The sequence below is a fragment of the Flavobacterium palustre genome (assembly GCF_014639535.1).
Lineage (GTDB): Bacteria > Bacteroidota > Bacteroidia > Flavobacteriales > Flavobacteriaceae > Flavobacterium > Flavobacterium palustre.
This window is the reverse complement of the sequence record NZ_BMGA01000006.1, coordinates 1-57,671: the sequence shown is the minus strand read 5'-3', so window position 1 is coordinate 57,671 and position 57,671 is coordinate 1. Positions and strand designations below refer to the sequence as shown.

Genomic DNA, 57,671 nt, shown 5'->3' with positions numbered 1-57,671 from the left:
GCCATTATCAAAAGAGTTTTTGAGCGTGGTAATGAGATGGAAAAAAATGAAATTATTCGTTTTTATGGTGCTAAAATAGTTGATACAATATTAAATAATCTATTCCTAAATAATAAATAGTACCTGTTGGGCGAAATTATTTGAAGTAAATTAAATTGATTAGATATCGGTCAAGACGCTGAAAATCAGTGTATTGAAGTCGATAAACAACCAATATCGATATCAAATATAGTTAAAAATTATTTTAAGGTTTTAAAAGTTATAAGTTCTTTGAATCATGATTCAGCATTTAAGATAAGAGTAGGACGAAGTGGCAAAATGTCTGATTTAGAGATTGTAGCACTTAGTTTGACAGCTGAATTTATGTCTATTGATAGTGAAAATTCACTTTTTAAACAAATTAGTCCAAGTATGATTTCTAATTTAATCCAGGAGGAAAATAACCTTTTTGATAAATATGGCAGAACTTTAGGTTATTTGATATTACCCAATGGAGATATGTTAAACGAAACGATGATAAAGGAAGGTTATGCAAAGCCATACAGCGACGTTTTTTGCGAAAAGCTTCCAATATATCAACAATGGAATTTAGAGGCTAAAACAGCTAAAAAAGGATTGTATTCTATTGTAAATAAGTTTTAAAGTGTTGTTGGGAAAATGTCGGGAAAATAGATAAAAAAAATCCGTAATCACTTGTTTTTTTAGTGTTTTACGGATTTTTTAAGTGGAGTCGCCGGGAATCGAACCCGGGTCCAAACAAGCAACTAAAGAGCTTTCTACACGCTTATTTCCTGATTGAATTTTCGATGTTAAGCAAGGCCAGAAACAGCCACTTAACACTTATCTTCTTAATTTTCGAAAATCACCCGAAGCTCATGATAATCTAGGTCTATTTTTACGGTTCCCCTGAACTGAACGCCACAAACCAAGGCTTTCAAGGAGAATCCAGCTTCCCTACCTTGTAGGGACGTGGCGCAATCGTACTATAATTCGGATTATGCAGCTAAAGCGTAGTTATTTTCGCCGTGTAAAAGTTTGAGATCTTATATTTACGAGCAAGGTCTCAATGCTCGACGTGCTTACTGTTCAATTCGACTTGCTGTCAAAACCAGTCGACCCCAGTTTTATACTCAAAAATTTGAGAGTGCAAATGTACAATTTTATCTTTTACTATTAGTATTCGAAAAAAATGTTATAGCAAAAATTATTCCTCTTTATCCTCTTTTCCTAATTTGAACGGATAATCACCAAACAAAGGAGCTATTTTTTTTACCTGATAGGTTTTTGTTGTAAACTTATTAGATAGTGCAATGATAGTGAGTTTTTCTTTTGGCAATGAAATATAGGATGAGGTGTTTCCGTGCCACCATCCGTTGTGAAAATAGAAATTTTGTCCGGTTTCCCAGTTAATCATTCGGATTCCAAGACCATAGTTTTTCTCTCCTTTACGTTCTTGACTAAAAGGCGTATAGACCAGTTTTAGTAATTTTGGACTTAAAAAATCTGGTGAATTTCTAGCCATATCAAACTTTAGTAAATCTCTGGGAGTAGAATAGATGTTTTTATCTCCGTAAATTTTATCAAGATAATCTTTCCCTATTTCTACTTTATTCCCTTTATAAGAGGTAACAGCTGAGTCTTTATCTTTTTCGTAATCAAAAACAAAAGTATGATTCATTCCTAATGGTTTAAAAATCATACGCTCCATTGCTTTTTTATAACTAAGTCCTGTTGCTTTTTCGATAATAAGAGCTAAAACGGCATAGTTTGTATTACAATAAGCAAAACGGGTTCCTGTTCTGGATTCAAGACCAATGTTTTTTGTGGCCATTAAATGCACAATGTCTTTGTTAGACAAGATGTCATGACGATCCCAAACTCCATCTTTTTTATCTGTGAAATAAGCATAATTGCGCATACCGCTGCGGTGATTTAAAAGCATTTTTACCGTTACTTCAGGAAAAGGGAAAGTTGGTAAAATGGTATTTACCTTTTGGTCTAAACCAATTTTTTTAGCATCAATTAATTTTAAAACAGCGGATGCCGTTAAAACTTTGGTTACTGATGCCAGATGAAGCGGAGTAGTGGCTGTAATAGGTCTTTCGTCTCTAAAATTAGCCATTCCTTCGTATTTTTCAAATATAATCTGACCGTTTTTTGCCACCAAAAAACTACCGTTCATACTGTTGTTAGGCCAGTTTTTATTATAAAAATGCTCTATTGCATTTTTTTTAGAATTGATGTATTGTGCGGTTAATTTAGGAAGTTTTGTTTTGGGAGGCTCCATGTGAGGGAGTGTATCCTTAGGTAACTCGTTGTCTGAAAGTATTCCTTCTTTATTCTTTTGGTTACACGAACTAAAAACTAAAATAAGCGTGAGTAATTGTAGTATATTTGTTTTTTTTATCAAAATCATTGTCATAGGGCTATAATGGCAAATATATAGAATCAAACGCTTTTGTTTTCTGTTTTTTTTAATGTTAACAGAATTTTTTGAAAGTTTTTGAAGAACTTTTTTCTATCTTTTTGGCTTTCAGCTTTTCATGTTTTTTGTCTAAAAAGGAAATAATTTAACAACTAAAAATCTTGTTTTTGTATGTAGTAAAATACTGTTTGAAAATGAGAAATTATAAGGAATATCGATATATGAAATTTGGAATAATAAAAGAACGAAAAACTCCGGCCGACAAAAGAGTGGTTTTTTCGCCAAGTGCATTAGTAAAATTAAAAACACTTTATCCGGAAGTGAGTATTAAAGTTGAAAGTTCATCTGTTAGAACATTTACTGATGAAGAATATCAAAATTTAGGTATTGAAGTGACGAATGATATCAGCGATTGTGATGTGTTGTTTGGCGTAAAAGAAGTTCCTGTTGAAGATTTGATTCCTAAAAAGTCTTATTTCTTTTTTTCGCATACTATAAAAAAACAACCGCATAACAGAGCTTTGTTACAGGCTTTATTGGCAAAAAATATTGATTTTTATGATCATGAAACGATTGTAGATGCTCATAATCATCGTCTGATTGGTTTTGGATATTATGCAGGAATGGTGGGAACTTATAATAGTATCCGTGCATTCGGAATAAAATTTGAATTGTTTAAATTACCAAAAGCCGAAACACTTTCCGGTAAAGAAGATTTGATTCGTCATTTAAAAAGAATCACATTGCCTCCCATTAAATTTGTGGTGACGGGAACGGGAAAAGTAGGAAGTGGGGTAAAAGAAATTTTAAATGCCATTAAAGTCAAATCTGTTACGGTGGAGAATTATTTGACTAAAAACTACACGCAGCCGGTTTATACTCAAATTGATGTTTTAGAATACAATAAAAGAAAAGACGGAACAGTTTTAGAAATAGCCGATTTTTTCAAAAATTCTCAGGATTACGAAAGCAATTTTGAGCGTTTTACTAAAGTTTCCGATATCCTGATTACGGCACACTTTCATGCTAATGAAGCACCTCAAATTCTCAGCAGAGCAATGCTTCAGTCTAACGATTGCAAGATAAAAGTAGTTGCCGATATCTCCTGTGATATTAATGGACCAATTGTCTGCACACTACGTTCTTCAACTATCGAAGAGCCTTTGTATGGCTATTTGCCAATAGAAAATAAAGAAGTGGATCTTTTTCATCCGGCAGCGATTGTGGTGATGGCGGTTGATAATTTACCTTGTGAATTGCCAAAGGATTCCAGTGAAGGTTTTGGCGAAATGTTTTTAGAACACGTAATTCCCGCTTTTTTCAATGGGGATAAAGACGGGATTTTACAACGAGCAAAAATCACCGAAAAAGGCAAATTGACTCCAAGATTTAGTTATTTACAAGATTTTGCAGATTATAAATTGGTCTGATTTTTACCGCAAAATACGCTAAGAAATTACTTAGGAAAGTTTAAATAAAAACGCAAAGTCCGCAAAGATTTGTGAACTTTGCGTTTTTCAAAACAATAAGAAGAAAGAGCCTTACGGACTTTGCGGTTAAAAATCACACCATCTCCTCCGGTTTTACCCAGTCATCAAAATCTTCCGGAGTTACGTAGCCTAAACGAACCGCTTCTTCTTTAAGAGTAGTTCCGTTTTTATGAGCAGTTTGGGCAATTTCTGCGGCTTTGTAATAGCCTATTTTAGTGTTTAGGGCAGTTACCAGCATTAACGAGTTGTCAACCAGTTCTTTGATGCGTTTGTAATTAGGTTCAATTCCCTGAGCGCAATGTTCGTCAAAAGAAACGCAGGCATCACCCAGTAATCGTGCCGATTGCAGAAAGTTAGCCGCCATCAAGGGTTTGAAAACATTCAATTCATAATGTCCCTGCATTCCGCCAACACTAATGGTAACATCATTGCCCATAATCTGGGCACAAACCATAGTCAGGGCTTCGCATTGGGTAGGATTGACTTTTCCGGGCATGATGGATGAACCAGGTTCGTTTTCAGGAATCAGGATTTCTCCAATTCCCGAGCGTGGCCCTGAAGCCAGCATTCGAATATCATTGGCAATTTTATTCAGGGAAACTGCCAATTGTTTCAATGCTCCATGCGATTCTACAATGGCATCATGAGCAGCTAAGGCTTCAAATTTATTTTGGGCCGTAACAAAAGGTAGTCCTGTAAATTGAGCAATATATTGAGCCACTTTTATATCATAATCTTTGGGAGTGTTTAATCCGGTTCCTACTGCGGTTCCGCCCAGAGCAATTTCGGATAAATGAGGTAAGGTATTTTTCAGTGCTTTTAGACCAAATGACAATTGAGCGGCATATCCTGAAAGTTCCTGTCCTAATGTTAAAGGTGTGGCATCCATTAAATGCGTACGACCTATTTTTACTACAGCTGCATATTCGGTTGCTTTTGCTGCTAGGGTTGCCTGTAATTTTTCTACTCCGGGAATGGTAATTTCCATAATCGCTTTGTAAGCCGCAATGTGCATGGCGGTAGGGAAGGTGTCATTAGAGGATTGTGATTTATTCACATCGTCATTGGCTTTGATAAAAGGTTCGCCTTCGCTAATATTAAATCCTTTTAAAACTTGTGCCCGATTGGCTATAACTTCGTTAAGGTTCATGTTGCTTTGTGTGCCTGAACCGGTTTGCCAGATTACTAATGGAAATTGATCGTCTAATTTTCCTGCAAGGATTTCATCGCAAACGGCAGCAATAGCATCTCTTTTTTCAGAACTTAAAACACCCAAATCACAATTGGCAAAAGCAGCCGCTTTTTTAAGATAAGCAAAACCATAGATGATTTCCATAGGCATAGAAGCTGAAGAGCCTATTTTGAAATTATTTTTAGAACGTTCCGTTTGAGCACCCCAGTATTTATCGGCAGGAACCTGCACTTCGCCCATGGTGTCTTTTTCTATTCGATAGTTCATGATTTTCTTTGTTTAGAGTTCGATTTGTCTTGAAAAATCTCTGTAAAACTTTTTTAATTAACAAAAAGCTGTTTAAATGTACGCATAAATGTATTTTTATGAAAATTGACTGTTGTTTTTATTGCTAACAAAAAAATTAACTGCTACATTTGTGGCTACATTCAAAATTCCGGAAAACATGTTTGAATTTTCACAGTATTTAGGCTTTTTACTTTTCTTAACCATCCTTACAATGGGGTTTTGGTTGATGTTTTTCTTGGTTAGCTTCGTATCTTACTGGGTAGGAGGAGCAGCTTGGGAGCGTTTCAAAGAAAAGAGAGCAAAAAAACAAGAATCTCTATAATTGAGATTTAATAAAAAAGGATTCGTGAAAACGAATCCTTTTTTTATTCCCAAAAAGTACTTTCTGTCAAAAAAAAATCCAAATTCCAACTGTTATATTTGGAATTTGGAATTTAAAATTTTGGAAGTTATTAGCTATTATCCGGGAAATTCTCCGCCGCCTTCACCGCCGCCATCTCCATTGTTTTTCGGCATGTTTTTGTCTTTGTCTGTTTTTTTCATGTTCAGACGGTACGTGAATGACAGGTTGATTTGTCTTCTTCTCCATTGGAACTCATTGTATGAAGAAAGATTATCCAAATTAGTTTCTGACATCATTTTTCTCGAATTAAAAAGATCACTTACATTCAATGCAATCGTAGCCTTGTCTTTTAAGATGTCTTTACTGAAAGCCATATTGATAACATAATTGCCTAAACTTTTTCCCTGGGCTGTATTTCGTGGACTAAAATACATTCCTGTTAATTGCCAATCTACTTTGGCAGGAAGTGTTAAACGGGAACTTAATCTTGAAAACCATGAAAAAGCTTCGTTGTTCAGTGATTCAGTAATAGGGTTTTCATTTATATCGTAATAGGTGTGTTCACCGGTTGTTTTCGCACTGGATAGGTTGAAACTACTGTTTATTTTCCAAATTTTAAACGGAGTGTAATTCAAAGTAAATTCGAAACCAATTTTTTGTTCTCTCCCTAAATTGATTGGAGTACTCAAAATTACAGGAGTTTGTGTTACTGTAGGATTATCAATATCGTCATCGGTATTGTCAATCATTTCTTCTACAACATCACCGGTTGGGAAACGTACAAAAGAGAATACATTTTTAGTGTTTTCATAATACAAAGAGGTGTTGAATGTTAGTTTTTCCCAACGTTTCAAATAACCTAAATCAAATTTATCTGTAAAAGAAGGATTCAAATCCGGATTTCCTCTAAACAAATTGATGTTACTTGAAAAGTTTGTAGCAGGGTTTAAGAAACGTCCTCTTGGTCTTGACAGACGTTTACTGTAGCTTAAAGAGATACTGCTCTCGTCGGATATTTCATAGTTGATAAAGGCACTAGGAAATAAATTGTTGTATTTTTTAGTGTTGAAACTAGTAGGTTCATCTAATAAATTAACGTTGATTTTAGTGTCTTCCCAGCGCATACCAAACAAGTAAGAGAATTTATTAACCTTAAAACCATATTGTGCATAAAAGGCATTAATTTGTTCTTTGTACTCTAAGGTATTCGAAAGATAACTGTTTTCGTTACTGTCACTTGTGATGTTGTATTTGCTGTCCAGATTGTTGAAATTTCCTTTGTATCCTGCTTCAAACTGACTTCCTTCTTTAAGAGGTAACACATAATCTACCTGCAATTGCAGTTGATTTTGTTCTTCATTATTTTTAGTAATATCATATTTAGGGGCAGCAGTGCTTCCTAATATTTGATCGGTAATAGTTGAGTTTTCGTTATCGGTATTAGTAGCATAAGAGAAGTCCATTGTTAACTTGTGACCTTCATCATTGAAGTTTTTCAGGAAATTAGAAGCAAATTCTAAATCTCTTCCGTTGTCATCTCCTTCACTTAAACGAGAACGTGTGGATGTGAAATTTTTATTAGCATCAAATGAATTGAAATAAACCAAATCATTGTTTGAACCTCTGTTATCGCGGTAACTAACAGAATTTGTCCAAAAAGTATTAGGAGCAACAGTCCATTCTACACCTGTTTTTGAAGAAATTCCTTTTCTGAGACGTTCGGTATTTCTGCTTTCATCGATGTATTTGCTAATGGCATCGTTAGCATCAAAATAGACTGAATTCGTTTTTCCGGATCCTTCACTGGTTCTGTAATCGTATCCTGTGGAGGTGAAAAAGTTCAATTTTTCGGTTTTGTAATTTAAGTTAGCACTTAATCCATAGGTTTCAGGAATCCCCGTAGAGGCGATAAAACTTCCGTTAAAGCCCAGGTTTTTCCCTTTTTTCAAAATAATGTTCAGAATTCCGGCGCCACCTTCGGCATCATAACGGGCTGACGGATTGGTAATCACTTCGACTTTGTCAATGGCATCGGCAGGAATTTGGCGTAAAGCGTCGGCCATATTCAAGGCATTCGATGGGCGACCGTCAATAAAAATACGCACATTTTCGTTGCCACGTAAGCTTACGTTTCCTTCCACATCTACCGTAACCGAAGGCACGTTTTCCAGTACATCGCTGACTGTTCCTCCTTTTACAATCATATCCTGTCCTACATTATAGACTTTTTTGTCTAATTTAATTTCGACAGTCGATTTTTCAGCACGTACCACTACTTCGTTCAGTTGTGCAACATCTTCAGCCAGAGCAATTGTCCCTAAATCAGTGTTTTTTTCGATGTTTCGTTGATTAAAAAGAATCGATTTAAAAGAGATAAATTCAATTTTGATATTGTAAATTCCTTTAGCGACTTCAATGGAAAAATTACCTTTAGTATTTGTTATTCCACCCGCAATAGGTTTTAAACTTTTAGTATCAGTAATGGTTACTGTAGCATATTCCAAAGGCTGTTTTGTAGTTTTTTCAATTACTGTCCCTGAGATTTTTACTTTTTCTTTGGCAGGATCGACTATAGGATCTCCTATTTTAGCAAAACTGCTCAGGCAAGTAAAAAGTAAGCTGAGACTTAAAATGAATCTTAATGATTGTCGCATTTTGTATTGTTTTATTGTTTGTGTTTGGAATCGATAAACTCAAATTGGTTTAACGGCACTATGTTAAATAAATATTAAATTGATTAGGACTCCTGAAAGAAAGCTTCGATTTTATCGGCTTCACGGGCTATAATGGCTTTATTTCCTTTGATAACGATAGGTCTTTCTATTAAAATTGGGTTTTCGGCCATTGCTTTGATTATGGTTTCATCGGTCATTTGCTGATTTTTAAACTGTTCAATCCAAATTTTTTCTTTCTGACGAACCAATTCAATGGGTTTGAGTTGTAGTTTTTCGAGTAAACTCTTAATTTCTTCATCACTGGGAGTTTCTTCTAAATATTTGATAATTTTATATTCCTGATTTGAATTGTCTAAAAAAGCCAGACAATTTCTTGATTTTCCGCAACGTGGATTATGATATACTTCAATCATTGGTCTATTTGTTAAGTTTGAAATCAATTTAAAATAAAATAAGTATTTTCGAAGAGGCAAAAATAGCTTTTGAAAGTGAAATAGTACCAAATAAAATCATAAAATAGATGTTTATAGCACAAGGGAATCATTCGGGCAATAGATTTTGGAAGTATCTGTTGGGCTCACTTTTTATTATTTCAGCTTCTTTTATAGGACAGCTTCCTTTATTATTGGCAGTTATTGGAAAATCAATAATTACAGGAGCAAGTTATCCGGCAACGAATGAAGGAGTAATGCATTTTCTGGATTCGAATTTGACTTTTTTGTTATTACTACTTTCTTTTGTGTTTGCTTTTGCCGGAATCTATTTTGTTGTTCGATATTTACATCAGCAAACATTACTTTCGGTAACCACTTCCAGAAACAAAGTCGATTGGAAAAGAATTGGATTTTCATTTGGATTATGGTCGGCATTTACCATAGGATCAACTTTGGTAATCTATTTCAACAATCCGGGTTTGTATGCGTTTAATTTCAAACTGATTCCGTTTGCTGTTTTGTTTGCTATTGCAGTGGTATTCGTTCCCTTTCAAACCAGTACGGAAGAATATGTTTTCAGAGGTTATTTAATGCAGGGTTTTGGGAATTTAGCTCGAAATAAGTGGTTTCCTTTGTTGATGACTTCTTTAATTTTTGGAGGTATGCACTTTTTTAATCCCGAAGTTGCCAAAGTAGGAAACATCATTTTTGTCTATTATATAGGTACGGGATTGTTTTTAGGAATCATTACTTTGATGGACGAAGGAATGGAATTGGCTTTGGGATTTCATGCTGCCAATAATCTTATCGGAGCTTTGTTAATCACTTCAGACTGGTCGGCTTTTCAAACGCATTCTATTTTTAAAGATTTGTCAGAACCTCATGCCGGAGTTGATGTTATTTTGCCGGTAGTGCTGGTTTACCCTCTGCTTTTGTTTATCTTTAGTAGAAAATACCAATGGAATAATTGGAAAGAAAAGCTCACAGGTAGAATTGATGTAAAAAATTAATATATGAGAAAAGTTACTTATAGAAATATTCACAATTTTTTTAAGTTCAATGGTGTTCATTTTGACAGTAATGGATTGCGGGTTGCTGCTTATTATTTGATAAAAGAAGGCAATGAGTATGAAAAAGCCATAGGCAATTTTTTGCTCGATTGGTTTGACGAGAATCCTTATATCGATTTAAAAACTTCAGGTACTACAGGTGTGCCGAAAATTATTAGAAAAAACAAACAGGCCTTGGTTAACTCAGCTTTGGCAACGGGAGATTTTTTCGGATTAAAACCGGGAGATACCGCTTTGTGTTGTTTGCCTGTTCAGTTTATAGCTGGGAAAATGATGCTGGTAAGAAGTTTTATTCTGGGTTTGCAAATTGATTTTGTAGCTCCAAGTTCGAATCCTTTAGAAAATTTGAATAAAGAATACGATTTTGTAGCCATGGTTCCTTTACAGGTTCAAAATTCATTGAACGAATTGCATAAAGTGAAAAAACTCATTATTGGTGGAGCTAAAATGGATAGCAGTTTAGAACAAAAGCTTCAGGGAATTAAAACAAAAGTATATGAAACCTACGGAATGACCGAAACCATTACACATATTGCAGCTAAGAAAATAGGGGAGCTGGCTTTTTCTGTTTTGCCTAATGTACGTATTGCTCAGGACGAAAAAGAATGTTTGGTTATCGATGCGCCACAAGTCAGTGAGGAACGTTTGTTTACCAATGATTTAGTTGAAATTATCAACGACCAACAATTTATTCTTTTAGGGCGTATCGATAATGTGGTGAACAGTGGCGGAGTAAAGCTCATTCCTGAAAAAATTGAGGAAAAATTGAGTGACAGTATTCCTTCCCGTTTTTTTGTTGGCGGAATTCCGGATGCGGTTTTAGGCGAAAAATTGGTTTTAGTTGTCGAAGGTGAAAAACAGCCATTGGACGATGCTATTTTTTCCGTTTTAGACAAATACGAAAAACCAAAAGCATTCTTTTTTGTTTCGGAATTTCAATCCACCGAAAGCGGAAAAATCAAACGAAAAGCGATTTTGAAGACTTTAGAATAGTATTTATTGGTCTCAAATAGAATTTAACTATGTACTTTTTCAGTGCATTTCTCTTTAGTTTCTAAAAAATGTTCACACTGCAAATTCGCAAATTTTAAAATTTTAGATATTGAAATAATTTGCGAATTTGCGGTAAATATTTACTGTAAAATAGTTGTTATTTATGTTCTATAATTTCAGCATTTAATTTGTCTGCTTGCAGTAAACCAATTCTTTTATTGACTATTTTGATGAGTCCTTCTTTCTTTAAACTCGAAAGAATACGGGTTACCTGTTCATCAGTAGTGCCGGCAAAATCGGCAATTTCTTTTCGGGAAAGATTGATGTTGAGCAGGTTGTTAGTATGACCGAATTTTTTCAGCAAATACAACAGGATATCGATGACTCTTTCGCGGACATTCATCTGAGCGATTTTTTTAACCCTGTTCTCGCTTTTATTCAATTCTTCAGCATAAAAAAGCATCATATCATAAGTAAATTCAGGAATCGATTTCAGAATTGAGTGCATAATATCATTACTGAAATTGCATAAAACAGTGTCTTCAATTGCCGAAGCAGCAATCAGATAACGGTTGCTGGTTCCAAAACCCCTGAAACCCAGTGTGTCTCCATCGGTTGTCAAACGAACAATTTGCTCTTTTCCGTAAATTCCGGTTTTTAAAACCTTGACTTTTCCTTTGTAGATAAAATACAGTCCTTGAATAGGAGCACCTTCAATCATGAATTGCTGTCCTTTTTTGCAGGTATAATTGGTTTTTTCCATAATATAATCCTGCATTTTTTCCAGATGCAAATGTTTTTTGATAAAACAATTTGCATTGATACAGCTCGTACAATCGGTAGTAATTCCTCTCATTTGTATCTTTTTTTATGAGTAAACTCAGGTTTTTACAGAACAAATGTAACTAAAAAATAAGTATTAATACGTATTTACAAATGCGATTTACTTAGTTTTTTGATTTTTTATGGAATTGGAAATTGAAGTGCCGCTTTTTGGCAGAATGCTAATTTTTAGATGAAAAAATAAGCAGATTCTTATTGGAGGTTTAAGGTGATCACTTTTTAAAAAAAAGTTGGACACAAATTACTATCTGCTTTTGGCAGATTCGTGTAATTAAAACGGGTGTAATTTGTGTTTATTTGTGTAATTTGTGGTGAAAATTTTTAAATGCGAACTCCTGATTGCAGTTTATTCTGATTCCAATTCTTCATACATTTTTAATAAAGTATTTACCGTATTCCAGTTTCGGATGGTAGCGGTTAAATTCAGTTTTTTCTCAATGTATTTTTGGTCTAATCTGGTTTTTCCTGCTGAAACAGCATATTTAATGTAAATTCTGTTTTTGTCAATATGTACTTCATCGGGTTTTACAGCACTCATTTTTAAATCGTGGATGCGGTCTTTGTGTAATTCCATCGATACAAAGGCTACATACAATTTTTTAGTATCGATATCTTTTTCTTTTAGAAAGAGATTGTTGCTGAGGCAGGAAACCAAATCATCTTTATTAATCACCACTACAGGAACATCGTGACCAAAAGTTTTGAATATTTCCTGTTTGATTCTGAATCCTACAGCGGCTGGGTTTTCTTCTTCGGTAGTTACAAATACATTTCCGCTTTGAATGTAAGTAGTCACATTCGTAAGGCCAATGTTTTCAAGCATTTTTTGAAGTGCATCCATTTTCATCATATTATGTCCCGAAACATTGATGCCACGAAGTAAAGCTAGATGTGTAGTCATTTTAGTTAAAATAATTTATTGTAAAAGTAAATCTAAGTTGGTCATATCATCAAATAAAGGAATGTTCATTTGCTGTAAAGCATCCCAATTAGCATGATTGGTAAAACCAAAAACATCAAAACCTCCTGCTAAAGCTGCCTGAACTCCGGCAGGACTGTCTTCGATAATGACACAATCCCGGACTTCAAATCCCATAGTTTTGGCTGCATGAAGATACAATTCGGGATTGGGTTTCCAGCTGTTGATATCGTAAGCACTAAAAATATTTCCGTTGAATTGATCAATCAGTTTAGTGGTGGTTAAATTGAGTTTTATTTTATCGGCAGGACCATTGGAAGCTACGCCTATTGGAACTTTAATTTTGGCTAATAATTCGTGAATTCCTTTTATGGGTTGTAGTTCTTTTCGAAAAGCTTCAAAAGTGCGTGCCCTGAATTCTTCTTCAAAATCAGCAGGTAACTTTTTATTGGCTAAGTTGGCAATATACTCGAAACAAAATTCCAATGATTTGCCTAAAAAGAGTTGGTGGGCATAAGTCTCATCGATAATTGCTCCATGTGATGCTGCCATATCCACTAAGGTACCAATGGAAATCGCTTCGCTGTCTACCAATACGCCGTCACAGTCAAAAATGATGCATTTGTATTTCATGATTTTATTTAATTAGGAAAAGGAACACAGATAAAACGGATTGTCACAGATTAGTTTTAAGAAATGAAAAAACCTTTTCATCTCTGGTCTTTTTTATTTCGAATTCAAATTATAAAAGTTCCAATAATTCCAGTGGATGATTGATTATCGATTGGGCACCTTCAGTCAGCAGTTCTTCTTTTGGTCTGTAGCCCCAAAGTACCCCTACAGCATACATATTAGCATTTTTTGCCGTTTGCATATCAATTCCGGAATCACCAACATAGAGAATTTCTTCGGGAGAATAACCTAAATTGGAACTGATTTCAATTGCAGCCGAAGGATTGGGTTTCTTTGTTGCTTCGCTTTTCAAACCCATTACAATTTCGAAATAATCAGGGAATAAAGTAAACCCAATTTTCTTTGTCAATTCGTCGGCTTTATTGGATAATACCGCCAATTTGATATTTCGGGATTTTAATTCATTCAAAAGCTCCATAATTCCGTCGTAAGCGGAGGTTTTATTGGTGCAATTCTCACGGTAAGTGACCATCATAGCCTGAAAAGTACTTTCGATAGTTGCTTCGTCTTTGTGGTTTTCAGGAAGTGCTTTGGTAACCAAATTTCTAAGTCCGCTGCCTATAAAGTCATTAATTACTTCGTAACTATGAGTCGGAAAGTTACGTTCCTGAAGAACCTTGTTTATCGAATCGGCGATGTCTATAAGTGAGTTGACCAGAGTTCCGTCAAGGTCGAATAATACTGCTTTAAATTTCATTTTTTTATGTAGTGTCAATGTCTGTTGATGTAACGCAAATAATTTTAACCGCAAAGTTCGCTAAGTTTTCCGCAAAGTTCACAAAGTTTTAAATAAAAAATGTTACACACAGATTTCACTAATTACCACAAAGTTGAATGCAGTCAAACTTTAATTACACAAATTTTTTCTGCCTTTGGCAGATTCGTGTAATTAAAACTAAAAAGTATTTCGTGTTAATTAGTGTAATTCGTGTGGAAACATAAGGTCTTATTTTTGATCCACCACAATTCTATTTTCTCTATTGGCTAATTCCCAGGCAATATTAAATGCCAGTTGGGCTCTTTTTGTCAAAGCATCGTATTCTATTTTATCAGGGGTATCCGTTTTTCGGTGATAATCGGCATGAACGCCATTAAAAATAAAAACGGATGGAATGTTATTTTTTGCAAAATTATAATGATCCGATCGGCGATAAAAATTATTAGGATCGTTGAGCGCATTGTATCTGAAATCCAAGTTTAACTGAACATACTTTTCGTTTACCGTTTTACTAATTTGATCCAACTCGCTCGAAAGTCGGTCAGCACCAATTAAATAAACATAATTATTTGAATCAGGATGGGCATCATCACGTCGGCCTATCATATCAATATTAATATTTGCAACCGTATTTTGCAAAGGAAATAACGGATTTTCGGTGTAATAACGGGAACCGTGCAAACCGTGTTCTTCAGCGGTAACATGCAGGAATAAAATAGAGCGTTTTGGTCCGTGACCTTCTTTTTTTGCCAATTGGAAAGCCTGAGCAATTTCCAGTAAAGCCACCGTTCCGGAACCATCATCATCGGCTCCGTTAAAAATGGCATCGTCTTTTGTTCCCACATGATCATAATGTGCCGAAATAACAATGATTTCATCCGGTTTTTCAGAGCCTTCAATGTAAGCCCAGATATTTTCGGTATCCGGTAAGTTACCATTTCTATTTGCATTCAAAAAAGCAGCCGGAACGTGCTGATAGTAATTTTGAGCTCCTTTAGGAAAAGGAATTCGCTCTTTTTGATATTGACTGATAAGGTATTTTCCAGCTTTTTTTTGCCCAATAGACCCCGTTTGTCTTCCTTGCATTGAGTCGGCTGCTACAATGTATAGATGTGTTTTTAATTCTTCAGCAGTAATAGTATTGTTGTATTTTATTGGAGAAAGTAAAATTTTAGAAGTAACTTCTTTAGTTCCCTGACAAGAAATTACTGCCCAACCAAAGGCGAGGAGATAGATTAATTTTTTCATTTTACAGATAATGATAATTAAAATGCCAATATACATAAATTAGTTTTGAAACTGATTTATTTTAATTATAAGTAAATTCTGTGTAATAAAAAAAGGCTTAACAATTCAAAATAATGAAGTTTTTACGCTTGAAAATCTTGTTTCTAGCCGGTTTTTGGAGGGTTTAAGGTTTTGATAGGCCATAAAATATACGTAATTTTGTAGAATTAGTAATAACAGAAAAACGATGAAACAAATGCAACAAATACTTTCTTCAAAATCAGAAGCCTTAATTAGTAAAGAAGACCATTATGGAGCTCATAATTACCATCCGTTACCAGTTGTTCTTGAAAGAGGAGAAGGAGTGTTTGTATGGGATGTTGACGGAAAAAAATACTACGATTTTTTATCGGCTTATTCAGCAGTAAATCAAGGACATTGTCATCCTAAAATTGTGGGAGTAATGATAGAGCAAGCGCAAAAATTAACGCTTACTTCCCGTGCTTTTTATAATGACCAATTAGGAGTTTATGAAGAATATGTGACCAAATATTTTGGTTTTGATAAGGTTTTACCAATGAATACCGGTGCCGAAGCTGTTGAAACCGCTTTGAAATTGTGTAGAAAATGGGCTTATGAAGTAAAGAAAATTCATGAAAACCAGGCGCAGATTATTGTTTGCGAAAATAATTTCCACGGAAGAACGACTACTATTATTTCGTTTTCTAATGATGAAACTGCCCGCAAAAGTTTTGGTCCTTTTACCGAAGGTTTTATCAAAATTGAATACGATAATCTGGATGCTTTAGAAAGAGCACTGGAGTCATCCAAAAATATTGCCGGATTCTTAGTAGAACCTATTCAGGGGGAAGCAGGGGTGTATGTTCCTAGTGAAGGTTATTTGGCAAAAGCCAAAGCCTTATGCGAAAAATACAATGTATTGTTCATAGCCGATGAGGTGCAAACAGGAATTGCACGTACCGGAAAATTATTGGCGGTACACCATGAAAATGTGCAACCTGATATTCTTATTTTAGGGAAAGCCTTGTCGGGAGGAGTATATCCTGTTTCGGCAGTTTTAGCTAATAATGGCATTATGAATGTCATAAAACCGGGACAACACGGTTCTACTTTTGGCGGAAATCCTGTGGCGGCAGCTGTTGCTATTGCAGCACTCGATGTGATAAAAGACGAAAAATTAGCCGAAAATGCTGAGCGTTTAGGGAAAATTTTAAGAGATGGCTTGAATGCTATTGCTTCGAGAAATCCTTTAATTTCTTTAGTGAGAGGAAAAGGATTGTTGAATGCTATAGTAATTGATTGTGACGAAGAGTCTGATTTGGCTTGGAATATTTGTTTGAAATTCAGGGATTATGGTTTGCTTGCCAAACCTACTCATGGAAACAAAATACGTTTGGCTCCGCCTTTGGTAATTACTGAAGATCAAATTCAGGATTGTCTTGCTATTATCGAAAAAGCTTTAAACGATTTTAAATAAAACGTTATGGATCGGGTAGTTAAGTTAATCAAAAATCGCTCGGATATTGGTGGAGGAACCCGCGGTGCTGATTTAGGGATTGATGCCTTAGAAATCGCAGCTATTAATCGTGGGAGCGAGTATTTTAATCAGTTTACTTATGAGGATGTTAAAACGCATAACGAGAGTATTTATGATAAAAACCGGAATACATTTGCTAAGCGAATCGAATTTGTTTTGGAACAATGTACCCGTGTTTCTTTTGCCATAAAGCGAAATCTGGAAGCCAATTTTTTGCCAATTGTTTTATCCGGCGATCATTCATCGGCATTGGGGACAATAAGCGGAATCAAAGCGGTTTATCCTCATGAAACCTTAGGCGTGATTTGGATTGATGCCCATGCCGATTTGCATTCGCCTTATACTTCTCCATCGGGAAATATTCACGGAATGCCATTGGCGGCAGCCTTGGGTATTGATAATTTGAAATGCCAAATTAATGAAGTTATTCCCGAAACCCAACAGCATTGGGAGGAAATGAAACACATTGGGATTGAAGCGGCTAAGATTGATCCGGAACATTTGATTTATTTTGGCGTTCGCGATACCGAAGAGGCTGAGGATAAATTTATGGACGAATTCGAAATTAAAAATTTTCGGGTAGAAGAAGTTCGATACAAAGGTTTAGAAGCCTGTGTGGAAAGAGCATTGACACAATTGGCTAATTGTGATATGATCTATATTTCGTTTGATGTGGATTCTCTGGATTGTGATTTAATTTCAAACGGAACAGGAACTCCTGTTTCTAAAGGATTTGATCAATACGAAGTGATTGCAATCATCAATCAGATTATTGCTTCCCGAAAAGTGATTTGTATCGAATTTTGCGAAATCAACCCACTTTTAGATACAAAAGGAAACAAAATGGCAGAAACTGCTTTTGAGGTTTTAGAGCAAATTACATCCAGTTTGGTTTTGCCTAATGAGTAGCTGTTTAAGGTTGTTTAACAGCTGAAACTCTTAAATTAATGCGTTTTTATGAAAATTCACTTTAGAGATTTATAACAAAAAGCAATTAAAAATTTGTTTTTTCGCAATTAATAGGGAGTTAATTCTATTTATGACATTTCGCTCTTTAAAAGCGTAAAATTATAACAGCACTAATTAAAAATACTTATATTTGCATAAGTATTTATACTTAGTTTTAAAATTGATTTTTTATGATTCAAGTAGCCGAAGCTTTAAACATAATAGCTGAGAATAGCTGTAAAATGCCAATCGCAAAAATCAAAGTGAGTAAATCACTGGGATATGTTTTGGCGGAAGCGGTTTATTCTCCAATAAATATGCCTCCTTTCCGTCAGTCGGCGATGGATGGATACGCTTTTACACACGGAGATTTGACACAGTTTGAAGTGGTGAGCACTTCTCAGGCTGGGGATTTCCTGGACGAGAAAATCCAACAAAATCAGGCAGTTCGTATTTTTACAGGTGCTTTTGTTCCGGATGATACTGATACGGTGGTGATGCAGGAGCATACAACAAGAACGGACAATTTGCTTCAAATAGAGAAAATGCCTGCTGCTTGTGCTAATGTTCGTGAAAAAGGCGAACAAATTAAAAAAGGCGAACTGGTTTTTGATGTGAATACAGTAATTACTCCGGCGGCTATAGGTTTTTTAGCCTGTTTAGGAATTACGAAAATCAAAGTATATGAAAAACCAAAAGTAGCTATTTTGGTTACAGGAAATGAATTAGTCCCTGTCGGAAATAAATTGCCGAAAGGAAAAATTTACGAGAGTAATTCACTAATGATAGAAGCGGCTTTACAAACAATTGGAATTAAAAAAACGACTGTTTTTAAAGTTAAAGATAGTTTGAAAAAAACAATTAAAGCGGTAGAAAGTTGTTTGGCTCATTTTGATGTAGTGTTAATTTCAGGCGGAATTTCGGTAGGAGATTATGATTATGTTAAAGAAGCCTTGTTGAAAAACGGAGTGACTGAGTTGTTTTATAAAATCAATCAAAAGCCCGGAAAGCCTTTGTTTTTTGGAACAAAAGAAAATAAAATTGTCTTTGCTTTACCGGGAAATCCGGCTTCTTCACTGACTTGTTTTTATGTATATGCTTTTCCAGCTTTGAAAAAAATGATGGGATTTGAAGCGATACATTTACCGGAAATGAAGAAAAAGATAAATACGGATTTTAAAAATACATCGGGGAAAACCCTGTTTTTAAAAGCATTGTATGGAGATGAGAAAGTAACGGTTTTAGAGAGTCAAAGCTCGGCAATGTTAAATACTTTTGCAGTTGCAAATGGTTTAATTGTTATACCACATGATATTACTCATGTTAGGGCAAATGAAGAAGTAGTAGTTTTGCCTTTTAATTGAAAGAAAAATGGAAAAAGTAACAGTTTCAATTCTTTGTGGAGGTAAAAGCAGCCGAATGCAATCAGAGAAAGGATTGGTACTTTTTCAGGGAACGCCGTTTATAGAGCATATTATTGAAGCGGCTTTGCCAATTAGTGATAAAATACAATTAGTGACCAATACATCTGATTATGATTATTTGTCCTATTCGAAAATAAAAGATATTGAATTAGATAAAGGACCTATTGGCGGAATTTACACTGCTTTGGTTAACTCTCAATCGGAGATTAATTTGATATTAAGTTGTGATATTCCTTTAATTTCGACAGAAATTTTATCGGAATTAATCGCAAAACATACAATGGATTTTGAAGTTTCTGTTTTTTCAGATGCCAATAAAATTCATCCTTTGATAGGAATTTATTCGAAGAAAATAATTCCGATTTTAAAAAGGGCTATTGATGAGAATGATTTAAAAATGATGCGCTTGCTAGATAAAGTGAATCACCAAATAATTGAAGTTGCGGGAGAACGAAGCAAGCAATTTAGAAATGTCAATTCGCTTGCCGAATTAAATGAATTGAATACCAATTTACACTGAAGAATATGAAAAAGACTAACACACCAAAGTTGACAATTGTAGGAGCTGGACCTGGCGATGTGGAGTTAATTACCATCAAAGCCATCAAAGCGATAGGAGATGCGGATGTAGTGCTTTATGATGCACTGGTGAATGAGGATTTGTTGCAATATGCTGCTGCAGGAACTGAAATAGTTTTTGTAGGTAAGCGTTTTGGTTGTCATGCTTATACTCAGGATCAGATAAATGATTTGATTGTGGTTATGGCTCAGAAATACGGTCATGTGGTGCGATTGAAAGGTGGAGATCCATTTGTTTTTGGAAGAGGAAGTGAAGAAATTGAATTTGCTCAAAAACACGGTTTGCAAACAGCTATTGTACCGGGAATATCTTCGGCTTTAGGAGTTCCTGCTTCTAACGGAATCAGTTTGACACAACGTGGAATTTCGGAAAGTTTTTGGGTAATTACAGGAACTACATCAGCACATAAATTGTCTACTGATGTTAGTTTGGCAGCACAATCTTCGGCCACAGTGGTCATTTTGATGGGAATGCATAAATTAGACGAAATTGTTGCTATCTATCAAAACAATAGAACCGATGATTTGCCAGTGGCTATCATTCAAAACGGTACAAAAGACACTCAGAAAAAAGTAATAGGAACGGTAAGTTCTATCAGTAAATTAGTAGCGGAAAACCAATTATCTTCACCGGCAATTATTGTGATAGGCGAGGTGGTAAAACATGCTTCTGAACTAGCTGTTTTTACAAAAGAAGCTTATAGTGATGACGAGTTTATTTTTCAAAATTTAAATGTAATCGAATAATGTTAAGTGTAAAATATTTTGGTGCTGTAGCCGAGAAAACAAAAGTACAAGGAGAGAATATTCCTTTTTCTAATCTATCTTTACAGGAATTAGTAGATGAATTAGAACAAAAATATGATTTAGGCTCGCTTTCTTACAGCATTGCAGTCAATCAAAAAATAGTGCAGGACACAAATGGTTACATGTTAATAAGCAATGATATTGTTGCTTTATTACCTCCTTTTGCCGGAGGTTAAAAAACAATTTCTTAATTGGTAGCAATTATGCGATACAATCGACAAATAATACTTCCTGAAGTTGGCGAAAAAGGCCAGCAAAAACTAGGTCAAGCTAAGGTATTGATTATTGGTGCCGGTGGTTTAGGTGCGGCAATTTTACCGTATTTGGCAGCAGCCGGAATTGGAGAAATAGGAATTATTGATGATGACTCCATTGAAATCAGTAACCTACAACGTCAGGTAATTTACAGAAATGATGCGGTAGGAAAATCAAAAGCACTGGAAGCTAAAGAAATGGCTTTGTCTTTGAATCCTTCGATACAAATTAATGCCATTACCGATACTCTTAATGCTAAAAATGCTCTTGCACTATTCGAGTACTATGACATTATGGTCGACGCCACGGATAATTTACACACCAAATATTTAATTAACGATGCCTGTGTGGTTACCAATAAACCTTTTGTTTACGGTTCCATTTATAAATTCCAAGGGCAGCTTTCGGTGTTTAATTATCAAAACGGACCTACATACCGCTGTCTTTTTCCGGATGAATCTTCTAACAGTAAAAACTGTGTTGATGCCGGAGTAATGGGGATTTCGGTGGGAATTATTGGAATGTTTCAGGCCAATGAAGTTTTGAAAATGGTTCTTGGAATAGGGAATGTACTTTCGGGTGAATTGTTGATTTATAATATGCTCAACAACGACCAACAAAAATTTGAGTTGGTTAAAACCAATATAACTCCATTGAGCCAATTGGATTTCGAAAATAAATACAATGTAGTTGCTACTTCTGTTTTAGAAATTTCTCCCAAAGAAGCTTTGGAACAAATAGAAAATCCTGATGTTCTTTTTCTGGATGTTAGAAATGAAGAGGAATTACCGAAAATAAGTTTGCCTAATAATATCCAAATTCCATTGGTGGATTTAGAAGAGAATTTAGATCAATTAGATCCGAATAAAATGTTGTTAGTGTATTGTCAATCGGGAATGAGAAGTAAAAAAGCAGTTGAAATACTAAAAAAACATTCGTTTTTAAAAGTACAGAGTATTGCAGGTGGTGCTTTAAAATTGCAAGGAATTATAGCAACTAATACTGTTTCTGTTTCTTAAAAAATAAAATCATGAGTAAAAAAGTTTTCATAGAAGGAGCAATTTCTCCTGAATTTATAGCCGAATCGATTGCCAAACATCAAGGAAAGCACACGATTGGGGCACACAATATTTTTTTGGGTCAGGTTCGTGCCGATGTTCATGATGAAAATGTGGTAAAAGCGATAGAATATACCGCTTATGAAGAAATGGCTAATGAAGCTTTAAGTGTAATCAGAGAAAGGGCTTTTGCTCAATTTGACCTGGTTTGTATGCATATTTATCATAGTTTGGGCGTGGTTAAAGCAGGCGAAATTTGTTTGTTTGTCTTTGTTTCTGCAGGACACCGCTCACAGGTTTATGAAGCTACTGAAGCCATCGTAAACTGGATTAAAACCGAAGTACCTATCTTTGGTAAAGAAATATTTGAAAATGAAGACTTCGTTTGGAAGCAAAATAAATAAAAATGGTAGATATTACCCATAAAATAAGTACGTTGCGCTCAGCAACAGCTATGGCAACTGTAAAAGTGAGTTTGCCGGAAACTATTGAAGCTATTGAGAAAAATTTGGTTCCCAAAGGCAATGTGCTTGAAATGGCTAAAACAGCAGGTTTATTTGCTGTAAAAAACACACATTTATCGATTCCTGATTGTCATCCGCTGCCAATTGAATATACGGCGGTGGCTTATGAAATCAAGGATTTAACGATAGATATTCTTTTTACAGTAAAAACGGTTTACAAAACCGGTGTTGAGGTAGAAGCCATGCACGGCGCGTCTATTGTGGCGTTGACGATGTATGATATGTTGAAACCGATTGATAAGAATATCGAAATTTCGACTATTAAATTAGTGGAGAAAAAAGGTGGAAAATCATCTTATAAAAACAAGTTCCGTGATGTTTTAAAAGCGGCTGTTTTTGTTTGTTCCGATTCTATTTTTACAGGAGATAAAGAAGACCGTTCAGGTAAAGTTATCGTTGAGAAATTAGAGTCTTACGGGGTTGAAACCTCGCATTACGAAATCATTCCTGACGAAATTGATTTTATTCAAGACAGAACTAAAAAATATGCTGAAGATAACCAATTGGTCATTTTTACCGGAGGGACTGGGCTTTCGCCAAGAGATGTCACGCCAGAAGCATTAGAACCATTATTAGAAAACAGAATTCCGGGAATCGAAGAGGCGATTCGCAATTACGGTCAGGACCGAATGCCGTATGCCATGCTTTCGCGTTCAGTGGCGGGAACTATCGGAGACAGTTTAATTTTGGCTTTGCCGGGTTCAGTTAACGGTGCTAAAGAATCGATGGATGCTGTTTTTCCGCATGTTTTGCATGTTTTTCACATCCTAAAAGGGAGTAATCATGATACCAAATAACACCATATTAACGGATGATTTTGGTCGTAAACACAACTATTTGCGTATTTCTTTAATCGAGAAATGCAATTTACGTTGTACTTATTGCATGCCTGCTGAGGGAATTGCATTAACTCCAAAAAAAGAGTTAATGACTGCCGATGAGGTTTTTGCTATTGCCCAAACATTCGTAAATAATGGAGTTAACAAAATAAGATTGACAGGAGGCGAACCGCTGTTGCGAAAAGATTTTCCTGAAATTATTGAGAAACTGGCTCAATTAGAAACCGAAATTTCGATTACTACCAACGGAATTTTAATTGACAGACATATAGAAGTTTTAAAGCTATTTAAAGTCAAAAAAATCAATTTGAGTCTGGATACTTTAGTTCCATCCAAATTCAACACGATTACACTTCGCAATCAATTTGAAAAGGTAATTGATAATTTGCATTTACTGCTAAATAATGATTTTAAGGTAAAGGTAAATGTGGTTTTGATTAAAGGTTTTAACGATAACGAAATCATTGATTTTATTAATCTTACAGAATCTTTACCTATTTCGATTCGTTTTATCGAATTCATGCCTTTTGCTGGAAATCAATGGGACAGAAGTAAAATGGTTTCTCAAACAGAAATTTTAGACCAACTTTCTACTCATTTTTCGGAATCTAATTTGGAAAAACTACAAGATGAAAAAAACTTCACCGCCAGAGAATTTAAGATAAAAAATTATTTGGGAAGCTTCGGAATTATTAGTTCGATTACGAATCCGTTTTGTGATGGCTGCAATAGAATTCGTCTTACGGCAAATGGAAAAATCAAGAATTGCTTGTTTTCTAATTCAGAAACCGATTTACTTACCGCTTACAGAAATGGGGAAGCAATCGAGAGTATTATTACCACAGCCATTAGAAACAAGAAAAAAGTTAGGGCAGGAATGACAACCATTGAAGATGTCGATAATCCTGTTTTAAATCAGGATAATCGTTCTATGATTGCGATTGGAGGGTAGATTTGAAAAGTTTTTTAACCGCAAATTGCACAAATTAACGCAAATCTATTTGTGAAAATTTGTGTAATTTGCGGTTAATTAATTCAATTTTTGATGAAGTAAAAAATGTTATTAATACAAAAAGCACAGCATTATACTGTGCTTTTCACGTTTTTAGATGTTGTATAGATAGATTCTCATTTTAGACAATTTGGGTATATAATAATATTTATTTTCAAAAGGACATATCAGTTTAAAACAATAACTACCAACTATTTTGAGTCAAATTACCATAAGAATTATTCAATCCATTTAGCGAGTGTTTTTTCTACTACTCCTTTTACGATTGGTTTCGAAATGTAGTCGTTCATGTCTATTTCGAGGCATTTGCTTCTTTCTTCTTTTTCGGCTCCGGCAGTAATGGCAATAATAGGCACATTTTTTCCAGATGTGAGTTTTCTAATTTCTTCGGTGGCTTCATAACCATTCATTATTGGCATTTGAATGTCCATAAAAATAATGTCGGGCAGGATAGTTTCAAATTGGGTAATTGCCTCAAGACCATTTGCTGCTTCAAAAATTTTTGCTTCCGGAATGGTGTTTTTTATAATGGTTTTTAGTAAAAGCATGTTGATTTTGTTGTCTTCAACAAGCAAAATTTTAGCATTTTTATAATTAGGATTCTCTTTAAAAAAGTTCGGATTTTCTACGTTGATTATTAGTTGTTCCGACGGTTTTAATTCTAATTCCTGATTATTTGTTTTTAAATCCAAATCAAAATAGAAACAGCTTCCTTTTCCTGTCTCACTTTTTAATTTCAGGCAACTCTCCATTAAGTTCAACAGTTTGTTTGAAATAGTCAGTCCTAAACCTGTACCTCCGAATTTCTTGGTTGTTGAACTGTCTTCCTGAGAGAAGGCTTTGAATATTTTCTTTTGATTTTGCTCTAAAATTCCTATTCCTGTGTCAATAACAGAAAAGCGAATTTTAGTTTGATTATCGGTTATTTTTTCTTTTACACTAATGTTTAATTTTACAGAACCTTTTTCGGTAAATTTAACAGCATTAGAAAGTAAATTCATTAGTACTTGTTTGACTCTCACAACGTCTATCCAGAAATAGTCAGGAACATCGCTGGCGATATTTAATTCTAATTTTAATTTTTTCTGATTGGCTTCAAATTGGATTAGGTCGATAACCTGAGTCAGTAATTCTTTTATTTTTTGTTTTTCAACGTGTAGTTCCAGTTTTCCGGCTTCTATTTTTGAAAAATCCAAAATATCATTTACAATTTCGAGTAAAGTATGTGCCGATTGATTGACGGTAATCATGTGTTTTTCCTGGATGTGGTCCAGTTTTGTTTTCATCAGTAAATCGGTAAAACCTATAATTCCATTGAGTGGCGTTCTGATTTCATGGCTCATATTAGCTAAAAATTCCGATTTCGCTTTATTAGCCGTTTCGGCATATTCTTTCGCCTTAATTGCTTTTTCGGCCTCTTTACGTTTGCTAATATCCAGCATGATGCCTTCGATGTATTTAATTTCACCGTTTTTTACAACTGTATCTACAAATTCATCTACCCAAACAATGTCTCCTTTTCTATTGATGATACGATACGTTAAATGAAAAGCTTCTAATTTTGCCAGTTTAGCACTTGATTTTAAAAGTGTTTTTTCTAAATCATCGGGATGAATTAGGTTTTTATAAATGATTCTTTTTTCAAGAAATTCCTCTTTAGGATAGCCGGTTAGTTTTTCAATTTCGTCGTTGAGATAAATTTTAGTGTAATCTTCGTCATTTTCAGATAGATAGACTGTTCCAGGAATATTATTGGCTAATAATCTGAATTTTTCTTCACTTTCATTAATAGTAATTTCGTTCTCAATTCGTTCAATTGAAGAGCCAATATTCATCGTTAATGTTTGTAAAATTTGAACTTCATCTTCTGCCCAAATCCGATCTTCATTCAAATCGTTTAAACCCAGTACACCATGCAATTTGTTTTTTACAAAAACAGGAAATAACATCAGGGAAACTGCATCCAGAGTTTGAAGTTTTTGTCGTAATTCGGGATTTTCTATAGCAGAAGTAAGAACATGATATCCTCTGTTTTCTATCATATCAGGATTGAAACCGCCAAAAAAAGCATAAGGCAGATTTTGATAAGCCGGATTGATTTCGTTTAAAAATTCGTTACCGCTTGTCCAACGGTATTTTTGACTGATGGTTTGGTTTTCGGAATCGAGTTGGTAGTAAAAACTTCGATAGGATTTGGTCGATTTTCCAATAATAATAAGAAGATCCGTAAAAATAGCATCAATGTTTTTAACCTTCAGAAATCGTTCGGTACATAAGTTCATTGCCGAAAGCAAATCACTTTTGTAAGTCAGTTTTTGTTCTACTTCCAGTCTTCTTTTCGATTCAAATGCGATGGTGATACTATCGGCAATGGCTCTGGCAAAATTAATATCTTCGTTATCCCATTGTTTGATGGCATCGGTAACTTCGATACACAGAATACCGATTAGTTCTCCGTTGATAAAAACAGGTGTGTCTATCATCGAATAAATATCGTTTTTCTTAAGATAATTAGCGTATAATTCCTTTGTTAACGGATTGTTTTTAACATCCGAAGCTACTAATGGAGTTTTGTTTTCTATGGAGTTAAAATACTTAGGAAAATCCTTTTTATGTAATTCGCAACCATTGGCAAATTCATTGGATTTTAAATCATAAAATTGAAGGCATTTAATGGAATCGTTGAAATATTCCCAATAACTAATTCGGTTGGCTTCGATAGTTTTTGCGGTATTTTCGAGAATGAGTTTTAATTTGCTCTCTAAGGTTTCTTCTGTCGAATAGCTTTTAGCAGTAAATTGTTTTAAATTCTCATTGTATTTTTTATTTTTTTCTTCTCTTTTTTGCTTTTCAATATCGATGTTTTTAATAAAAGTAATATCTCTGGCAATACTGGAATAGCCTTTTATTTTTCCAAAATCATCTTGAGCAACCATTAGTTTTTGGGCAATCCATACTGTTTCTCCGTTTTTTCTTAAAACAGGAACTTCCAGTACCGGAAATTCTAAATTACTTTCCTGATGATTGTTGTAAAAAGCGTCAATTATACTAAGGAAGTCTTTGCGTATGAAACAGGAATAAGGTTCGTTGATTACTTCATTTTCTTCGTATCCTAAGGTTTTTAAAGTATAATTGTTGGCAAAAATAATTTTGCCTTCCAAATCAATTTCATAGATAAAATCGGGAGCGTTTTCGACTAAATTTTTATATTGATTTTGTATGTGAATTTCATTGGTAATATCCTGACCAATACCGATAATTAAATCGTCAGAGAATTGCTTGTTCTTCCATTGAATAAATTTGTATTGTCCGTTTTTGCATTTTAATTTCCGTACAAAAATTTTATCGTTTATTTGACTTTCAAAAGATTCTTTGGAGGTGATTTCCGGATTATCGGTTAGATTATAATAACCGTAACCCATAATTTCCTTAACGGTATAACCTAATATGGACGCTACATTTTCGCTGCAAAAAACAATTTCGTTTTTTTTGTTTTTCGCCATAGTAAGCGAATTTCCTTTATTGATTATTTGGTTGTTGAATTGAAATTTTTCGTTCACATCCTGAATCGACATGTGACGGATAAAATTGATACAAACTACTACCAGAGTATAATTGAAAGTAACCGTAATGTTATCAAGAGGAGCAAGTTTTAGTATAGAAATACCAATGAGGTAAGCAAATGTAAAGAATACAAAAAGGACATAGAGTCTTAAAGGTTTTAAGATGTTGTAGGAGAAATAGACAAAGAGTAAAAAACTTAAAAAAGGTATATTGTCATTACTGGAGTAAATTAAATTAGAGGCTACTTTAAGAAATCCAAGGAAGAAAACAATTCGGAAAATCTTTTTTATGTTTCGAAAAATAAACTCAAAGCGGGTGCTTAAATAAGCAATGCTAATTAGTAACAACGAGATACTTACGTTAACAAGCAACATGCTTTTGGGTCTTAATTTAAAGAACTCAAAGGTTAATTCTAAAATTAAAACAATAAGTCCCAGAAATAGAAAATGAAGCTGGCATTCTTTGTTTTCAGCATTTTGCGGGGTAAAATCTTTTATAAATTTATTTCCTAAAGCGTATTTGATTTTATGGAATTTATAAATCAATAAAAAGATGCTGAAAAATATAAACGGAACAACTGTTCGATATAAATTTTTATCAATTGGCAATTGATTCATTATGTCAAACATTTTAATTGTAGATAAATTTTTACTAACACTTGAAGCAATACTTTCCGTAAGTTGATTTAATAAAAAAGTATAGTATTGTATCATATTTAAACAATTAAAATCGTAATGTTTTAACAAATAGTTGTGGAAATTTTGCTAAAAATAACAATAATAAAAAGAAAATGTAACGCTTTTATGGAAAAAGATTTAGAGAAAATATTTTATTCTCTAAATCCGATAATACAGCTGTAAACGGCATAATACATAGAGTACATAAAAGGCAGTGTGAAGAAAAATCCAATGAAAAAAAAGAAAATTCCGGTTAGAATAGCCAAATAAACAATAATCATTAATGCAAATAACAGCAACGGTTGTTTTAAAACTAAATTGATACTGGTTGTTATGGCTTCTACAGCATTGAATTTGCTGAAAATAATTAACGGAATTGTAAGTATATTTAGTACTGAAATTGTTAACGATACCATGAAACCTAACATAGGAATTCCTGTTGCATCCAGCATTGAAGAAAATCCCATGCTTAGAATTGTAATGATTAATGTGGCCAGGAAAAGCTCTTTAAAGTAAGAAAAACGATAGTATTCGAAAACATTTGCAACATGAAATTCCTGATCGATTTGAGCAAAATGAGCCATTTTGATAAGTCCCGCTAAAAAAGGACTAATTAAACAATTCAATAAAGTAATACTGCCGATGTAAGTTAGTAAAAATTTATCTGTCAGGTTTTTAGGGTCGAAATTTCCAGGCGTTATTAGTTGCTGAAAATTTTCCAAACCGTAGGTAAAACCAATGATAATTAAAGATGCAATTATAAAAAAGACAGTAAAAACTAAAATTAGTAAACCGGCATATATTGCAATTTTTTTATAATTTTCAAAAGCAAGATTAAAAACAGTTTCAAATTCTAAGGAATAACCATTTTTTTTCAAGTCCTCAATATGCTCTTTAGTTGATTTCATAGTTGTTTTTAGTGCCAATAATTGAGCTATAAAGCTACGGTTTATATTTTTAAAACGGAATTACAAAACAATTTATACAGCATTCCAAATAACATCATTGGGTACCGGTGCAATGATGGTGAGTGTTTCTTTGGAAACAGGATGTACAAAAACTAATTTTCGGGCGTGTAAATGAATGCCTCCATCAGGATTGCTTCGGTCAAATCCGTATTTCAAATCGCCTTTTATAGGACAGCCAATAGCAGCAAGTTGCGCTCTAATTTGATGGTGTCTTCCTGTGTGTAAATTGATTTCTAAGGCAAAATAATTGTTGAGTTCTTTGATAATTTGGTAATCTAAACTGGCCACTTTGCTATCAGGAACTTCTTTTAAATAGGCTTTAGAAGTATTGTTTTTTTCGTTTCTTTTGATGTAATGAATTAGTTTAGCTTCGTTTTGCGAAGGCTTATTTTTTACAACCGCCCAATAGGTTTTTTGAGTTTCTCTGTTTTTAAACAATTCATTCAATCGGGTTAAAGCCTTACTGGTTCTGGCAAAAACTACAATTCCGGTTGTAGGACGGTCTAAACGGTGTACCACTCCCAGAAAAACTTCACCCGGTTTGTTGTATTTGTCTTTGATATATTCTTTAACAACTTCGCTTAATGGTTTGTCTCCTGTTTTATCGCCTTGAACAATGTCACCCACACGCTTATTGACAACAATAATGTGATTGTCTTCATGCAAGACCTGAAGGTTATTTTTAGTAGAAAGCTCTTTCATTAATCCGGTTATTTAGATATAAAAATAGCGGTTTTGTAATTTTGATCTTTTAGGGTCATTTTACTTAACTGGTTTTCCGGAATGCTATGTTGTGCTTTTTTTAGTGTTACCAGGAAAAACTTAGGATGAATTTTAGAAACCGAATCTAATTCCTGTTCGTTTTTAACCAATTGTGCTTTTCCATTAGAGTAAAATTGTCCGGAATAGTTTTTTTCCTTCCAGTAATACAATTGAATGTTTTGATTGTTTATATCTAAGCGTTCCAGCATGTACTTGTCGGAATTCATTTTATAATCTAAATTTCCTGTTGCCACAAAACCAAAATAAAACACAAAAATTACTGCAGGGAAAAACAATCCAAGGCGGAAAAGGACTTTTTTACTTTTAAAATCTTCCCAATAATGTACCATTAAAAGCATAATAGGCACGGTTACAGGTAACATATAGGTATGTAAAATGTTCTTAGATAAGGTAAAGAAAACAGGTGTCCATAGTAACCAAAGTACTAAAAAGCTAACCCAGTTATTTTGAAGAATATTTTTTCTGTTTTTCCAAAGTTTATAAAAAACAATTTGTACCCAGGGAAATCCAAAAGCAAGCATAAATGCCCAAATCATTCCTATAGGCTGAGTTTTAGGTTTTCCGTATAAATCACCTTTCCAGCCCGATTCGACAAAGCGTTTGTAATGTTCGCCAATAATAAAATAATTTAAAAATCCCGGTGATTGCTGTTCGGCAAAATAATACCAGGGAATTGCAATAATTGCTGTTATAAGTATTCCGATAAGGATTGCAAATTTTGAAAAAAGCAGTTTAAAACGATTCCAATCCAAACAACACCATATAAAAAGAGGAGGGAAGGTTAATACCATTATTAGCGGGCCTTTGGCTAGAAATCCAAGACCTAACCCCACAAAAAAGAGGTAATTCCAATAATTTCTTTTTTCGCTGTTGATGGCTTTCCAAAACGAAATCATCATTAATGTCACGCAAAACAATAAGGTAGTATCAGTAGAAACTACACCGGTATGAATTAAAAATTCTGGCATAGTTAATAATATAAATCCCGGAAGATAGAAAGAAGCTCCTTTTTTCTCGACTAATTTCCCGCACAGAATAATTATCAGCACATTGATAAGTAATGAAGGAAAACGAGCGGCAAATGCACTCACGCCAAAAACCAGAAAACTAATTGCTGATGTCCATGTTGACAATGGAGGTTTTGCCCAAAACGGAACTCCATAATCGGTTTCCGGAACAATCCATTGATTGGTTTCCCACATAATTCGGGCAATTTCGGCATAGCGAGCCTCTGTTTTATCTAACAACGGAATACTTGCTGTGAGAAATAATCTGAAAAGAATCAGTACAATTACCGAAAAGAAAAGAATGTAATTATTTGATTTGAATTTATCTAAGAAGGTTTTCAACATAATCTTTGATTATTATTTAGTGTATCTTTTTTTGATGTTGTATAAATCAAGCCAAAGTTTAAAAAAGTAAGTAGGCTTTACTTTTGAATTTCCTTTTTCAATCCATGATTTAAGTGGAATTTCTTTCATTTTAACCAAGGCTTTTTCTTTTCCAAAATGATTCATCATTCTGAAAAATAATTCCACATCAAATAACCATTTTGAAATAAATTCTTTTTCAAATACAAGTGGCGCAATTTCTTTTGTAAAAACTTTGCAGCCACACTGCGTATCGTAAACTTTTATATCCAGAATATTGGAAATAAAGGTGGCAATAATACGTCCAATCAGGAATCGGCTGTTTTCTCTTTCAATAGTAGAACCTATTTTTCGAATACGGGAACCAAAACAAAAAACAATTTCACTATCTAAATTATTTTTAACAACCATGAATTCTTCCAGTGTTGTCGCTAAATCAGCGTCCAGATAACCAATATTTTCGAAATCAAAATTTTCAATACAATACTGAATACCTTGGCGGACAGCTTCTGCTTTTCCCACATTTTTTTGTAATGGAAGCACAACAATCTGGTTGGGGTGTTTTTGTTTTAATTGCTCTAAGATAGCAAGTGTATTATCGGTTGAACCATCATTTACAAAGCAAATGGAGGCATCGGAATAATTTTCTAAAAAATGCGAATACTCGCCGGAAATAGCATTCTCCTCATTATAACAAGGAATAACTATAAAAGTATGTGGTTTTTGGAGCATTTAATCTTTATGTTGATTTGTTAAAGAGAAGATTTATGTAATAACTTCCAAGTTGTTAATATTGTTCTTTTTCGTTTGGAAAATCTTTCGACTTTACATCATCAACATATTGGCTAATGGCAGAAGTCATTCCCTCGTAAAGATTCATATAACGTCTTAAAAAACGAGGACTAAATTCGTTATTCATTCCCAGCATATCGTGAATAACCAATACCTGACCATCAACACCTGAACCGGCACCAATACCAATTACAGGAATTGAAATACTTTCGGCAATTTGTTGGGCTAATTTGGCAGGGATTTTTTCTAAAACTAAAGAGAAACATCCTAGTTTTTCTAACAGTTTAGCATCTTCAATTAATTTTAGTGCTTCCTGTTCTTCTTTAGCTCTTACGGTGTAAGTTCCAAATTTATAGATAGATTGCGGAGTTAAACCTAAGTGTCCCATTACAGGAATTCCGGCATTTAATATTTTTTTGATGGATTCTTTAATTTCTTTACCACCTTCTAATTTCACAGCATGACCGCCACTTTCTTTCATAATTCGAATAGCTGAACGCAAAGCTTCTTTAGGATCTGACTGATAACTACCAAAAGGTAAATCGACAACGACTAAAGCTCTGTCGGCACCTCTAACAACAGAAGAAGCGTGATAAATCATTTGGTCCAGAGTAATAGGCAAAGTGGTTTCGTGTCCCGCCATCACATTAGAAGCTGAATCTCCCACAAGTATCACATCGATTCCGGCAGAATCCACAATTTTAGCCATAGTAAAATCGTATGCAGTTAACATGGAGATTTTTTCTCCCTGCGCTTTCATATCGATTAAGGACTTTGTTGTAATTTTTTTATAGTCTTTTTTTGCTGTGGACATAGTCTTATGTTTTAGGAACTGCAAAAGTAGTAAAACAAATTTGGATGAAATAAATAAAAACCAATTTAGCTGTATTCTAAAAGTAGTTTAAAATTCTTCAACTGCTTTTTTTCCTTCTAACCAGGCTACCATGTTCAAAACAAGGTAATTCCAGTTTTGAAATCCTTTGTTCAACATAGGTACACCTGTTTCGGGTTCGTAATATTCATGTAAAGCACCATTTTTCTTGAAATCTTTTCCAAACAAACTGATTGTTTTTTGGGCTAATTCGTTGGCTTCTTTGGTGTAACCGTATTTATCTAAGCCTTTAAAAACCATATAGTTTGAAATTCCCCAAATAGGACCTCTCCAGTTAGACGGATTGGCACTTGATCTCAAACTGTACATTTTTTCCATTTTTGAAAGGGTTCGCACTCCCGCAGGAGCATTGAATGTTTTTGTATTCGAATAATGTTCTTTAACAATTCTTTCCGCCTGTTCAGGTGTAGCGATGCCTGCCCAAAGAGCTAAAAATCCGCTCCAAGCGCCAATACGTTGAATTAAACAATCGTAATCTCTTGGATAACCGCTGTGAATGATAAAAGAACGACCTAAAGTATTGTCTTCAACATTTGCAACAGGACGTAAATTTAAATCCACACTATAAAAGAAACCATCTCTTTCATCCCAACAATTTTTTTGAATAGCAGCTTTCAGGTTTTCAGCATCGGCAGCAAATTCTTTACCTACATTCGATAAATTCAGTTGATCTGCTAAGTAAACCATTGCTAGTAATTCTTTGTACATCAAACAATTTAGGTAAATAGAAGCCGAACTTTTATTTGGTCGGAAGAACGTTGCAGGATCATTATCTACACCTATAGCAACATCACTTTGCCAGTAATAAAGTCCCGTAGCTTTGTTTCTGTGATGCGATTTGTAGTTGTTTACAAATGTTTGAAGATGATAAAATTTTTCCCGAATCCACTCAGCGTCACCGCCGTTTGTTTTTGTAATGAATGCTGCGTGTTGCGCTAAAACCGGTTTGTGCATATTGACATCGTAAATGTTTTCAGGACGAATATCACGCGGTTTTGAATCTTCCCAAATTACAATTGGCAAATAGCCATCCCAATCTCCGTAATGTAAAAAGTTAAGCACACAACCTTGTTCGTATTTTATAGCTTCTTCTTTGTCTTTTGCTGTGCCAATGTCTGTTAGAATTTGTCGGAGCGCAATGTTACTTAACCAGGAATCCCAATCCCACAATACATTGTCATATTGATTACTTCCCGGAGTAAGAAAAGGATAGACTAATGATCCTCCGCCTTTACGATACATTTTTTTGTAATCTTTATAAACATTTGTCTTGATAACCGAAATATAATCGGTTATGGAATCTTTTATCTGACTATAAGAAGACAGACTTCCAGCGAGTAAAACTAAAATAAGAAAGGTGGTTTTTCTAGTCATAATTTTATTATTAAAGTGTTATATAGCTATTGTATTCCGCATTTTTCACGTAACCATTTCATGGATTGATCATCTGTTTCTCCAAATCGCCAGTGAGCCGAAATAGGAGTAATAACGATTTCTTTTGGCGCTGTCACCGAATTAAATGCCGCAAGGGTAGAAGTAGGCGAGCAGGTATTGTCATTATATCCAGCGGAATAAAAGCCCGGAACGCTGATTTTTTTGGCAAAATTCACTACATCATAGTACTCCATTGTTTTTATTTTTTCAGGGCTGTTGTTTTGGTATTTATCGCTAAACATAGAGGGCCAGCCTCCGGCTCTGTTATATAAATAGCCTGAATTATCACTTAATGCAGGATAAAAAGAAGAGATGTAATTGACTCTTTTATCAATTCCGGCAGCAACAATGGTTAGTGCACCACCCTGACTGCCTCCGGTTACAACTACGTTTTTCTTGTCAAATTCAGGAAGACTTGTCAGGAAATCAATAGCACGAACGCAGCCTAAATATACACTTTTATAGTAATAATTGTCTTTGTTGTTTAAATTAATAGCCCAATAATCGCTAAGATTTTTTCTCATTTCCTGAAAGTTACTTTCATTTATTTCAGGATTAACTCCGTGAATTTCGATGCTGAGACTAATAAAACCTTTTTCGGCGTAAGCAGTTACGGGAACAATTTTTTTAACTCCGGCACCGGGAGGATTTAATAATACCGGATGTGGTTTATTGTCTTTGGGTTTGCTTAAATAACCATAAAAATAGTTGCCCAATTTATAATTTTGTAAACGAACCAAATATACATCAACTGTAGCGGTTGAGAATTCAGGTTTGTGGGTTACTACAGCGTCCATTGGGATTTTGTTGTTCTCATCAATTGCTTTTTTCCAAAAGCTGTCAAAATCCTTTGGTAAACTTACGGTCGGCTGAATTTCAAAAGGAGCGTAACCCGCCTTAATTTCGTTTTTATACACATAGCCATCAATTTTGGCCTGTACTTTTAACTGACGAAAACCGGGAGTATTCATTGTTCCAATATTGATTTCGCCAACACCATTTTTTAATTTAAGTATTCCTTTTTTCTCGGGATTCAATTGTTCCGGACCGTATTGGTATTCTATTTCTACATTGTCAACAGGAGAACCATATCTGAGAATACTAATTTTTACAGTTGCCTCTTCGTTGAGTTTGTAGTTCCAATCGGGATGATTAGCTGTTAATAAAATATCGACTAATTTAATTGGAGCAGGAGTGTTTTGGGCTTTTAAAGTAATGCTTAGTAATCCCAGAAATAGTGAAAAATAGGAGAGGAGTTTCATATATGTAAAATTTATTTTTTAGTGGTCATATATGTTATCGCTTTTTTATTATTGGTGTTTGCTTACGCAAACTTGTTGTTAATGGCGATTTCATAGAAAAAGGGGTTATAAATTACAAAGGGCATAATAGATTATATTATACCCTTTGATGATTAGATTAGCTGAAAATATCTGTAATTATTTAATTGTTTTGTTGTTGACCACGACGTTTTTAAGTTTTAAACCTTTGATGATACTTTTGTCTATAGCGTCATTTTTAGCTTCCACTTTTAAGTTTTCAAAAGTAAAGTTGCTCAATTTGTCGTATTCAGTGATTTTCATGTCATAAAAAATATCACATTTCATATCAATATTTCGCATAGTAATGTTTTCACAATAAGATAATGGAACATCTTTTCGTCCTTTTAAATCAAAAAACTGAGTCCATGGTTTTACATAAATCATACTTTTGGCATAACCAGTAATGTTTTCAACGGTAATGTACTCGTATTTTTGAGGTGTATCAGGACGCATTTTTAACCATAAAAGACGAATTGCATTATCAACAGTACAGTTACGAACAACGATATTTTTGTTATGAATAGCTTCACTTCCGGCAGTTAAAGCACCGTGACAAAATCCAAAATCACAGTTTTCGATAATGATGTTTTCGTTTCCACCGTTGCTGGCATCTTTATCAGCCCATGGACCTTTTCCACCTTTTAAAGCAATAGCATCATCGTTTACGGCCATGTAACAACCTTTGATTAACATGTTTTTGCAAATGTCAATATCGATAGCATCTGTACTTGGTGCTTTTACAGGCGCGTGTGGTGAAGTGATGCGTACATCAATTACTTTTACATTATTACATTGGTAGTAGTGACTGGTCCAGAATCCGGAGTTGCGCAATTTTACGTCCTGTACCTGAACATTGTCGCATTTCCAAATAAATACTAAACGAGGTCTTGAAACTTCAAGGTTAGTACAGTTTGGATTTTCTTTTCTTCTTTGCCAAAAAGCTTCCCAGTATTTCAAACCATTTCCGTCAATAGCTCCTTTACCGCTAATAGTAAAGCCATTGTTACCATAAGCATTAACTAAGGCAGGAAAATATTCAATACTTTGTCCTTCTATTCTGGAAGGCATCATAGGATAATCACTAATATTATCAGAACCTTTTAAAATAGCTCCTTCTGAAACGTGTAAATGAGTATTAGGATGAAAAAACAAAGCACCGCTCATAAAAGTTCCCTTCGGAATTACTACAACTCCGCCACCATTACGATAAGCTTCATCAATAGTTTTTTGGATAGCTTTCGTTTGTACAATTGTACTGTCGGTTAAAGTACCGTAATCGGTTACGGAATAGAATTTTCCTAAATCGCTCGGTTCTATTTTTTTTGCATCTAAAAACCAGGTTGGTATTTTAGTTCCGTCAGGGAAAATATCTTTATTGTTTTTTTGCGAAAATGCTTTTGGTACAATTGCTGTTAAAGCAATAAGGAATAAACAGATTTTTTTCATTTCTTTTTATAATGGTTAATAAAGTTTTGTGTTCACAAAAAAAAGCGCCTCTTTTATTTTTGAAAGGCTTTTTTTTTAATAAAAACGAAGATATGAAATTTATAAGCAAACAGACATCCTGCATTAGGGGCAGGACACTTTATAATCGGAAATAATTGGACATAAATTTACCTAATTATCACAAATTAGTAAGTTCCTAAAAGTAGCATTCCATGAATTATATCTGCTTTGTAAATTCGTGTAAAAGCATAATTGTTATTTTTTCTTCGAAAAACGAATTACAACATAAATAACAGATAAAACACCAATTGCAATCAGCGTTCCAATAATTTCATTCTGAGTTAAATTGGATAAAAAATAAAGAATAATAGCGATGGAAAGAATAGGGACGATTAAGCCTCCCGGAATAGTAAATTCGTCTGCCTTTGTTTCCCGGCTGTAACGCAATTTAATTACTGAAAACACGACTCCCAAGTAAACAATTAGTATAGAACTGCTGGCAATAACCACCAGACTTTCAAAAGTTCCTGTTGCAGCAATAATAAATCCAATTGAAGCATAAGTGATAATGGATAGGTAAGGAGTTGCAAATGAAGGATGGATTTTGGCCAAAGCTGCAATTGGAATAGTTTTGTCTCGTGACAAAGCATACAGCATTCTCGGATTGTTTAAAATATCACCACTTAAAAAGCCAAACATCGAAACGGCAGCTCCCACAGTCAGAATTACAAAACCAATTGGTCCAAAAATTACATTGGCTGTTGCGGCAAGCGGAGTAGCGGTAAATTGCGGTAATTGATCTCCTAAAACACCCTGTGCCACAGTTTGAATCAGCATATATAAGGCTACGATTGCTGAAATACTTATAAAAATTGCTTTTGGGATAGTACGTTTGGGATTGATTACTTCGCCTGAAACCACAATCCCCGATTCACAACCCTGAAATGCAAAAAACAGTACCAAAGAAGTTTTTCCCAGTTGCTGGATATCAGGAAAACTTTCGATAGTCAGATTGTTTATCGAAACAGCTTCCCATCCAAAAATAACTAATAATAAAAGTGGAATTAATTTAGCAACAGTGTTAATTTTGACTAAACCAATTCCTTGTTTTACACCAATGACATTAATAGATGCCAGTCCTCCGAAAACAGTAATTAAAAACAATAAACGTATCCATTGTTCCTGAAAAAGCGGATGCGTCGAACCTAAAACATTTACCAAAGCATTAGAAACGGCAGCATCGGCAAGAAGTGTGCCGCCAACGGTAAAAATACCCGCCAGAAAACCTGCATAAGGGCCAAAAGCTGTTTCTATATAGGAATAAACACCTCCAGTTTGGGTTACTTTGCTGGAAGCTTCTGCAAAACACAGCATGATAAGTGCCATTAAAATTCCACAAAAAACATAAGCAATAATGCTAGAAGCTCCCATGGATGCTGCAACAATGGCGGGAAGTGCAAAAATTCCGGCTCCGATAATAACATTCATAATATTAGCAGATAAACCGATTACGCCTATGGTTCGTTTGAATTCTTCTTCTTGATGGATCATTTTTAGACTACAAATAGTTGGTTACAAAAAACGAAGTTATGCAAAAAAGATTTTGGTTGTCTATAGAAAAGTGTTTGGATTGTAAATTCAACATTTTAAAATCATTTGTCGTTTTTTTACATTGCTGTTTACAGATGTAGTGTTTCAAAATAATTTTGAACTATCAAAAGCATTATAAAAACCTAACAAAATATCTTATTTTTTAAAGTTTAAACAAAATAGAATTCCCTATTTTTGCTCTTCGAGATTTTAAAAAATAATAAAAAACAATATACTATGAATTCATTTGACGTAGTCGTTATAGGTTCTGGACCCGGAGGATATGTATCAGCGATTCGTTGTGCGCAACTGGGCTTCAAAACAGCTATTATCGAAAAATATTCCACATTGGGAGGAACTTGTTTGAATGTAGGATGTATTCCTTCAAAAGCCTTGTTGTCTTCTTCTCACCATTATGCTGAAATTGCTCATTTTGCCGATCACGGAATTGAGGTTTCCGGAGAAGTAAAAGTAAATTTAGAGAAAATGATTGCTCGTAAAAAAGCAGTTGTGGATCAAACTTCCGGTGGAATCAACTACTTGATGGATAAAAATAACATCACTGTTTTCAATGGTTTGGGTTCTTTTGTTGATGCTACGCATGTTGCTGTTGCAAAAGCAGACGGAACTTCTGAAACAATTGAGGCTAAACATACTATTATTGCAACAGGTTCTAAGCCTTCTTCTTTACCTTTTATCAAAATAGATAAAGAAAGAATTATTACTTCTACTGAGGCTTTAAGTTTGACAGAAGTACCAAAACACCTTGTAATCATTGGTGGGGGAGTTATCGGAATCGAATTAGGTCAGGTGTATTTACGTTTAGGAGCTCAGGTTTCTGTAGTGGAATTTATGGACAGAATTATTCCTGGAATGGACGGTGCTTTGTCTAAAGAATTGACAAAAGTATTGAAAAAACAAGGAATGAAATTTTATACTTCACACAAAGTACAATCAGTGGAAAGAGCTGGAGATGTTGTTACTGTGAAAGCTGAAAATGCTAAAGGTGAAGTAATTACTTTAGAAGGAGATTATTCATTAGTTTCTGTTGGTCGTCGTCCTTATACGGATGGATTAAATGCAGAAGCAGCAGGAGTGAAAATTTCTGAAAGAGGTCAGGTGGAAGTAAACGATCATTTACAAACTTCGGCTTCTAATATTTACGCTATTGGTGACGTTGTACGTGGTGCAATGTTAGCCCATAAAGCAGAAGAAGAAGGGACAATGGTTGCTGAAATTTTAGCAGGTCAAAAACCACATATCGATTATAACTTAATTCCAGGTGTTGTTTATACTTGGCCTGAAGTTGCAGCTGTTGGACAAACAGAAGAGCAATTGAAAGCAGCTGGTGTGGCTTACAAATCAGGAAGTTTCCCATTTAAAGCTTTAGGACGTGCGAGAGCAAGTGCTGATTTAGATGGATTTGTAAAAATATTAGCGGATGCTAAAACAGATGAAGTTCTTGGTGTTCACATGATTGGAGCAAGAACGGCTGATTTAATTGCCGAAGCAGTAATAGCTATGGAATACAAAGCTTCTGCTGAAGATATTTCAAGAATGTCTCACGCACACCCTACATTTGCGGAAGCGGTAAAAGAAGCAGCATTAGCAGCAACTGAAAACAGAGCGATACACGTTTAAAATTAGTTATATATATTTAAGGATAGGCTGTCTAACAAAGGCAGCCTATTTTTTTAATTCAACTTTTTATATTGCATAGGAGACAGACCAATTTGCTTTTTGAATGATCGTGAAAAATAATAAGGATCATCAAAACCAACTTCCTTGGCTATTTCTTTAATATTGAGATTGGTAAAATGTAGGTATTCACAGGATTTTTGAATTTTCAATCGGATAAAATATTGAATAGGTGAATAACCTGTTTTTTGTTTGAACAGTTCAGAATACCTGGAAACCGAATAACAGGCCTGATTAGCCAATGCTTCGATACTTAGTATTTCATTCAAATTTTTCTTCATATAAATAATGGATTGACTTATTGCATCATCAATATTGTTATCCAGTGTATTGGAATAGCATAAAGAACTTAAAAGAGCAATCAATTTAAAGTGTGTAAGTTCAATTTTTTCTTCATTAAAATCACTTTCCAGAAGTTTCATTATTTCGTTCAATATTGTAATCCGGTTTTCATCGAATGCTATTTTGACGGCTTCTTCATTGGTATCCGAAAAACGCTTATAAAGTGTAGCAGCATAATGCCCTGAAAAATGAATCCAGTAGATACTCCAGGCATCTTTTAAGGAACTACCATATTTATGTGCGGTATTTTTAGGAATGATAAATCCGGTATTAGGAGTTAATTTAATTGTTTTTTTATTGATTTTTACCCAGCCTTCCCCTTTAAGACAGTATAAAAAAATATACTCTTCGATGCCGTTTTTTCTGGAACGGTTGTGGTGTTTGGCATTTGGAAAATAGCCAATAGCATCGGGGAAGAGGTTATCAAAAAAAGGCAGTTGCTGTGCTTTTTCTTTTTGTTCAGATGATAGAACCACCATTGTTTGTCCTAAGAAGCCTTCTTTTATTTTTGTTTTCGGCAGATTATTCATTATAAAATATATATTTAGCTATAAATTGATTTATGGTCGTAATATAATCCATTTATTTCAATAAATAATCCATTTGTAGATGAATTCCTAAATGTATTTTTGTTTTAGTATTAATTCAATCACAATATAATTTTATGACAGTTCAAAATAAACAATTTAACAATTCTTATTTGTTTGCAATATCCATGGTTTCGGCAATGGGAGGATTACTTTTTGGTTACGACTGGGTTGTAATAGGCGGAGCAAAACCTTTTTACGAACGTTTTTTTGATATTACCACATCGGCCAATTTACAAGCCTGGGCCATGAGTTCGGCTTTGATTGGTTGTATTCTTGGTGCAGTTGTATCAGGTGTAATTAGTGATAAGTTTGGTCGAAAATGGCCCTTATTGCTTTCTGCATTTTTATTTACCGTTGCTTCATTAGGTACGGGATTGGCTTCTTCTTATTGGATATTTGTCGTTTTTAGAATTATAGGTGGAATTGGAATTGGATTAGCATCAGCTCTTTCTCCAATGTACATCGCCGAAGTGGCACCTTCTCATTTGCGAGGACGATTTGTTTCTTTAAATCAAATGACACTTGTTGTGGGGATTCTTGCGGCTCAGATTGTTAATTTGTTAATTGCCGATAAAGTTCCGGCAGGAGTCAGCGATGAGTTTATCCGTGCTTCATGGAACGGACAAATGGGATGGCGTTGGATGTTTTTTGCCTGTGCAGTACCTTCGGTAATTTTTTTTCTGTTAGTGTTTACACTTCCTGAAAGTCCGCGTTGGCTGATGAAAGCAGGTAAAGCCGATAAAGCATTCCCAACGTTGCAAAAAATTGGTGGCGAAGTTTATGCCCGCGAAGAAATGACTAATATAAAAGCAACTTTAGATGATGTGACCGAAAAGCTGGATTTTAAAGCACTTTTTAATCCCAAATTTAAAGATGTATTGCTCATTGGAATTGTTATAGCGGTATTTCAGCAATGGTGTGGCATCAATACGGTTTTTAATTATGCCGAGGAGATCTTTACAGCTGCCGGTTATGGTGTAAGTGATACTTTATTCAATATTGTGATTACCGGAGCCGTTAATTTGGTATTTACTTTGGTCGCGATGTTTACAGTAGATAAATGGGGACGCAAAAAACTAATGATTCTAGGAGCTTCTGGTTTGGCTATTACCTATTTACTTTTAGGAGCTGCCTTTTATTTTGAGTTGAAAGGGGTTGCTGTTCTTTCGTTGGTGGTAGTGGCAATCGCTATTTATGCTATGTCATTGGCACCAATCACCTGGGTAATTCTTTCCGAAATTTTTCCAAACCGTGTGCGTGGAGCCGCTATGGCGTTGGCAACTTTTGCTTTGTGGATTGCCTGTTTTATTCTTACCTACACCTTTCCATTACTCAATAAATCGTTTGGAGCAGCTGGAACTTTCTGGGTATATGCGGGAATTTGTATTCTCGGATTCTTATTTGTCCTAAGAAAATTACCTGAAACTAAAGGAAAAACATTGGAAGAAATTGAAAGCGAATTGGTAAAGTAATTTTGTCGATTTCTTTAGACAAAGTCAACTACAGATTACACAGATTTCTTTTTTTAAATCTGTGAAAATCTGTTTAATCTGTGGCAAAAAATAAATAATCATAATAATAAAAATACAAAATAATGAGTGTTAAAGCTTGGCAAGAGGAGGTAATCATTCCTACATACGAAATTGGGAAAGCAGAAAAAAATCCCATTTTTCTTGAAAAACGTGTGTATCAAGGGAGTAGTGGAGTAGTGTATCCGTATCCTGTAGTGGAGAAAATTGAAGATGAAAAATCAGACAAAAGCTATCAAGCGGTTTATCTTGAAAATGAATACATCAAGGTGATGATTTTACCGGAGTTGGGTGGTCGTGTGCAAATGGCTTATGATAAAATCAAACAACGTCACTTTATTTATTATAATCAGGTAATCAAGCCTGCTTTGGTAGGACTTACTGGACCATGGATTTCAGGTGGAATCGAATTTAACTGGCCACAACACCATCGTCCGAGTACTTTTTTGCCTGTAGATCATACTATTGAAACGAATGCCGATGGCAGCGTTACAGTTTGGGTAAGTGAAAATGAGAAAATGTTTCATCAAAAAGGGATGGCGGGATTTACTTTGCATCCAGGGAAAGCTTATTTAGAAATTAAAGGAAAACTGTATAATCCAACTCCTGTTCCTCAAACATTTTTATGGTGGGCTAATCCTGCCGTAGCGGTGAATGAACATTACCAATCGGTTTTTCCACCGGATGTGCATGCCGTTTTTGATCATGGAAAAAGAGATGTTTCTACTTTCCCAATTGCAACAGGGACTTACTATAAAGTAGATTATTCTGCGGGAGTGGATATTTCGAATTATAAAAATATTCCGGTTCCAACGTCGTATATGGCCATTAATTCTGAATTTAATTTTGTAGGAGGTTATGAAAATGATACTCAGGCAGGTGTTTTGCATGTGGCTAATCATCATATTTCACCAGGAAAAAAACAATGGACCTGGGGTAATGGCGATTTTGGAAAAGCCTGGGATAGAAATTTAACCGATGAAGATGGACCTTATATTGAATTGATGGCTGGCGTTTTTACGGATAACCAACCCGATTTTAGTTGGATGCAACCTTATGAGGAAAAGACTTTTACTCAGTATTTTTTACCGTATCGCGAGTTAGGTGTAGTTAAAAATGCTTCTCAGGATATTTTGATGAATATTGATAAAAAGGAGGATAAAGCAGTAATCAAAATTTTTGCTACTTCTTTGCAAAAAAATACCAAGATTGTCTTGGAAGGTTTTTTTGAAGAAATAACAGATTTAAGTCCTGAAGCGGTTTATGAACGTGAAGTGACTGTTGGAACAGCAACAATAATCGATTTAGCATTATTTGTTTTTGCTGAAAATGGTCGTGAATTATTAAGTATTAAAGCCGAAGAACAACAGGAAAAAGAAAAACCTGAACCGGCCAAAGCGGCTCTTTCACCTGAAGAAACGCCTACTTGTGAGCAATTGTATTTAACGGGATTACATTTGGAACAGTACCGTCATGCCACTTACAGTGCGACCGATTATTATCTGGAAGCTTTAAAAAGAGATGCTTCGGATGTACGTAATAACAACGCTATGGGACTTTGGTTACTTCGCAGAGGAAAATTTGCGGAAGCTGAAAAGTATTTTAAAGAAGCTATCAAAACACAACTGCAACGCAATCCGAATCCTTATGATGGAGAACCACATTATAATTTAGGTTTGGCTTTGCAGTATCAAAGTAAGTATAAGGAAGCTTACGATGCATTTCATAAATCCTGTTGGAATGCTGCTATGCAGGATGCCGGTTATTTTGGATGCGCCCAAATTTCCTGTGTAAATACTAATTTTCAAGAGGCGCTGTATGAAATAGATAAGTCTTTAGTACGCAACTGGCACAATCAAAAAGCGCGTACGTTAAAAGTAGCGATTTTGCGTAAATTATCTAAAAATGAGGATGCTTTAGCATTGATTAAAGACAGCTTGAAAATTGATTTATTCAATTTTGGATGTCGTTTTGAGGCTTATTTAATTTCCAATGATTCTAGTATTTTAGAAGAGATGCATGCTGTAATGAGAGGCGAAATTCATAATTATGAAATAGTAGCTTTGGATTATATAGCTGCCGGAATGTATGATGAAGCTGTACAAATAATCCAGGAAGGGATAAAAGTTTGTGCAACTACTCCAATGACCTATTATTATATGGGCTGGGCTTTGAATTTGGCATCGAAAGATTCTAAAGTTGCTTTTGAAAAAGCAGCTTCTCATGCTCCTGAATATTGTTTTCCAAATCGTTTAGAAGCTATTTTGGCTTTAGAAACAGCACAAAAAGTAAATCCTAAGGATTCTAAAGCACCTTATTATTTAGGGAATTTATGGTACGACAAACGTCAGTATTCTGAAGCTATTGAGTGTTGGGAAAAATCGGTTACAATAGATGGTAATTTTCCAACAGCGCATAGAAATTTAGCTTTAGCTTATTTTAATAAATTGGGACAGCAAGAAAAAGCAATAGCGTCTTTAGAAAAAGCTTTTTCTTTGGATACTTCAGATGCTCGTATTTTAATGGAATTGGATCAATTGTACAAACGTATTTGCAGACCACATCAGGAACGATTGGAATTTTTGAAAAAACATTACCATTTGGTACAGCAACGGGATGATGTTTATTTGGAATGTGCTACTTTATGTAATCAGTTAAATGACTTTAAGCAAGCAATTTATTTAATTGATAATAAGATTTTTCATCCTTGGGAAGGTGGAGAAGGGAAAGTACCCAATCAATATCAAATTGCAAGGGTTGAGTTGGCTAAAAAATACCTTTCCGAAAAAGAGTTTGAAAAAGCAATTGTTTTGTTGAATGCTTGTTTAGAATACCCTCATAATTTAGGCGAAGGAAAACTGGATGGCGCTCAGGAAAATGATTTTCATTATTGGTTGGGCTGTGCTCATGAAGGTTTAGGTCAAATGGACGAAGCTCACAAATATTGGGAATTAGCCAAAGATGGTAGTAGTGAACCAGCTGCTGCAATTTTTTATAACGATCAAAAACCGGATAAAATTTTCTATCAGGGATTGGCTTTGTTAAAATTGGGATTAGCAGAAGAAGCGAATACCAGATTTGAAAAATTGATTGCTTTTGGAACAAAACATTTGAACAAAACCATAAAACTGGATTATTTTGCAGTTTCTTTGCCCGATTTGTTAATATGGGAAGATGATTTGACATTCCGAAATAAAATCCATTGTCACTATATGCTTGGATTGGGGAATTATGGATTAGGCGAATTGGCTATAGCCAAAACACATTTATCCGAAGCCGCAGCAATGGATGTTAATCATCAGGGAGTTCAGGTACATTTGGTAATGATTAATGAATGTAGAGTAATTAATTCTGAAATTGTGTAGATAATACATTCCAAAACATTTAAATAGATATTCATGAGAAAAAATAAATTCGTTACGGTATTATCACTAACGCTATTCTTGTTCTGTGCTGCATCAATGGATGTAACAGCGCAAAATAATTATGCTATTGATATTACAACTGCTAAATATGAGGTAAAACGAGGCCATCTTGATTTGGGAGGAAGTAATGCCAAAGGGGAAACTATTGGTGTAAACAGTTTTTATCTCGAAAGAAATGGGAAGCCTTTTATTCCGGTTATTGGGGAGTTTCACTTCAGTCGCTATCCGCATCAATATTGGGATGAGCAGCTGAAAAAAATGAAAGCGGGAGGAATTACTGTGGTGGCAACCTATGTATTTTGGAATATGCACGAATTCAAGGAAGGCAAATTCGATTGGACAGGAGATTTGAATGTTCGTAAATTCACAGAATTGTGTGCCAAGAATGGTTTGGATGTTTTGATGCGTATAGGCCCTTTTGCTCATGGCGAAATCCGTAACGGAGGTTTACCGGATTGGTTGTACGGTCGTCCGATTGATGTTAGAAGCAATGATCAGGTTTATTTATACTACGTTAACCGATTGTATCAGGAAATTGGGCAACAATTGAAAGGATTACTATTTAAAGACAACGGTCCTATTGTTGGGGTGCAATTAGAAAACGAATACCAACATTCTACAGCTCCTTGGGGATTTACTTATCAGGATGCTCCTAAAGAACGTACAGTAGCGGGGCGTGATAAAAAGATTATTCAGGATGGTGTGGGGATTAATACGATGGGGAATGAGTTTGCCGATGTAGGACGTGACCACATGAAAACGCTTAAAAAACTTGCTATTGATGCGGGTTTGATAACACCTATTTATACGGCCACGGGCTGGGGATATGCGACTATTGTAGAAAAAGGATCTATTCCGGTTATGGCAGGATATGCTTATCCGTTTTGGACAGCGGGGAATAGTCCGTCCCCTTTTTATTTGTTTAAAAACATACATCAAAAACCGGATTATGCTCCGGTTAGTTACGATGTCAATTTATATCCGTCGTTGGCAGCCGAATTAGGAACAGGAATGGCAGTTACTTATTCCAGACGTCCGCGAGTTTTAGGAGAAAGTTTTCTGCCTATGATGGTTCGTACCGTGGGAAGTGGAACGAATGGATTGGGATTTTATATGTATCACGGTGGAACTACACCTTCTATAGGTAATTATTTCTTTACTGAAGGTGCGGGGCTTCACAATAAATCCTACGATTATCAGGCTCCAATTGGTGAGTTTGGAAATGTAAGTAGTGGCTATTTTCCGTTAAAGCTGATGAATTACTTTTTGAAAGGCTACGGCAGTGATTTAGCACCATTATATCCAATATTGCCTTCGACTAATGATAGTATCAAAGCTACTAATACCAGCACTTTGCGCTATGCTGTAAGGGGAGATGGCAACAAAGGCTATTTGTTCATGCACAATTTTCAGGATCATTTGGAAATGAAAGATTTACAAGGACTGAAAGTTAGTGTAACTACAAAATCGGGACAGCTAATATTTCCGGAAACTGGAACTTTTACACTTAAAGCGGGCAGCTCAGCGATTTTTCCTTTCAATGTCAATTACGATGGGGTAGCGATTCGCATGGCAACAGTGCAGCCTTTTTGCAGATTTACCAATAACAATAAAAAGTACAATGTGATGGTTTCGGTGGATGGCATTGCTCCCGAAATAATACTTCAAGGTAAGCTGAAAGTGAATGGTACAGGAATAAAAACTTTAATTAGAGAAGGGAATACTGTTATAGTTTGTACTGAAGGAAAAATCAATGCTTTCGAAATCAACGGAGTTTCATTCTTGGTTTTACCAAATAACGAAGCCAAAAATACCTATTTGATTGGTCAAACCAATAATCAAAAGTTGGTATTGAGTAATGCCTTGGTATTGGATAATAACGGAAAAATAACATTAGTTAGCAATAATCAGGAAAATATTGATTTCTCGGTTTATCCTGCTGCAGCTGGTGTAACTTCAGTTGATGGAAAGTTAACTAAAGGCAAATCGACAATTAAAAAAAGTAGTGCCTGGCAAATTAGTGTACCAAAAGCGGATACAGGAATTAAATTGATACAGGCCGATAACAGTCACTATGTACTTAAAGCAGGCAGTCTTGATTTGTCAAAGGTAAACGATGTTTTCATCACCTTTGATTATCGTGGCGATCGCGGAATTTGTATGATGAACGGCGAGTTACAAACAGACGATCTTTATACCAGTAAACCATGGACAATTGGCTTAAAAAGATACCAAGAAGCTTTAAAAACAAGCGATATGTACTTTCATTTTTTACCAATGCAAAAAGATGCGCCTTATTTGAGTTATTTGGATAAGAATGTTTTACCTGATTTTAGTGATAAGAAAAGTTTTCTAGAGATTAAACAACCTCAGATTTCAGTTGAATATAAAGTAAATGTGGAGTTTAAATAAATCAAAGCAAATTCGACTGATTTTAAAAACTAATGATTTGACAATGAATTAATATCTAACAGGAGAAACCGAAAAATACCGAAATAAAACAAGCTTTAATTTTGGTATAATATATGCTAAATGTATTTTTGGAAAAAAAAGATTGTTAAAACAAATGAGGATATCAAAACTAATTCTTGTCATTGTTATTTTTATGACTTTGGCAACCCAGGCACAAGATTTTGGAAAAGCCGGAACTTTTGAGGCAGCAGAGAAAAATTTCCTTCTAAACGGAAAACCCTTTTTAGTACGAGCCGGTGAAATCCATTTCCCGAGAATTCCCCGGGAATATTGGGAACACCGAATCCAAATGTGTAAAGCCATGGGAATGAATACAATTTGTATTTATCTTTTTTGGAATTTTCATGAGCAAAAACCGGATCAATTTGATTTTACCGGACTAAAAGATGTGGCAGAATTTGTACGACTCATCCAAAAAAACGGAATGTATTGTATTGTTCGTCCCGGACCGTATGCTTGCGCTGAGTGGGATATGGGTGGTTTGCCTTGGTGGTTATTGAAAAAAAATGATCTTCAAGTACGAACTTTAAATGATTCGTATTTTATGGAGCGTTCTATCAAGTATTTGAAGCAGGTAGGAAAACAATTAGCACCTTACCAAATTCAAAATGGTGGAAACATCATTATGGTACAGGTCGAAAATGAATATGGTGTTTTCGGGAATGATGCTGTTTATATGGCTAAGGTGCGTGATGCCGTTCGAGCTTCAGGCTTTGACAAAGCGCAATTGTTCCGTTGCGACTGGAGTTCTAATTTCTTTAAATATGATGTTGATGGAGTTTATACGGCTTTAAATTTTGGAGCAGGTTCAAATATCGATAAACAGTTTGAAAAGTATAAACAAGTTTATCCAAAAGCGCCACTGATGTGTAGTGAGTATTGGACGGGTTGGTTTGATTATTGGGGACGTGCCCATGAAACCCGATCAATAAGTAGTTTTATCGGCAGTTTGAAAGACATGTTAGATCGCAAGATTTCGTTCAGTTTGTATATGGCACATGGGGGAACTTCGTTTGGACAATGGGGTGGAGCTAATGCACCTCCTTTTGGTGCGATGGTAGCCTCGTACGATTACAATGCTCCAATTAATGAGGCGGGACAACCTACGGATAAGTTTTACGCAGTGCGTGATTTGATGAAAAATTATCTAAATCCGGGAGAAATTATTCCGGAGCCACCGGCTAATTATTCTCTAATTTCGATTCCTAAAATTACGTTTAGCGAGTCGGCTTCGCTTTTTGACAATCTTCCTAAAGCAAATCAATCGGAAGATATCAAATCAATGGAATACTTTGATCAGGGTTGGGGACGTATTTTATATCGAACGAAATTACCTGAAATTAAGACAGAGTTTCAGCTAAAAATTACCGATTTGCATGATTGGGCTCTTATTTATATTAATGGAAAACTCATTGGAAATTTAGATCGTCGAAAAGATGAAAATACAATCAAAATTCCTGCGGTAAAACAAGGCGATGTATTGGATATTCTTGTGGAAGCGATGGGACGTGTAAATTACGGGAAAACCATAATTGACAGAAAAGGAATCACTGAAAAAGTAGAAATGTTAGTTGGTTCTAATGCCACTAATTTGAAAAATTGGGAAATATTCAACTTCCCTGTTGATTACGATTTTCAGAAAAAAATGAAATTCAAAAAAGAAAAAGCGAATGGTCCGGCTTGGTATCGTGCTAATTTTAATTTGAATGAAGTAGGAGATACTTACATTGATATGAGTGGCTGGGGTAAAGGAATGGTCTGGATTAATGGTTATAATATTGGAAGATATTGGAAAATTGGTCCGCAACAAACCCTGTTTATGCCGGGATGCTGGTTGAAAAAAGGAAAAAACGAGATTATAATTTTAGATTTAGAAACTCCAACAACAACCCAAACTGCAGGTGTTATAGTTCCTGTTTTAGATAAAATAGTGATAGACGAATCACTTTTACATCGAAAAAAGGGAGAAATGCTTGATTTATCTGCTGAAACTGTTTCGAATAAAGGAACTCTAAGTAGCGGTCAGGGCTGGAAAGAAGTAATTTTCAATAAAGAATTAGAAGGTCAGTATTTTTGTTTTGAGGCATTGGATTCTCAAAATCCAAAAGATCAAAGCAGCAGTATGGCCGAATTAGAATTAATAGGAACTGATGGTTTGTCTATAAATCGCTCGAAATGGAAAATAGTTTATGCAGATAGCGAAGAGATTTCGGTAGGAAATTATTCGGCTGAAAAAATATTCGATCAGCAGGAATCTACTTTCTGGTCAACAGCCTGGACGGTTTCAAAAACGCCACATCCACATCAGCTTGTTGTAAATATGGACGAAAAAGTTAAAATTAAAGGTTTTAGGTATTTACCACGTACGGATAAAAGTACTAATGGAAATGTAAAATCGTATCGTTTCTATATAAAATCAAATCCTTTTTTTATTAAAAAATAAGGTTGCATAACTATTTGTATGAAAGAAAAATATTTGAACCATTAAGTTCATTAAGATTAAAAAACTTAATTTTCTTAATGAGCTTAATGGTTTAAAAGAAATAATTAATTGTTTAGTTTACCGACAGTAATAAAATAATAACACAATGAAAAAATACAGTTACACTTGCCTTCTATTGTCAATCTTGATCGCTTTAAGCAGTTTTAAAGGGAAAGACGAAGTGATTAATTTGGCTGGCAATTGGCATTTTGAAATTGATCGGAATGACGTAGGTGTTACCGAAAAATGGTATCATAAAAACCTCTCGGATAATATAAAACTGCCGGGTTCTATGGCAGAGTTTTTAAAAGGAGATGAAATTACTTTGAAAACCAAATGGACAGGTTCTATTTACGATAGTTCGTTTTATTTCAGACCCAGTTTAAAGAAATACCGTGAGCCGGGAAATATCCATATTCCTTTTTGGTTAACTCCTGCCCGACATTATGTGGGTGCCGCCTGGTATCAAAAAGAAGTCAATATTCCTAAAAACTGGAAAGGCAAAAGAATATTACTTCGTTTAGAAAGAGCACATATTGAAACCAGAGTTTGGGTAAATGATAAAGAGGTAGGTTTGCAAAACTCGCTGGTAGCTCCTCATGTTTATGATTTGAGTCCTTATTTGACTATTGGAAAACAACGTATTTCTATTCGAATTGATAACAGAATTAAAGAAATCAATGTAGGTCCTGATTCGCATAGTATTACCGATCATACGCAAGGAAACTGGAACGGAATTATAGGAAAAATGGCGCTGGAATCTTCTTTACCAATTTATATTGATGATGTACAAATTTATCCTGATGTCAAAAACAGAATAGCCCGCGTAAAAATTACAGTTAAAAATAGTAGTCAAAGTAATTTTAGCGGAAAATTAGTTATCTCAGCTAAAAGTTTTAATGTAAAATCGTCTGATGAAACCAAGGAAGTAGTCAGTAAAATTGCAGTTTCAAAATCAGATAATAAAACTATTGAACTCGAATTGCCTTTTGGAAAAGGGATGCTGACTTGGGACGAATTTAATCCTGCTTTGTATCATCTGAATGTAAAGTTAGCTTCAAAAGAAATAAATAACAGCAAGAGTGTTCAGTTTGGAATGCGAGAATTCAAAATTGAAGGAAACCGATTTTTGATAAATGGTGTTCCGGTTTTTCTAAGAGGAACGGTTCACAATTGCGAATTTCCACTAACAGGTTATCCGGCGACTACGGTGGAAGCTTGGGAAACAATTCTAAGAAAGATCAAGTCGTATGGATTAAATCATGTGCGTTTTCATTCCTGGTGTCCTCCAGAAGCCGCTTTTATTGCCGCTGATAAAGTGGGGCTTTATTTGCAACCCGAAGGACCAAGCTGGCCTAACCACGGTCCAAAAATAGGTTTAGGACAACCTGTAGATCAATTTTTATATGATGAAACTACCCGAATGGCTAAGGAATACGGGAATTACGCTTCCTTTACCATGTTGTCTGCGGGGAATGAGCCTGCAGGAAATCAGGTGAAATACCTCAACGAATTTGTAGATTTCTGGAAAGCAAAAGACAATAGGAGAGTATATACCGGAATGTCAGTAGGAGGAAGCTGGCCTGTGGTTCCTAACGCTGAATACCAGTCACGTGGTGGTGTAAGAGGTTTGAAATGGGAAAAAATGCCGGAAACAGAATCGGATTTTAGCTCAGGCATTGCGCCGTTTAAAGTTCCTTTTGTGGCTCACGAAATAGGTCAATATTGTGTTTTTCCAAATTTCGAAGAAATTAAAAAATATACAGGCGTTTACAGAGCCAAAAACTTTGAAATGTTTCGCCAGGATTTGGAGGATCACCACATGAGAGATCAAAGCAAAGACTTTTTGAATGCTTCCGGAAAGTTACAGGTTTTGTGTTATAAAAATGAAATCGAAAAAATGTTGAGAACACCCGGTTATGCAGGTTTTCAAGCATTAGGCTTACAGGATTTCCCAGGCCAGGGAACAGCTTTAGTAGGAGTGTTGGATGCTTTTTTTCAGGAAAAAGGATATGTTACAGCTCAGGAATATGCAAGATTTTGTAATTCAACAGTTCCTTTGGCAAAGATTCCAAAGTTTGTATATAATAATGGAGAAACTTTCAAGGCAGAAATCGTTCTTTTCCATTCGGGTAAAACAGCATTACAAAATGCAGTAATTAGTTGGACGGTTAAAAACGAAAAAGGGGATGTACTTTCTTCGGGGAAATTTGATCCTAAAACTTTCGAAAATGGAAATGGACTTTTTGTAGGTAATTTTGATTTTGCTTTAGGACAAATAAAAGAAGCGTCAAAATTAATTTTGGAAGTAAAAGTTAATGGTACTGATTATGTAAATGATTGGAATTTTTGGGTATATCCTGAAAAAAACTCCGAAATAGCATCTGAGGTTTATTACACAACCGTTTTTGACGATAAGGCTAAAGATGTTCTTAATAAAGGAGGAAAAGTGTTTTTAAACGCTGCCGGAAAAGTGGTAAAAGGAAAAGAAGTAGAAATGCACTTTTTACCGGTTTTTTGGAATACTTCCTGGTTCAAAATGCGTCCGCCACATGTAACCGGAATGTTGATTCAGGAGAAAAGTCCCGCTTTTGCTGATTTCCCAACGAGTTATCACAGCGATTTGCAGTGGTGGGATATTCAAAACCGCGCTCAGGTAATGAATTTAGAAGATTTTCCGGCTGATTTTCGTCCTTTAATTCAACCAATTGATACCTGGTTTATGAATCGCCGATTGGCTTTGGTTTTTGAAGCGCAAGTTGGGAACGGTAAATTAATTGTAAGCAGCGCTAACTTAGGACCTGATGTACAAAACAAGCCTTCGTCACAACAATTATTTTACTCTATAGTGAAGTATATGAACTCAAATCAGTTCAATCCCAAAAACAAATTGAATTTTGAGGTGATAAAAGATGTATTTACAAGTCCATCCCGTGAAGTTTTTAATACTTATACGAAAGACAGTCCTGATGAGTTGAAGCCCAACTCCAATCAGAATAAAGTAAAATAGCAGATGGTTGAAAATACTATGTTTGAACTTTGTATAAAGTTTAGCCATACGTTAATTTGCTGTTATTTCGGGAATTGTTTGCTGAGCCTTCGGTGTATTTTAGGTATTTTTGCAATGAATTAGACGAAATGATATATGATAAAAGACAATATAAAAGTCATTGTAAGTGATTTAGACGGAACATTATTAAATAGTGATCACAGAATTTCAGATTATACTAAAGAGGTTTTTAGAGAATTATACAATCAGGATTATTTAATTATTGTAGCTACAGGACGACATCATTTGGATGCGATGCCTATAGTTGAAACCTTGGGATTCCCTATTTATTTGGTTACTTCTAACGGAGCCCGAATTCATGCTCCGAATAAAGAATTGATTTTTGCTACTAATATGAAAAGTGATGCTGTAAAATCGGTCTTAGAAATGGATATTCCAGCCGAATATACTACGGTACTTTTTAAAGAAAATGTTTGGCAAACTAATAAGCACAATGATAAACTATTGGAATTCCAAACCGAATTGAATTATGTTCCGGAATTAGTAAATTATAAAGAAGTAACAGAATTTGATGCAATCAAAATATTTTTTACTCACGAAAGTCATGGAAAATTAATCGAGTTAAGAGAGATGATTCTGGAAAAACATCTGGATATTTTCAGTCATGCATTTAGTTTGCCGCATTGTTTGGAATTTATGGATAAATCTGTTGATAAAAGTGTGGCGATTGCCCGTATTTTAGAAAAGGAAAACTATCAGTTTCACCAGGCGATTTCTTTTGGTGATGGTTATAACGATGAAGGGATGTTAAATGCTACTCATAAAGGTTTGCTCATGGGGAATGCACCGGATAGTTTGAAAAGTAAATTAGCTCATCTTGAAGTGATTTTAAAAAATCATGAAGATGGTGTTGCTAATTATTTGACTGAAAAAATACTGGAAAATGTTAGTTTAGTTAGCAAATAAACTGCTACATAATACTCAAGTCTATTTTTCGCAACAGATTTACAAAGATTAGCACAGATTTTTTTGAACCTTTGTTCTTTGCGCAACCTTTGTGTTCTTTGCGGTTAAAAACTTTTACAGTTGAATTAAAATCTTTATACTCTGAAAATAATCTGTGTAAATCTGTAGCAAAAAAAGGAGATATAGAATACTTTCTTTGCTTTTCTGTTTAAAATAATCCTAAATTTGCATTCTTATAAAATCAAAACAATACGTATCTAAATGAGCAATACAATCACGACCACTAATTTTAATTTTCCAAATCAAAGATCGGTTTACAGAGGTAAAGTTAGAGAAGTTTACAATATCAATGATGAATTATTAGTAATGGTGGCAACCGACAGGCTTTCGGCTTTTGATGTGGTTTTGCCAAAAGGAATCCCGTACAAAGGACAAATTCTAAATCAAATTGCTACTAAATTTATGGAGCTGACTCAGGATATTGTTCCAAACTGGTTGATTGCTACTCCGGATCCAAGTGTTGCTGTAGGTCATTTATGTGAGCCTTTTAAGGTAGAAATGGTAATTAGAGGTTATCTTTCAGGTCACGCTTCACGCGAATATGCTGCAGGAAAAAGACAAATTTGTGGAGTTACAATGGCAGAAGGTTTAAAAGAAAACGATAAATTCCCGGAACCAATCATAACACCAACTACAAAAGCCGACAATGGAGAGCACGATGCTGATATTTCAAGAGAAGATATTTTGGCAAAAGGAATTATTAGCGAAGAAGATTATTTGGTTTTAGAAAAATATACCAGAGCTTTGTTTCAAAGAGGCACTGAAATTGCTGCCAGCCGCGGATTAATTTTAGTGGATACTAAATATGAATTTGGAAAAACAAAAGATGGTGTAATTGTTTTAATTGACGAAATTCACACTCCGGATTCTTCCCGTTATTTTTATGCTGAAGGTTATATTGAAAGACAGGCAAAAGGCGAGGAGCAAAAGCAATTGTCTAAAGAGTTTGTACGTCGTTGGTTAATTGAAAATGGTTTTCAAGGGAAAGAAGGACAACAAATTCCTGAAATGACGGATGCTTATATTGAAACAGTTTCGGATAGATATATTGAATTATACGAAAACATCATTGGTGAGAAATTTGTAAAAGCAGATATTTCGAATATTAATGAAAGAATCGAAAAGAATGTTTTGGCTTATTTGGCAAGTCAAAAATAATTTAGTCAAAAAAATAAAAATTAAAAGTCGCAATTTACTATTTTAAAATTGCGACTTTTTTTATTGAAGCTCTTCCTGATTAGCTGTTGGAATCTGTCATCCGCTGCAATCAGGGCTAGGGTAGTGGTGTTAGAAAACAACTTTGATGCTAAAAACCCTTAGCGAATCCCTGCGTTTTCTTAGTGAACCTTTGTTGTAAAACCCAAAAACGGTGTAGTCTTCCATTTAAACTCCTACAAAGAGTAAAAAAGCTGAAAAATAAGTTTCACGTTTCCAGTTGATTAAAAAATAAATAAAAAATAGTTTCGAAAAGCTATTGTCAAAACGAATAAAGGTTCTACTTTTGCACCCGCAACAACGCAGACGTTCTTTAAAATACTGATAAACTAACAAAGTAAATTAGAAGTTAATTTCTAAAAAAAAAAGCTTTGAAAAGTTTGTGAGATTTAAAAACAGATGTTACATTTGCACCCCGCAAACGAGCGACGTTCCTTGAAAAGCTGATAAGAAAAAAAAAGAAAACGGAAAATAAATTTTTCTAAAAAAAACTTTAAAAAAAGCTTGTCAGAAAGAAAAGAAGTTGTACTTTTGCACCCGCTTCGAGAAATACACCACGGTGTGAAAAACGAAGCGAAAAAATAAGAAGAACACGTTCCTAGACATATTGAATTGACAGCCGTTCCGATGCAAATCGGAACAAATAAAATAAGAGTAATAGAATCGATAGATTAGAATAAAACCACTAGAACTTCAGTCAAATACAAATAGTCCGCCACGGCGGACAAAC

General features: G+C 34.8%; 44 protein-coding genes and 1 other RNA gene (1 of these 45 running past the window's edge). 24 read left to right on the top strand and 21 right to left on the bottom strand.

Going from position 1 to position 57,671, the window contains the following annotated elements; genetic code table 11:
- Positions 1-120, top strand: the 3' portion of a protein-coding gene (locus tag IEV84_RS16615; RefSeq protein ID WP_373282912.1) for a DUF6922 domain-containing protein. It extends 18 nt beyond the left edge of the window; 120 of the gene's 138 nt are visible here — the last part of the coding sequence; its start codon lies off the left edge, out of view; it ends in the stop codon at positions 118-120.
- Between the two features lie 99 nt (positions 121-219).
- A complete protein-coding gene (locus IEV84_RS16565) occupies positions 220-642 on the top strand; it encodes a thermonuclease family protein (RefSeq protein WP_444542651.1) in 423 nt (140 codons plus the stop codon).
- A gap of 80 nt (positions 643-722) precedes the next feature.
- Here the strand turns inward: IEV84_RS16565 and ssrA are convergent.
- Positions 723-1,120, bottom strand: a transfer-messenger RNA (tmRNA) gene (ssrA, locus tag IEV84_RS11945).
- A gap of 84 nt (positions 1,121-1,204) precedes the next feature.
- Entirely contained in the window at positions 1,205-2,422 is a 1,218-nt protein-coding gene (locus tag IEV84_RS11940) for a serine hydrolase domain-containing protein (protein WP_188494627.1), read from the bottom strand.
- A 224-nt stretch (positions 2,423-2,646) separates the two neighbouring features.
- On the opposite strand from IEV84_RS11940, the gene IEV84_RS11935 reads away from it, so the two are divergent.
- Entirely contained in the window at positions 2,647-3,855 is a 1,209-nt protein-coding gene (locus IEV84_RS11935) for an NAD(P)-dependent oxidoreductase (protein WP_188494626.1), read from the top strand.
- 133 nt (positions 3,856-3,988) lie between these two features.
- Here IEV84_RS11935 and fumC read toward each other — a convergent pair whose 3' ends face one another.
- Positions 3,989-5,374 carry a class II fumarate hydratase gene (gene fumC / locus IEV84_RS11930; RefSeq protein WP_188494507.1) on the bottom strand — a complete coding sequence of 462 codons (1,386 nt, stop codon included), beginning with the start codon at positions 5,372-5,374 and terminating at the stop codon, positions 3,989-3,991.
- Positions 5,375-5,525: 151 nt separating this feature from the next.
- Between fumC and IEV84_RS11925 the strand changes: the two genes are divergently transcribed.
- Positions 5,526-5,717: a hypothetical protein gene (locus IEV84_RS11925; protein ID WP_188494642.1), complete on the top strand. Its 192-nt coding sequence runs from the start codon at positions 5,526-5,528 to the stop codon at positions 5,715-5,717.
- A 137-nt stretch (positions 5,718-5,854) separates the two neighbouring features.
- Here IEV84_RS11925 and IEV84_RS11920 read toward each other — a convergent pair whose 3' ends face one another.
- On the bottom strand, positions 5,855-8,392 hold the full coding sequence (locus IEV84_RS11920; RefSeq protein ID WP_188494506.1) for a TonB-dependent receptor: 2,538 nt from the start codon (positions 8,390-8,392) through the stop codon (positions 5,855-5,857).
- Between the two features lie 83 nt (positions 8,393-8,475).
- Positions 8,476-8,826, bottom strand: a complete 351-nt coding sequence (gene arsC / locus IEV84_RS11915) for an arsenate reductase (glutaredoxin) (protein WP_188494505.1) — start codon at positions 8,824-8,826, stop codon at positions 8,476-8,478.
- 107 nt (positions 8,827-8,933) lie between these two features.
- Here arsC and IEV84_RS11910 point away from each other — a divergent pair, with 107 nt between their 5' ends.
- Both IEV84_RS11910 and IEV84_RS11905 read left to right on the top strand, forming a co-directional pair.
- The gene (locus IEV84_RS11910; protein WP_188494504.1) at positions 8,934-9,857 is read left to right on the top strand and encodes a CPBP family intramembrane glutamic endopeptidase; all 924 of its coding nucleotides are present in this window, start codon (positions 8,934-8,936) and stop codon (positions 9,855-9,857) included.
- Between the two features lie 3 nt (positions 9,858-9,860).
- Positions 9,861-10,910 carry an AMP-binding protein gene (locus IEV84_RS11905; protein ID WP_188494503.1) on the top strand — a complete coding sequence of 350 codons (1,050 nt, stop codon included), beginning with the start codon at positions 9,861-9,863 and terminating at the stop codon, positions 10,908-10,910.
- 157 nt (positions 10,911-11,067) lie between these two features.
- On the opposite strand, the gene IEV84_RS11900 is transcribed toward IEV84_RS11905, so the two are convergent.
- The 5 genes from IEV84_RS11900 to IEV84_RS11880 all read right to left on the bottom strand — a co-directional run bounded on the left by IEV84_RS11900 (position 11,068) and on the right by IEV84_RS11880 (position 15,331).
- Positions 11,068-11,766, bottom strand: coding sequence for a Crp/Fnr family transcriptional regulator (locus IEV84_RS11900; RefSeq protein WP_229732667.1), 699 nt, complete (start codon positions 11,764-11,766; stop codon positions 11,068-11,070).
- A 333-nt stretch (positions 11,767-12,099) separates the two neighbouring features.
- Positions 12,100-12,654, bottom strand: a complete 555-nt coding sequence (locus tag IEV84_RS11895; RefSeq protein ID WP_188494502.1) for a DUF1697 domain-containing protein — start codon at positions 12,652-12,654, stop codon at positions 12,100-12,102.
- A gap of 15 nt (positions 12,655-12,669) precedes the next feature.
- A complete protein-coding gene (locus IEV84_RS11890) occupies positions 12,670-13,305 on the bottom strand; it encodes an HAD family hydrolase (protein ID WP_188494501.1) in 636 nt (211 codons plus the stop codon).
- Positions 13,306-13,414: 109 nt separating this feature from the next.
- Positions 13,415-14,062: an HAD family hydrolase gene (locus IEV84_RS11885; protein WP_188494500.1), complete on the bottom strand. Its 648-nt coding sequence runs from the start codon at positions 14,060-14,062 to the stop codon at positions 13,415-13,417.
- Between the two features lie 249 nt (positions 14,063-14,311).
- A complete protein-coding gene (locus IEV84_RS11880; protein WP_188494499.1) occupies positions 14,312-15,331 on the bottom strand; it encodes a M28 family peptidase in 1,020 nt (339 codons plus the stop codon).
- 226 nt (positions 15,332-15,557) lie between these two features.
- Here IEV84_RS11880 and rocD point away from each other — a divergent pair, with 226 nt between their 5' ends.
- The 10 genes from rocD (at position 15,558) to moaA (ending at position 24,254) form a co-directional block, all read left to right on the top strand.
- Positions 15,558-16,808: an ornithine--oxo-acid transaminase gene (rocD, locus tag IEV84_RS11875; protein WP_188494498.1), complete on the top strand. Its 1,251-nt coding sequence runs from the start codon at positions 15,558-15,560 to the stop codon at positions 16,806-16,808.
- 6 nt (positions 16,809-16,814) lie between these two features.
- A complete protein-coding gene (locus IEV84_RS11870) occupies positions 16,815-17,777 on the top strand; it encodes an arginase (protein ID WP_188494497.1) in 963 nt (320 codons plus the stop codon).
- Between the two features lie 230 nt (positions 17,778-18,007).
- A complete protein-coding gene (locus IEV84_RS11865) occupies positions 18,008-19,180 on the top strand; it encodes a molybdopterin molybdotransferase MoeA (RefSeq protein WP_188494496.1) in 1,173 nt (390 codons plus the stop codon).
- A 7-nt stretch (positions 19,181-19,187) separates the two neighbouring features.
- Complete coding sequence (locus IEV84_RS11860) at positions 19,188-19,760, top strand: molybdenum cofactor guanylyltransferase (protein WP_188494495.1); 573 nt, start codon at positions 19,188-19,190, stop codon at positions 19,758-19,760.
- Between the two features lie 5 nt (positions 19,761-19,765).
- Complete coding sequence (gene cobA, locus IEV84_RS11855) at positions 19,766-20,566, top strand: uroporphyrinogen-III C-methyltransferase (protein WP_188494494.1); 801 nt, start codon at positions 19,766-19,768, stop codon at positions 20,564-20,566.
- Positions 20,566-20,802, top strand: coding sequence for a MoaD/ThiS family protein (locus tag IEV84_RS11850; RefSeq protein ID WP_188494493.1), 237 nt, complete (start codon positions 20,566-20,568; stop codon positions 20,800-20,802). Before cobA ends, IEV84_RS11850 begins: the two co-directional genes overlap by 1 nt.
- A 27-nt stretch (positions 20,803-20,829) precedes the next feature.
- Positions 20,830-21,900, top strand: a complete 1,071-nt coding sequence (locus IEV84_RS11845; protein WP_188494492.1) for a HesA/MoeB/ThiF family protein — start codon at positions 20,830-20,832, stop codon at positions 21,898-21,900.
- A gap of 11 nt (positions 21,901-21,911) precedes the next feature.
- Positions 21,912-22,343, top strand: a complete 432-nt coding sequence (locus tag IEV84_RS11840; RefSeq protein WP_188494491.1) for a molybdenum cofactor biosynthesis protein MoaE — start codon at positions 21,912-21,914, stop codon at positions 22,341-22,343.
- Between the two features lie 2 nt (positions 22,344-22,345).
- Positions 22,346-23,260: a bifunctional molybdenum cofactor biosynthesis protein MoaC/MoaB gene (gene moaCB, locus IEV84_RS11835; protein WP_188494490.1), complete on the top strand. Its 915-nt coding sequence runs from the start codon at positions 22,346-22,348 to the stop codon at positions 23,258-23,260.
- Entirely contained in the window at positions 23,247-24,254 is a 1,008-nt protein-coding gene (gene moaA / locus IEV84_RS11830; protein ID WP_188494489.1) for a GTP 3',8-cyclase MoaA, read from the top strand. Before moaCB ends, moaA begins: the two co-directional genes overlap by 14 nt.
- A gap of 278 nt (positions 24,255-24,532) precedes the next feature.
- On the opposite strand, the gene IEV84_RS11825 is transcribed toward moaA, so the two are convergent.
- From IEV84_RS11825 to IEV84_RS11780, 10 genes are all read right to left on the bottom strand, one after another.
- The gene (locus tag IEV84_RS11825; protein WP_188494488.1) at positions 24,533-28,591 is read right to left on the bottom strand and encodes a PAS domain S-box protein; all 4,059 of its coding nucleotides are present in this window, start codon (positions 28,589-28,591) and stop codon (positions 24,533-24,535) included.
- Positions 28,592-28,707: 116 nt separating this feature from the next.
- On the bottom strand, positions 28,708-29,463 hold the full coding sequence (locus tag IEV84_RS11820) for a hypothetical protein (protein WP_188494487.1): 756 nt from the start codon (positions 29,461-29,463) through the stop codon (positions 28,708-28,710).
- 72 nt (positions 29,464-29,535) lie between these two features.
- Positions 29,536-30,225, bottom strand: a complete 690-nt coding sequence (locus tag IEV84_RS11815) for an RluA family pseudouridine synthase (RefSeq protein WP_188494486.1) — start codon at positions 30,223-30,225, stop codon at positions 29,536-29,538.
- Between the two features lie 8 nt (positions 30,226-30,233).
- Complete coding sequence (locus IEV84_RS11810) at positions 30,234-31,658, bottom strand: ArnT family glycosyltransferase (RefSeq protein ID WP_188494485.1); 1,425 nt, start codon at positions 31,656-31,658, stop codon at positions 30,234-30,236.
- 12 nt (positions 31,659-31,670) lie between these two features.
- A complete protein-coding gene (locus IEV84_RS11805; protein WP_188494484.1) occupies positions 31,671-32,408 on the bottom strand; it encodes a glycosyltransferase in 738 nt (245 codons plus the stop codon).
- A gap of 55 nt (positions 32,409-32,463) precedes the next feature.
- On the bottom strand, positions 32,464-33,282 hold the full coding sequence (panB, locus tag IEV84_RS11800) for a 3-methyl-2-oxobutanoate hydroxymethyltransferase (RefSeq protein ID WP_071185534.1): 819 nt from the start codon (positions 33,280-33,282) through the stop codon (positions 32,464-32,466).
- 87 nt (positions 33,283-33,369) lie between these two features.
- Positions 33,370-34,734 (bottom strand): MGH1-like glycoside hydrolase domain-containing protein, encoded by a 1,365-nt coding sequence (locus tag IEV84_RS11795; protein WP_188494483.1) that lies wholly within the window; start codon positions 34,732-34,734, stop codon positions 33,370-33,372.
- A gap of 26 nt (positions 34,735-34,760) precedes the next feature.
- Positions 34,761-36,056 carry an acetylxylan esterase gene (locus tag IEV84_RS11790; RefSeq protein WP_188494482.1) on the bottom strand — a complete coding sequence of 432 codons (1,296 nt, stop codon included), beginning with the start codon at positions 36,054-36,056 and terminating at the stop codon, positions 34,761-34,763.
- 177 nt (positions 36,057-36,233) lie between these two features.
- On the bottom strand, positions 36,234-37,562 hold the full coding sequence (locus IEV84_RS11785; protein WP_188494481.1) for a rhamnogalacturonidase: 1,329 nt from the start codon (positions 37,560-37,562) through the stop codon (positions 36,234-36,236).
- Positions 37,563-37,817: 255 nt separating this feature from the next.
- Positions 37,818-39,113 (bottom strand): APC family permease, encoded by a 1,296-nt coding sequence (locus tag IEV84_RS11780; protein WP_188494480.1) that lies wholly within the window; start codon positions 39,111-39,113, stop codon positions 37,818-37,820.
- Between the two features lie 276 nt (positions 39,114-39,389).
- On the opposite strand from IEV84_RS11780, the gene lpdA reads away from it, so the two are divergent.
- Complete coding sequence (gene lpdA / locus IEV84_RS11775) at positions 39,390-40,793, top strand: dihydrolipoyl dehydrogenase (RefSeq protein WP_188494479.1); 1,404 nt, start codon at positions 39,390-39,392, stop codon at positions 40,791-40,793.
- A 53-nt stretch (positions 40,794-40,846) separates the two neighbouring features.
- Here lpdA and IEV84_RS11770 read toward each other — a convergent pair whose 3' ends face one another.
- On the bottom strand, positions 40,847-41,722 hold the full coding sequence (locus IEV84_RS11770) for an AraC family transcriptional regulator (protein WP_188494478.1): 876 nt from the start codon (positions 41,720-41,722) through the stop codon (positions 40,847-40,849).
- Between the two features lie 83 nt (positions 41,723-41,805).
- On the opposite strand from IEV84_RS11770, the gene IEV84_RS11765 reads away from it, so the two are divergent.
- The 7 genes from IEV84_RS11765 to IEV84_RS11735 all read left to right on the top strand — a co-directional run bounded on the left by IEV84_RS11765 (position 41,806) and on the right by IEV84_RS11735 (position 56,884).
- Positions 41,806-43,254 carry a sugar porter family MFS transporter gene (locus IEV84_RS11765; protein ID WP_306451817.1) on the top strand — a complete coding sequence of 483 codons (1,449 nt, stop codon included), beginning with the start codon at positions 41,806-41,808 and terminating at the stop codon, positions 43,252-43,254.
- A 122-nt stretch (positions 43,255-43,376) separates the two neighbouring features.
- Entirely contained in the window at positions 43,377-46,676 is a 3,300-nt protein-coding gene (locus IEV84_RS11760; RefSeq protein WP_188494476.1) for a DUF5107 domain-containing protein, read from the top strand.
- A 33-nt stretch (positions 46,677-46,709) separates the two neighbouring features.
- Positions 46,710-49,148: a beta-galactosidase gene (locus tag IEV84_RS11755; protein ID WP_188494475.1), complete on the top strand. Its 2,439-nt coding sequence runs from the start codon at positions 46,710-46,712 to the stop codon at positions 49,146-49,148.
- A 154-nt stretch (positions 49,149-49,302) separates the two neighbouring features.
- Positions 49,303-51,651 (top strand): beta-galactosidase, encoded by a 2,349-nt coding sequence (locus IEV84_RS11750; RefSeq protein WP_188494474.1) that lies wholly within the window; start codon positions 49,303-49,305, stop codon positions 51,649-51,651.
- Between the two features lie 145 nt (positions 51,652-51,796).
- Positions 51,797-54,700, top strand: coding sequence for an exo-beta-1,4-galactosidase (locus IEV84_RS11745; protein ID WP_188494473.1), 2,904 nt, complete (start codon positions 51,797-51,799; stop codon positions 54,698-54,700).
- 135 nt (positions 54,701-54,835) lie between these two features.
- A complete protein-coding gene (locus IEV84_RS11740; protein ID WP_188494472.1) occupies positions 54,836-55,666 on the top strand; it encodes a Cof-type HAD-IIB family hydrolase in 831 nt (276 codons plus the stop codon).
- A gap of 261 nt (positions 55,667-55,927) precedes the next feature.
- A complete protein-coding gene (locus IEV84_RS11735; protein WP_188494471.1) occupies positions 55,928-56,884 on the top strand; it encodes a phosphoribosylaminoimidazolesuccinocarboxamide synthase in 957 nt (318 codons plus the stop codon).
- Positions 56,885-57,671: the final 787 nt, after the last annotated feature.

Bases quoted from the DNA above. Each gene is read 5' to 3' on its own strand.
- IEV84_RS11940 (WP_188494627.1), bottom strand. From the start codon at position 2,422: ATGACAATGATTTTGATAAAAAAAACAAATATACTACAATTACTCACG.
- IEV84_RS11935 (WP_188494626.1), top strand. From the start codon at position 2,647: ATGAAATTTGGAATAATAAAAGAACGAAAAACTCCGGCCGACAAAAGA.
- fumC (WP_188494507.1), bottom strand. From the start codon at position 5,374: ATGAACTATCGAATAGAAAAAGACACCATGGGCGAAGTGCAGGTTCCT.
- IEV84_RS11920 (WP_188494506.1), bottom strand. From the start codon at position 8,392: ATGCGACAATCATTAAGATTCATTTTAAGTCTCAGCTTACTTTTTACT.
- arsC (WP_188494505.1), bottom strand. From the start codon at position 8,826: ATGATTGAAGTATATCATAATCCACGTTGCGGAAAATCAAGAAATTGT.
- IEV84_RS11910 (WP_188494504.1), top strand. From the start codon at position 8,934: ATGTTTATAGCACAAGGGAATCATTCGGGCAATAGATTTTGGAAGTAT.
- IEV84_RS11905 (WP_188494503.1), top strand. From the start codon at position 9,861: ATGAGAAAAGTTACTTATAGAAATATTCACAATTTTTTTAAGTTCAAT.
- IEV84_RS11900 (WP_229732667.1), bottom strand. From the start codon at position 11,766: ATGAGAGGAATTACTACCGATTGTACGAGCTGTATCAATGCAAATTGT.
- IEV84_RS11895 (WP_188494502.1), bottom strand. From the start codon at position 12,654: ATGACTACACATCTAGCTTTACTTCGTGGCATCAATGTTTCGGGACAT.
- IEV84_RS11890 (WP_188494501.1), bottom strand. From the start codon at position 13,305: ATGAAATACAAATGCATCATTTTTGACTGTGACGGCGTATTGGTAGAC.
- IEV84_RS11885 (WP_188494500.1), bottom strand. From the start codon at position 14,062: ATGAAATTTAAAGCAGTATTATTCGACCTTGACGGAACTCTGGTCAAC.
- IEV84_RS11880 (WP_188494499.1), bottom strand. From the start codon at position 15,331: ATGAAAAAATTAATCTATCTCCTCGCCTTTGGTTGGGCAGTAATTTCT.
- rocD (WP_188494498.1), top strand. From the start codon at position 15,558: ATGAAACAAATGCAACAAATACTTTCTTCAAAATCAGAAGCCTTAATT.
- IEV84_RS11870 (WP_188494497.1), top strand. From the start codon at position 16,815: ATGGATCGGGTAGTTAAGTTAATCAAAAATCGCTCGGATATTGGTGGA.
- IEV84_RS11865 (WP_188494496.1), top strand. From the start codon at position 18,008: ATGATTCAAGTAGCCGAAGCTTTAAACATAATAGCTGAGAATAGCTGT.
- IEV84_RS11860 (WP_188494495.1), top strand. From the start codon at position 19,188: ATGGAAAAAGTAACAGTTTCAATTCTTTGTGGAGGTAAAAGCAGCCGA.
- cobA (WP_188494494.1), top strand. From the start codon at position 19,766: ATGAAAAAGACTAACACACCAAAGTTGACAATTGTAGGAGCTGGACCT.
- IEV84_RS11850 (WP_188494493.1), top strand. From the start codon at position 20,566: ATGTTAAGTGTAAAATATTTTGGTGCTGTAGCCGAGAAAACAAAAGTA.
- IEV84_RS11845 (WP_188494492.1), top strand. From the start codon at position 20,830: ATGCGATACAATCGACAAATAATACTTCCTGAAGTTGGCGAAAAAGGC.
- IEV84_RS11840 (WP_188494491.1), top strand. From the start codon at position 21,912: ATGAGTAAAAAAGTTTTCATAGAAGGAGCAATTTCTCCTGAATTTATA.
- moaCB (WP_188494490.1), top strand. From the start codon at position 22,346: ATGGTAGATATTACCCATAAAATAAGTACGTTGCGCTCAGCAACAGCT.
- moaA (WP_188494489.1), top strand. From the start codon at position 23,247: ATGATACCAAATAACACCATATTAACGGATGATTTTGGTCGTAAACAC.
- IEV84_RS11825 (WP_188494488.1), bottom strand. From the start codon at position 28,591: ATGATACAATACTATACTTTTTTATTAAATCAACTTACGGAAAGTATT.
- IEV84_RS11820 (WP_188494487.1), bottom strand. From the start codon at position 29,463: ATGAAATCAACTAAAGAGCATATTGAGGACTTGAAAAAAAATGGTTAT.
- IEV84_RS11815 (WP_188494486.1), bottom strand. From the start codon at position 30,225: ATGAAAGAGCTTTCTACTAAAAATAACCTTCAGGTCTTGCATGAAGAC.
- IEV84_RS11810 (WP_188494485.1), bottom strand. From the start codon at position 31,658: ATGTTGAAAACCTTCTTAGATAAATTCAAATCAAATAATTACATTCTT.
- IEV84_RS11805 (WP_188494484.1), bottom strand. From the start codon at position 32,408: ATGCTCCAAAAACCACATACTTTTATAGTTATTCCTTGTTATAATGAG.
- panB (WP_071185534.1), bottom strand. From the start codon at position 33,282: ATGTCCACAGCAAAAAAAGACTATAAAAAAATTACAACAAAGTCCTTA.
- IEV84_RS11795 (WP_188494483.1), bottom strand. From the start codon at position 34,734: ATGACTAGAAAAACCACCTTTCTTATTTTAGTTTTACTCGCTGGAAGT.
- IEV84_RS11790 (WP_188494482.1), bottom strand. From the start codon at position 36,056: ATGAAACTCCTCTCCTATTTTTCACTATTTCTGGGATTACTAAGCATT.
- IEV84_RS11785 (WP_188494481.1), bottom strand. From the start codon at position 37,562: ATGAAAAAAATCTGTTTATTCCTTATTGCTTTAACAGCAATTGTACCA.
- IEV84_RS11780 (WP_188494480.1), bottom strand. From the start codon at position 39,113: ATGATCCATCAAGAAGAAGAATTCAAACGAACCATAGGCGTAATCGGT.
- lpdA (WP_188494479.1), top strand. From the start codon at position 39,390: ATGAATTCATTTGACGTAGTCGTTATAGGTTCTGGACCCGGAGGATAT.
- IEV84_RS11770 (WP_188494478.1), bottom strand. From the start codon at position 41,722: ATGAATAATCTGCCGAAAACAAAAATAAAAGAAGGCTTCTTAGGACAA.
- IEV84_RS11760 (WP_188494476.1), top strand. From the start codon at position 43,377: ATGAGTGTTAAAGCTTGGCAAGAGGAGGTAATCATTCCTACATACGAA.
- IEV84_RS11755 (WP_188494475.1), top strand. From the start codon at position 46,710: ATGAGAAAAAATAAATTCGTTACGGTATTATCACTAACGCTATTCTTG.
- IEV84_RS11750 (WP_188494474.1), top strand. From the start codon at position 49,303: ATGAGGATATCAAAACTAATTCTTGTCATTGTTATTTTTATGACTTTG.
- IEV84_RS11745 (WP_188494473.1), top strand. From the start codon at position 51,797: ATGAAAAAATACAGTTACACTTGCCTTCTATTGTCAATCTTGATCGCT.
- IEV84_RS11740 (WP_188494472.1), top strand. From the start codon at position 54,836: ATGATAAAAGACAATATAAAAGTCATTGTAAGTGATTTAGACGGAACA.
- IEV84_RS11735 (WP_188494471.1), top strand. From the start codon at position 55,928: ATGAGCAATACAATCACGACCACTAATTTTAATTTTCCAAATCAAAGA.